The organism is Pseudomonas sp. NGC7 (assembly GCF_047159675.1).
In the GTDB taxonomy this organism is placed as follows: domain Bacteria; phylum Pseudomonadota; class Gammaproteobacteria; order Pseudomonadales; family Pseudomonadaceae; genus Aquipseudomonas; species Aquipseudomonas kermanshahensis.
In genome coordinates, this window is the sequence record NZ_BAAFZY010000001.1 from 6,205,907 (window position 1) to 6,260,868 (window position 54,962).

General features: G+C 55.2%; 59 protein-coding genes (1 of these 59 cut by a window edge). 26 read left to right on the plus strand and 33 right to left on the minus strand.

The window, feature by feature from the left end:
* The first annotated feature begins 310 nt into the window (after positions 1 to 310).
* Positions 311 to 676, plus strand: a complete 366-nt coding sequence (locus ACMCNM_RS27770) for a hypothetical protein (RefSeq protein WP_412765789.1) — start codon at positions 311 to 313, stop codon at positions 674 to 676.
* A gap of 496 nt (positions 677 to 1,172) precedes the next feature.
* On the opposite strand, the gene ACMCNM_RS27775 is transcribed toward ACMCNM_RS27770, so the two are convergent.
* The 5 genes from ACMCNM_RS27775 to ACMCNM_RS27795 form a co-directional block, all read right to left on the minus strand.
* Entirely contained in the window at positions 1,173 to 1,661 is a 489-nt protein-coding gene (locus ACMCNM_RS27775) for a hypothetical protein (protein WP_153338014.1), read from the minus strand.
* A 157-nt stretch (positions 1,662 to 1,818) separates the two neighbouring features.
* Positions 1,819 to 2,454, minus strand: a complete 636-nt coding sequence (locus tag ACMCNM_RS27780) for an HAD family hydrolase (RefSeq protein ID WP_412765790.1) — start codon at positions 2,452 to 2,454, stop codon at positions 1,819 to 1,821.
* Between the two features lie 48 nt (positions 2,455 to 2,502).
* The gene (locus ACMCNM_RS27785) at positions 2,503 to 3,000 is read right to left on the minus strand and encodes a hypothetical protein (protein WP_412765791.1); all 498 of its coding nucleotides are present in this window, start codon (positions 2,998 to 3,000) and stop codon (positions 2,503 to 2,505) included.
* A 165-nt stretch (positions 3,001 to 3,165) separates the two neighbouring features.
* On the minus strand, positions 3,166 to 3,474 hold the full coding sequence (locus tag ACMCNM_RS27790) for a hypothetical protein (RefSeq protein ID WP_412765792.1): 309 nt from the start codon (positions 3,472 to 3,474) through the stop codon (positions 3,166 to 3,168).
* Positions 3,475 to 3,488: 14 nt separating this feature from the next.
* A complete protein-coding gene (locus ACMCNM_RS27795; protein ID WP_412765971.1) occupies positions 3,489 to 4,223 on the minus strand; it encodes a metallophosphoesterase in 735 nt (244 codons plus the stop codon).
* Positions 4,224 to 4,515: 292 nt separating this feature from the next.
* Here ACMCNM_RS27795 and ACMCNM_RS27800 point away from each other — a divergent pair, with 292 nt between their 5' ends.
* Entirely contained in the window at positions 4,516 to 4,890 is a 375-nt protein-coding gene (locus tag ACMCNM_RS27800) for a helix-turn-helix domain-containing protein (protein WP_412765793.1), read from the plus strand.
* Between the two features lie 47 nt (positions 4,891 to 4,937).
* Here the strand turns inward: ACMCNM_RS27800 and qatD are convergent, their stop codons facing one another.
* From qatD to ACMCNM_RS27845, 9 genes are all read right to left on the minus strand, one after another.
* Positions 4,938 to 5,705 carry a Qat anti-phage system TatD family nuclease QatD gene (gene qatD, locus ACMCNM_RS27805; RefSeq protein ID WP_412765794.1) on the minus strand — a complete coding sequence of 256 codons (768 nt, stop codon included), beginning with the start codon at positions 5,703 to 5,705 and terminating at the stop codon, positions 4,938 to 4,940.
* Positions 5,702 to 7,078: a Qat anti-phage system QueC-like protein QatC gene (gene qatC, locus ACMCNM_RS27810; protein WP_412765795.1), complete on the minus strand. Its 1,377-nt coding sequence runs from the start codon at positions 7,076 to 7,078 to the stop codon at positions 5,702 to 5,704. The genes qatD and qatC overlap by 4 nt, the downstream gene beginning before the upstream one ends.
* Positions 7,075 to 7,956 carry a Qat anti-phage system associated protein QatB gene (gene qatB / locus ACMCNM_RS27815; protein ID WP_412765796.1) on the minus strand — a complete coding sequence of 294 codons (882 nt, stop codon included), beginning with the start codon at positions 7,954 to 7,956 and terminating at the stop codon, positions 7,075 to 7,077. Before qatB ends, qatC begins: the two co-directional genes overlap by 4 nt.
* Positions 7,957 to 7,966: 10 nt before the next feature.
* The gene (gene qatA, locus ACMCNM_RS27820) at positions 7,967 to 9,925 is read right to left on the minus strand and encodes a Qat anti-phage system ATPase QatA (protein WP_412765797.1); all 1,959 of its coding nucleotides are present in this window, start codon (positions 9,923 to 9,925) and stop codon (positions 7,967 to 7,969) included.
* 141 nt (positions 9,926 to 10,066) lie between these two features.
* A complete protein-coding gene (locus tag ACMCNM_RS27825) occupies positions 10,067 to 10,477 on the minus strand; it encodes a hypothetical protein (protein ID WP_412765798.1) in 411 nt (136 codons plus the stop codon).
* Positions 10,478 to 10,495: 18 nt separating this feature from the next.
* Positions 10,496 to 11,482 carry a hypothetical protein gene (locus ACMCNM_RS27830; RefSeq protein WP_412765799.1) on the minus strand — a complete coding sequence of 329 codons (987 nt, stop codon included), beginning with the start codon at positions 11,480 to 11,482 and terminating at the stop codon, positions 10,496 to 10,498.
* 16 nt (positions 11,483 to 11,498) lie between these two features.
* Positions 11,499 to 12,194: a hypothetical protein gene (locus tag ACMCNM_RS27835; protein WP_412765800.1), complete on the minus strand. Its 696-nt coding sequence runs from the start codon at positions 12,192 to 12,194 to the stop codon at positions 11,499 to 11,501.
* Positions 12,169 to 13,083, minus strand: coding sequence for a TniB family NTP-binding protein (locus tag ACMCNM_RS27840; protein WP_412765801.1), 915 nt, complete (start codon positions 13,081 to 13,083; stop codon positions 12,169 to 12,171). Before ACMCNM_RS27840 ends, ACMCNM_RS27835 begins: the two co-directional genes overlap by 26 nt.
* Positions 13,080 to 14,873: a transposase gene (locus ACMCNM_RS27845; RefSeq protein ID WP_412765802.1), complete on the minus strand. Its 1,794-nt coding sequence runs from the start codon at positions 14,871 to 14,873 to the stop codon at positions 13,080 to 13,082. Before ACMCNM_RS27845 ends, ACMCNM_RS27840 begins: the two co-directional genes overlap by 4 nt.
* Before the next feature lie 1,878 nt (positions 14,874 to 16,751).
* On the opposite strand from ACMCNM_RS27845, the gene ACMCNM_RS27850 reads away from it, so the two are divergent.
* Complete coding sequence (locus tag ACMCNM_RS27850) at positions 16,752 to 17,438, plus strand: hypothetical protein (RefSeq protein ID WP_276216593.1); 687 nt, start codon at positions 16,752 to 16,754, stop codon at positions 17,436 to 17,438.
* Between the two features lie 344 nt (positions 17,439 to 17,782).
* Here ACMCNM_RS27850 and ACMCNM_RS27855 read toward each other — a convergent pair whose 3' ends face one another.
* Complete coding sequence (locus tag ACMCNM_RS27855) at positions 17,783 to 18,580, minus strand: hypothetical protein (protein ID WP_412765803.1); 798 nt, start codon at positions 18,578 to 18,580, stop codon at positions 17,783 to 17,785.
* 280 nt (positions 18,581 to 18,860) lie between these two features.
* Here ACMCNM_RS27855 and ACMCNM_RS27860 point away from each other — a divergent pair, with 280 nt between their 5' ends.
* The gene (locus ACMCNM_RS27860) at positions 18,861 to 19,106 is read left to right on the plus strand and encodes a hypothetical protein (RefSeq protein ID WP_276216591.1); all 246 of its coding nucleotides are present in this window, start codon (positions 18,861 to 18,863) and stop codon (positions 19,104 to 19,106) included.
* A 30-nt stretch (positions 19,107 to 19,136) separates the two neighbouring features.
* On the opposite strand, the gene ACMCNM_RS27865 is transcribed toward ACMCNM_RS27860, so the two are convergent.
* Positions 19,137 to 19,493 carry a hypothetical protein gene (locus ACMCNM_RS27865; protein WP_276216590.1) on the minus strand — a complete coding sequence of 119 codons (357 nt, stop codon included), beginning with the start codon at positions 19,491 to 19,493 and terminating at the stop codon, positions 19,137 to 19,139.
* A 282-nt stretch (positions 19,494 to 19,775) separates the two neighbouring features.
* On the opposite strand from ACMCNM_RS27865, the gene ACMCNM_RS27870 reads away from it, so the two are divergent.
* Positions 19,776 to 20,192 (plus strand): DUF262 domain-containing protein, encoded by a 417-nt coding sequence (locus tag ACMCNM_RS27870; RefSeq protein ID WP_276216597.1) that lies wholly within the window; start codon positions 19,776 to 19,778, stop codon positions 20,190 to 20,192.
* A 61-nt stretch (positions 20,193 to 20,253) separates the two neighbouring features.
* Here ACMCNM_RS27870 and ACMCNM_RS27875 read toward each other — a convergent pair whose 3' ends face one another.
* Positions 20,254 to 21,321, minus strand: a complete 1,068-nt coding sequence (locus tag ACMCNM_RS27875) for a UvrD-helicase domain-containing protein (protein WP_276216589.1) — start codon at positions 21,319 to 21,321, stop codon at positions 20,254 to 20,256.
* Complete coding sequence (locus tag ACMCNM_RS27880) at positions 21,314 to 22,918, minus strand: ATP-dependent nuclease (protein ID WP_276216588.1); 1,605 nt, start codon at positions 22,916 to 22,918, stop codon at positions 21,314 to 21,316. Before ACMCNM_RS27880 ends, ACMCNM_RS27875 begins: the two co-directional genes overlap by 8 nt.
* Before the next feature lie 134 nt (positions 22,919 to 23,052).
* Between ACMCNM_RS27880 and ACMCNM_RS27885 the strand changes: the two genes are divergently transcribed.
* Positions 23,053 to 23,847: an HNH endonuclease gene (locus ACMCNM_RS27885; protein ID WP_286099860.1), complete on the plus strand. Its 795-nt coding sequence runs from the start codon at positions 23,053 to 23,055 to the stop codon at positions 23,845 to 23,847.
* Positions 23,848 to 24,336: 489 nt separating this feature from the next.
* Here ACMCNM_RS27885 and ACMCNM_RS27890 read toward each other — a convergent pair whose 3' ends face one another.
* The 3 genes from ACMCNM_RS27890 to ACMCNM_RS27900 all read right to left on the minus strand — a co-directional run bounded on the left by ACMCNM_RS27890 (position 24,337) and on the right by ACMCNM_RS27900 (position 31,457).
* Positions 24,337 to 28,626: an NACHT domain-containing protein gene (locus ACMCNM_RS27890; protein WP_412765804.1), complete on the minus strand. Its 4,290-nt coding sequence runs from the start codon at positions 28,624 to 28,626 to the stop codon at positions 24,337 to 24,339.
* A gap of 475 nt (positions 28,627 to 29,101) precedes the next feature.
* Positions 29,102 to 30,373, minus strand: coding sequence for a cyclic-phosphate processing receiver domain-containing protein (locus ACMCNM_RS27895; protein ID WP_276216583.1), 1,272 nt, complete (start codon positions 30,371 to 30,373; stop codon positions 29,102 to 29,104).
* 154 nt (positions 30,374 to 30,527) lie between these two features.
* Entirely contained in the window at positions 30,528 to 31,457 is a 930-nt protein-coding gene (locus tag ACMCNM_RS27900; RefSeq protein WP_412765805.1) for a LysR family transcriptional regulator, read from the minus strand.
* Positions 31,458 to 31,685: 228 nt separating this feature from the next.
* Here ACMCNM_RS27900 and ACMCNM_RS27905 point away from each other — a divergent pair, with 228 nt between their 5' ends.
* The 4 genes from ACMCNM_RS27905 (at position 31,686) to ACMCNM_RS27920 (ending at position 35,353) form a co-directional block, all read left to right on the plus strand.
* Positions 31,686 to 33,122, plus strand: a complete 1,437-nt coding sequence (locus ACMCNM_RS27905; RefSeq protein ID WP_221100626.1) for an NAD-dependent succinate-semialdehyde dehydrogenase — start codon at positions 31,686 to 31,688, stop codon at positions 33,120 to 33,122.
* A gap of 11 nt (positions 33,123 to 33,133) precedes the next feature.
* A complete protein-coding gene (locus ACMCNM_RS27910) occupies positions 33,134 to 33,472 on the plus strand; it encodes a carboxymuconolactone decarboxylase family protein (protein ID WP_221100625.1) in 339 nt (112 codons plus the stop codon).
* A complete protein-coding gene (locus ACMCNM_RS27915) occupies positions 33,469 to 34,488 on the plus strand; it encodes an NAD(P)H-quinone oxidoreductase (RefSeq protein ID WP_412765806.1) in 1,020 nt (339 codons plus the stop codon). The genes ACMCNM_RS27910 and ACMCNM_RS27915 overlap by 4 nt, the downstream gene beginning before the upstream one ends.
* Before the next feature lie 385 nt (positions 34,489 to 34,873).
* Positions 34,874 to 35,353, plus strand: coding sequence for a carboxymuconolactone decarboxylase family protein (locus ACMCNM_RS27920; RefSeq protein WP_412765807.1), 480 nt, complete (start codon positions 34,874 to 34,876; stop codon positions 35,351 to 35,353).
* Here ACMCNM_RS27920 and ACMCNM_RS27925 read toward each other — a convergent pair.
* Positions 35,346 to 36,782 (minus strand): PLP-dependent aminotransferase family protein, encoded by a 1,437-nt coding sequence (locus tag ACMCNM_RS27925; RefSeq protein WP_412765808.1) that lies wholly within the window; start codon positions 36,780 to 36,782, stop codon positions 35,346 to 35,348. The two genes, ACMCNM_RS27920 and ACMCNM_RS27925, sit on opposite strands and share 8 nt — an antisense overlap.
* 90 nt (positions 36,783 to 36,872) lie before the next feature.
* Here ACMCNM_RS27925 and ACMCNM_RS27930 point away from each other — a divergent pair, with 90 nt between their 5' ends.
* The 3 genes from ACMCNM_RS27930 (at position 36,873) to ACMCNM_RS27940 (ending at position 38,620) form a co-directional block, all read left to right on the plus strand.
* Complete coding sequence (locus ACMCNM_RS27930; protein ID WP_099454507.1) at positions 36,873 to 37,355, plus strand: GNAT family N-acetyltransferase; 483 nt, start codon at positions 36,873 to 36,875, stop codon at positions 37,353 to 37,355.
* Positions 37,356 to 37,385: 30 nt separating this feature from the next.
* A complete protein-coding gene (locus tag ACMCNM_RS27935) occupies positions 37,386 to 38,060 on the plus strand; it encodes an FMN-dependent NADH-azoreductase (protein WP_412765809.1) in 675 nt (224 codons plus the stop codon).
* A gap of 110 nt (positions 38,061 to 38,170) precedes the next feature.
* Entirely contained in the window at positions 38,171 to 38,620 is a 450-nt protein-coding gene (locus ACMCNM_RS27940) for a carboxymuconolactone decarboxylase family protein (protein WP_412765810.1), read from the plus strand.
* 234 nt (positions 38,621 to 38,854) lie between these two features.
* Here the strand turns inward: ACMCNM_RS27940 and ACMCNM_RS27945 are convergent, their stop codons facing one another.
* The 3 genes from ACMCNM_RS27945 to ACMCNM_RS27955 form a co-directional block, all read right to left on the minus strand.
* Positions 38,855 to 39,127, minus strand: coding sequence for a PepSY domain-containing protein (locus tag ACMCNM_RS27945; protein ID WP_412765811.1), 273 nt, complete (start codon positions 39,125 to 39,127; stop codon positions 38,855 to 38,857).
* A gap of 121 nt (positions 39,128 to 39,248) precedes the next feature.
* Positions 39,249 to 39,479 (minus strand): hypothetical protein, encoded by a 231-nt coding sequence (locus ACMCNM_RS27950; RefSeq protein WP_412765812.1) that lies wholly within the window; start codon positions 39,477 to 39,479, stop codon positions 39,249 to 39,251.
* A 99-nt stretch (positions 39,480 to 39,578) separates the two neighbouring features.
* Positions 39,579 to 40,265, minus strand: coding sequence for an NUDIX hydrolase (locus ACMCNM_RS27955; protein ID WP_412765813.1), 687 nt, complete (start codon positions 40,263 to 40,265; stop codon positions 39,579 to 39,581).
* Here ACMCNM_RS27955 and ACMCNM_RS27960 point away from each other — a divergent pair.
* Entirely contained in the window at positions 40,203 to 40,493 is a 291-nt protein-coding gene (locus ACMCNM_RS27960) for a hypothetical protein (protein ID WP_412765814.1), read from the plus strand. The genes ACMCNM_RS27955 and ACMCNM_RS27960 overlap by 63 nt on opposite strands.
* 293 nt (positions 40,494 to 40,786) lie before the next feature.
* On the opposite strand, the gene ACMCNM_RS27965 is transcribed toward ACMCNM_RS27960, so the two are convergent.
* Positions 40,787 to 41,077: a hypothetical protein gene (locus tag ACMCNM_RS27965; RefSeq protein ID WP_412765815.1), complete on the minus strand. Its 291-nt coding sequence runs from the start codon at positions 41,075 to 41,077 to the stop codon at positions 40,787 to 40,789.
* Positions 41,078 to 41,826: 749 nt separating this feature from the next.
* Between ACMCNM_RS27965 and ACMCNM_RS27970 the strand changes: the two genes are divergently transcribed.
* Positions 41,827 to 42,207, plus strand: a complete 381-nt coding sequence (locus ACMCNM_RS27970) for an NUDIX domain-containing protein (RefSeq protein ID WP_412765816.1) — start codon at positions 41,827 to 41,829, stop codon at positions 42,205 to 42,207.
* A 64-nt stretch (positions 42,208 to 42,271) separates the two neighbouring features.
* Here ACMCNM_RS27970 and ACMCNM_RS27975 read toward each other — a convergent pair whose 3' ends face one another.
* Positions 42,272 to 42,433, minus strand: coding sequence for a hypothetical protein (locus ACMCNM_RS27975; RefSeq protein WP_180688411.1), 162 nt, complete (start codon positions 42,431 to 42,433; stop codon positions 42,272 to 42,274).
* A 1,391-nt stretch (positions 42,434 to 43,824) separates the two neighbouring features.
* Between ACMCNM_RS27975 and ACMCNM_RS27980 the strand changes: the two genes are divergently transcribed.
* The 8 genes from ACMCNM_RS27980 (at position 43,825) to ACMCNM_RS28015 (ending at position 50,007) form a co-directional block, all read left to right on the plus strand.
* Positions 43,825 to 45,027 (plus strand): zinc-dependent alcohol dehydrogenase, encoded by a 1,203-nt coding sequence (locus ACMCNM_RS27980; RefSeq protein ID WP_412765817.1) that lies wholly within the window; start codon positions 43,825 to 43,827, stop codon positions 45,025 to 45,027.
* 13 nt (positions 45,028 to 45,040) lie between these two features.
* Positions 45,041 to 45,274 (plus strand): PLD nuclease N-terminal domain-containing protein, encoded by a 234-nt coding sequence (locus ACMCNM_RS27985; RefSeq protein ID WP_412765818.1) that lies wholly within the window; start codon positions 45,041 to 45,043, stop codon positions 45,272 to 45,274.
* 33 nt (positions 45,275 to 45,307) lie between these two features.
* The gene (locus ACMCNM_RS27990; RefSeq protein ID WP_412765819.1) at positions 45,308 to 46,636 is read left to right on the plus strand and encodes an SDR family oxidoreductase; all 1,329 of its coding nucleotides are present in this window, start codon (positions 45,308 to 45,310) and stop codon (positions 46,634 to 46,636) included.
* Positions 46,637 to 46,719: 83 nt separating this feature from the next.
* Positions 46,720 to 47,259: a type 1 glutamine amidotransferase domain-containing protein gene (locus ACMCNM_RS27995; RefSeq protein WP_412765820.1), complete on the plus strand. Its 540-nt coding sequence runs from the start codon at positions 46,720 to 46,722 to the stop codon at positions 47,257 to 47,259.
* A 31-nt stretch (positions 47,260 to 47,290) separates the two neighbouring features.
* Positions 47,291 to 48,148 (plus strand): SDR family oxidoreductase, encoded by an 858-nt coding sequence (locus ACMCNM_RS28000; RefSeq protein WP_180688416.1) that lies wholly within the window; start codon positions 47,291 to 47,293, stop codon positions 48,146 to 48,148.
* Positions 48,149 to 48,531: 383 nt separating this feature from the next.
* On the plus strand, positions 48,532 to 49,035 hold the full coding sequence (locus tag ACMCNM_RS28005; RefSeq protein ID WP_064614494.1) for a CinA family protein: 504 nt from the start codon (positions 48,532 to 48,534) through the stop codon (positions 49,033 to 49,035).
* A gap of 65 nt (positions 49,036 to 49,100) precedes the next feature.
* Positions 49,101 to 49,553, plus strand: a complete 453-nt coding sequence (locus ACMCNM_RS28010; protein ID WP_412765821.1) for a hypothetical protein — start codon at positions 49,101 to 49,103, stop codon at positions 49,551 to 49,553.
* 10 nt (positions 49,554 to 49,563) lie between these two features.
* Positions 49,564 to 50,007: a DUF421 domain-containing protein gene (locus ACMCNM_RS28015; RefSeq protein WP_412765822.1), complete on the plus strand. Its 444-nt coding sequence runs from the start codon at positions 49,564 to 49,566 to the stop codon at positions 50,005 to 50,007.
* Between the two features lie 24 nt (positions 50,008 to 50,031).
* Here ACMCNM_RS28015 and ACMCNM_RS28020 read toward each other — a convergent pair whose 3' ends face one another.
* Positions 50,032 to 50,172 (minus strand): hypothetical protein, encoded by a 141-nt coding sequence (locus tag ACMCNM_RS28020; RefSeq protein WP_412765823.1) that lies wholly within the window; start codon positions 50,170 to 50,172, stop codon positions 50,032 to 50,034.
* A gap of 349 nt (positions 50,173 to 50,521) precedes the next feature.
* Here ACMCNM_RS28020 and ACMCNM_RS28025 point away from each other — a divergent pair, with 349 nt between their 5' ends.
* The 3 genes from ACMCNM_RS28025 (at position 50,522) to ACMCNM_RS28035 (ending at position 53,194) form a co-directional block, all read left to right on the plus strand.
* Positions 50,522 to 52,276, plus strand: coding sequence for a glycoside hydrolase family 15 protein (locus ACMCNM_RS28025; protein ID WP_412765972.1), 1,755 nt, complete (start codon positions 50,522 to 50,524; stop codon positions 52,274 to 52,276).
* A 105-nt stretch (positions 52,277 to 52,381) separates the two neighbouring features.
* Positions 52,382 to 52,846, plus strand: coding sequence for a hemerythrin domain-containing protein (locus tag ACMCNM_RS28030; protein WP_412765824.1), 465 nt, complete (start codon positions 52,382 to 52,384; stop codon positions 52,844 to 52,846).
* 69 nt (positions 52,847 to 52,915) lie between these two features.
* A complete protein-coding gene (locus tag ACMCNM_RS28035; RefSeq protein ID WP_412765825.1) occupies positions 52,916 to 53,194 on the plus strand; it encodes a hypothetical protein in 279 nt (92 codons plus the stop codon).
* Positions 53,195 to 53,285: 91 nt separating this feature from the next.
* Here the strand turns inward: ACMCNM_RS28035 and ACMCNM_RS28040 are convergent, their stop codons facing one another.
* The 5 genes from ACMCNM_RS28040 to ACMCNM_RS28060 form a co-directional block, all read right to left on the minus strand.
* Positions 53,286 to 53,726: a response regulator gene (locus ACMCNM_RS28040; RefSeq protein ID WP_412765826.1), complete on the minus strand. Its 441-nt coding sequence runs from the start codon at positions 53,724 to 53,726 to the stop codon at positions 53,286 to 53,288.
* Between the two features lie 83 nt (positions 53,727 to 53,809).
* On the minus strand, positions 53,810 to 54,247 hold the full coding sequence (locus ACMCNM_RS28045) for a DNA methylase (RefSeq protein WP_412765827.1): 438 nt from the start codon (positions 54,245 to 54,247) through the stop codon (positions 53,810 to 53,812).
* Positions 54,244 to 54,468, minus strand: a complete 225-nt coding sequence (locus ACMCNM_RS28050; RefSeq protein ID WP_412765828.1) for a DUF2188 domain-containing protein — start codon at positions 54,466 to 54,468, stop codon at positions 54,244 to 54,246. Before ACMCNM_RS28050 ends, ACMCNM_RS28045 begins: the two co-directional genes overlap by 4 nt.
* Positions 54,469 to 54,484: 16 nt before the next feature.
* Positions 54,485 to 54,643, minus strand: a complete 159-nt coding sequence (locus tag ACMCNM_RS28055; protein WP_197899431.1) for a hypothetical protein — start codon at positions 54,641 to 54,643, stop codon at positions 54,485 to 54,487.
* A 37-nt stretch (positions 54,644 to 54,680) separates the two neighbouring features.
* Positions 54,681 to 54,962, minus strand: the 3' portion of a protein-coding gene (locus ACMCNM_RS28060; RefSeq protein ID WP_412765829.1) for a DUF6555 family protein. It continues 12 nt past the right edge of the window; the window shows 282 of its 294 coding nt (coding positions 13–294); the start codon falls outside the window, past its right edge — the gene reads right to left on this strand; it ends in the stop codon at positions 54,681 to 54,683.

The following is a 54,962-nucleotide window of genomic DNA, read 5'->3' on the forward strand; positions in this document are numbered from 1 at the left end:
TAGCTGCTCCCTGTGGGCCCGCTGTGAAGACGCTCCTGCCAGATCTCGGTGCCTACGCGTTCAGCTACTAGGTCTGGGTCACCAAGCCTGACCCTGCAATCTACCGCGCCGTATGTCGTGATCTTGGAGTTGTGCCTGGCCACCTATTCGGCGGTGCAGCTCAGCTAGCAACGATCAGAGATTCGTCGCGCTGTGATCTAGATGGCCCTCGAGCTGTTGGCATCAAAAGCTTTCATCTTGATAGATCCGGTGCCGGAGCTGTACAAAATCTCGTGCAATTTGCAGAGCTGGTCGCCGAGGAGCTGGGTTGATGAAGCAGCATCTACCTCCAAGCACGACCGGCAACTACTTTGGGACAACCACTTCAATGTTTATGCCGCCTTCCATCGTGGCCAGTGCCGATGAGCTGGCGAGCAAAGCAGCGGAATTGAATGGCCTCATTGCGCCTCAAACCGCCAACTGCCTAGCGAAGCTCGTTGAGGCGGCAGATGCCCCGCTGACGCAGGCATGGGATGCCTCGGAACACAACGGATATGACCAAAAGAACCTTCGTCCTAATCCAGCTATCAATCCCCGCCGTCGCATACTCGCGGTATTTGGCCATTACGATCAGTTGCTCACCAGTGAGCCAGTGGGGCACGGCGCTGCGTGGATAGCACCCTCTCGAACGGCCTGAGCACAAGGGTGAAGAATAACTCTACAAGCCTGGGAGCGCAGTCACTGGCTGAACACCCAGTAACAAACCACGCGCCACTTCAGCCTTTTAACCCTTTGGAGGTCAAAGCAGCGAAGCCGCTCGAGGGGCGAAACACCGAACTCATTGGTGGAGTACACCAAGGTCGCAGGTCTGCGAGCCAGTGTGGAGCTCTCTGCTGCAGAGTAGAGCGCCCCCACCAAGTCGGTGGGGGGCACGCTATCAGTGCTTGAACAGTCCGAGGATCAAGTTGGCCAGGCCAATCACGATTTTCAGGATGTCCAGCAATCGGGTGACCCACTTCCGCTCAGGCGTCTGAGGCTCCTGAGGCTTCTCAGGAGCGGGATTCGAAGGCGACACGGGTACCGGACGCCCCTGTTTGCCCGTGTGCGGGCATTTGGAGCAGGCATAGCGCTTTTTTTCAGGCACAAGCAAATCTCCCAATCGAACAAGGAAAATGAACCATTCGAAGGAAGAGTTAGCGAAGGCGGTGCTTGTAGCCGTTGAGCTCAGGGCCGTCAGCGAACAGCGGAAGCTTGAGGAAGGAGCACCGAGAATACGCAAAAAGGACAAGGAGCTTCGCCACAGTGGCCCGGGCGAACGCCAAGACTTCGAGCCAGTACTTGACCTCCCGTTCAAGAGAGGGCGTGAGCTCGATAAATCGACAGTACGAGGCAATGAAATCCAATGCCTTGCGTGCTTGCTCAGCCTCATCCAACGCTTTGGTTAAGGCATTCATCCAGCCAGAACCAAAAATCGTTTTCCCCGCCCCCCAGCCAGCGTGGATTAGAGTTTCGCTATCTACGGGCAGGCTATTTGCGATGCCATACTCAGCATCGTCTCTGATGTCAGAATCCCGCACGATGCTCTGCAGTTCAGCCGTGAACAAGCTGAGCAGGCTTTCAGCAATCTGCACCTTCATCCTGATCGTCAGGTTTGTGTGCTTCGTTGAAGATTGATCGTCCATATGGATTCTCGTATTTGCCACCCAATCAACATAGCCACGTTGCTGAATACCAGCAACCCCCTAAGTACCGCTGTGAGGGTCGGGCGCCTGAATTGGCGCACCCTAGAGAGGGTCAATTACTCTTCAAAGGCCGAACGCGAAAGGCTGGCTGTGGGCATCAACCTCTGCTGGTGTTGATACCTGTGACAAACTCAAGCAGGTCACAAAAGCGACCCGCCCCACTACGATCCAAATGGTAACCTTCGATGCCAGCTGCTCGGGGGCCATCAGCATCACATCGCCGGGAGTCTCCGATCATCAAGACGTGAGGCGCGTTCGATCCTGGGAGTTGGCTGGGTGCAACCTCGAGCTGGGTGCAGATGTGTTGGTACATGGCCACATCAGGCTTCATCAGCCCAACCTCGGCACTGAGCGCATAGCCATCGAGCCCCGGTAGCAAATTCCGGGCTGCCAAGCAATACGGGCCACCCAAGTTCGAGCACACGCCGATTCTTATTCGGTGGTGTCGCAGCAGAGCGAGCCCCGGCAGCGCATCCTCAAAGAGTGTGATCGATTCAAGTTCGAGCTCTAGGCAGCTCTGGAGCTCCGCGAGCTGAGATGAGGAGAGTTTGATTCCAAATTCAGCCGCGGTGCCCTCGAGCCCGTGGTCATGAGTCATGATCCAGCGAATATCGTCTGGTGACGCGGCACGCCCCTGCTGTGAGCCTAGGCGGAGAAGCCGTCGATAGGGATTCTGCCGGTTCCGAATTTGCAAAAGCGTACCGAAGAGATCAAAAATTACCGCTGCTGTCATTCGTTGCTCCTCATCGGTACGCAGCCTCGCAGCTGCTAGGACTAGCCGCTACTGCACAACCACTCCGTGCGCGGCGAGCTCGTTTACCAACGTGTCGCGACGCAGCATCCGGGGGATTTTAAAGAGACTTCTGTATGCATAGAAGAGGCACACAGGCGTAAACAGTAGCCCGATACCAAACGTGGCCGTCCCGATGATGAGGCCCGCGGGAACTGCCGCTACCGCAAAGACGATTCCTTTGAGAATACTAGATCTGGCGACCAGACGCAGGTGATCAAGGTCATACTCGACCTTGCCATCCGTCTTCTGGAACGCCACTAGAACGATGCTTTTCTTATTCAAATGCTTGTAATACCAAGTCCTAGGCTTGTCCGTAACAATCGCACCATGCCTCTTCAAGTAATCCAACATGCAAACTTCTTTAAAATGAAAGGTTTTCCCTTCACTGTCTTCACATCGAACCTGGCCATAGAGCGTATCAATGTCAGCAGAGTTTTTAACATCGTAGTTCTTGACGGTAAGCTCAATTCTTTTCAGATCAGACATGCATTTTCCTTAGTGCATTTAAAAGGCCACGTGAATACGAGCGCACGCGAAGCCGTCCAGCGGGTTGGTCAGCGGGATACCTTTAAATTCAAGACGCTCGCCGCCTTGCCAAGTACTACAGCTTGAAAGCGGCTGTCAGGCTGGGTGAGCCATCCCTGTGGGTGCTCACCGCGGCTCGCTGAGCTCGCTCGCGATAACGTAGTAGTCTTTGCCGCTTAGGCTGCGCATTAGCTTGAACCCCGCCCTTGTCTCAACCAGCTGGAGTGGAGGGGTAGCAACCGTCATCCCATTCGAGCTCACGTTTGACTGATCGTTGTAAACGAGCGCCGCATAGCTCTGCCCTGCCCTCGCTGCGTTGACAAGGTAAGCGTCGACCCTCACACCCCAGGAAATACCCTGTGCCTGAATGACTTCTGAGGGGAGATCCCGCTCGAGCTCTACCGGCTCGACGGCGTGGTCAAAAGAGTGCTTCATCGCCGAAGTGGCCATTAGATTTGGATCTCGAAAAAAGGGTCAAAACCAGTGTTCTCTCCAGGGTAGCCGAGGGGGTTTGAGATCACCCTGCAGCCAGCCAGCTCAACATCTGTAGCATCGTGCGTGTGACCGAACACCCACACATGGGCCTTCTCAAGCAAATGCGGCCAGTCGTTGGTGTACGCTGCCGTAAGATGCCCATCATGCTGCTCACCAATCACCATGGGAGATGGTGAGTGATGGGTTACCACTACCGTTTTGCCGTCAAACGGTTGAGCAAGCTCTTGGGTGAGCCAGTCCTTGGCGATGTGGTTTCGAGTAACCAGGTCATCCGGTCTCAATCGTCTGTAGTTCGAGTCTGCCCTGATGTACTTGAAGTCGTTCATGCCTTGCCTGGCAGCGTTGCTAGCCGCGATCTGATTCCCTGTTGACGTGAAGTCAGTCCATGCTGTGCTGCCGAGGATTCTTACATCCCCCAGAATCAGCGATTCGTTTTCCAGCACATGCACGTGGCCGGCCGCGGCGTCCTTCATCTTCTGCAAGGTGCGATCAAGGTGCCCGTCGTAATATTCGTGGTTCCCTGTGACGTACACGACTAGGCAGGCAAACGTCTCGTTGGCCCATTGGACGCCCCTGGCCTTTTTGTTGATGTCGCCGGCGAGGATTACCAGGTCAACCCCAGCGTCGAGGGGCGGTGGGTCGAAACGCTGGAACTCGGCATGGAGGTCTGAGTAAATTCTGATTCGCAAACGCTGGCCTTGAGGATTTAGCGGTAAATTGACGGAGGCCGGATCTATAAGCGCGTCAAGCGCTAGCGCGCTCCAGCGTGATGAAGCGTGCCCAGCAAGAAATAGTGAGGCACCATAAGTTGCTTTGCGCGCACTATATTGCATGGAGAACAACTGCGCAATATGGCTTTATCCTCGGCTTTGGGTGCTCCAAATGTCGCTGAGAGAACCGTTGGCCGCAGTATTGAGGCTGTCACGCGCAGCTCGGAACCTGTCCCAAGAAGATTTCCATGGTCGAGTCGAGGCTCGGCAAATGAGTAACATTGAGCACGCCAAGAGCAATCCCACCCTGTCAACGATGGAGGAATTCTCCTCAGTACTCGACATTGATCTTGTAGCCCTACTGGCGGTGGCTTCGTCCTATGCGCGTCACCAAACACCCAAGGAGTTCTTGAAAGGCGTGGCTGCTGAGATCGCGAAGCTCGAAAAGCTGGGTGTGCTCGACAAGCTCCATCATGAATTCGAGGACGGCAAGCTTCACTCAGTCCATCCCCGTATCAGATCTGGAGAGGCCAATCGGCAGGCGGTGCTCAAGTGCAAGGCTGAAGGAAAAAGCCAGAAAGAGACGGCGGAACTGTTGGGGCTCGACAAGTCTAGGGTTAGCAGGCTTTGGAAAGACGACCATTAAGCGTCGGTACACGCTTGGAGTAGGTACGCGTGATCATCTGGGCAGCACTAGCAACTACGCAGGAGGCTACCCAGATTGCTGACAATCTGATTCGCGACCATTTCCTGATCGAGCTCCTTGAGCGAAGCGATTGCCTGAATCACATCGCTCACATCTCGAGGCGCTAATGGCCTTCCACCCGCCATCACAAATGGCCCATCGGTTTCGGTGAGCATACGATCAAGTGGCAGCGATTCTACAAGCGTCCGGTGCTTCGTGGACTTCAACATCTCGATGTTGATCGAGAAGTAGCATCCGAGATCCAAAGCCCGCCTAGCCTCCGCCGCACTGCCAGTGAACCAGTGCAGCACGACCCTACCGCGATCAGGTGGAAGGATGCGCTCGATATGTCCCAGCACCTTTGCAGCAGTGCGGACGCTGTGCACAGTGAGGATCTTGCCCCCCTGCTCAGAACAAGCTGACAGGATCCGGGAAAAGATCCGCTCTTGCACCTCGAAGCTGGAGTAGAACCGAGGCCCGGCATCGAGACCAATCTCTCCGACGTATCGCGTCCCTTCCAGCAAGCGCTCGAACAGCGCGAGCTCCCCTTCACGCTCCGCCACGAGCTGCGGGTGCAAACCCAAGGCGACCCGCACGTGCTTAGAAGTACTAGCCAGTTCCTGATTTCGAGCCCAGGCCTTTGGCGTGGTGGTAACAGCGAGCGTGGCTACCCCTTCCCTATCGCACTCACGAATCAAGGCTTCGTGATTGGGATAGAGATCTAGGTGGCAGTGAAAATCCACCCATTTCGGACGCTCGCGCACTGTTTGGTTCATAGGGGCTGCGCCCTGACTCCAGTCAAATATCGATGGACTTCATTGAGGCCGTCCACATACACCTGCTCATACGCCTGATGGTCGTCCGGATGGTCGATCAAGGGGCCAGGGATGTGGATGTCGAACCTCGGACTGTTCGGCGCCCGCTGCAGTCGGCGGATGGCCATCTGGAATGATCGCACATGTGCCCCGTCAGCCTTGTTCGTGTTCAAGACATTCGCGTGCAAATCGGGAATCACATACGGGGTTATATCATCGCCGCATCCATGGGCAATGGAGGCCCGCCGGATGATACAAGGAACGCAGAAGCCGCAGTGTTTGGGTTGCCGGTTGGTCGGATCCTTTTGGTATCGTGCCTTGCCCGGTGAGGAGCACGACATGGTTTTGTGGACGTTCGCACGGAGAAACTCACCATCAGCGCACTGCTTGGCCATCTGCCCCTTAGTGCGATGTCCATACATGTTGTGCAAACGCATCTGAAGCCCGAGGCCCGCAAAGAGCTCGTTCACACGAGCCATGTAGTAAGGGTGCGTTGTTCGCGTGCTCAGAGCTCCCAACCTCAGCGGATCAAGCGGGACATTCAGAGAGATCAGACCGTTCTCAGGAACATGGATCACCATCTTCTCGCCCGTAGCATCGGCTGCCAACGCCGCCAACGCGAAGAACAGGAATGAACGCCCCCGTAGCGTATCCTCACCCTTGGTGTTGGCTACGAGCCCCTGCGGGAAGCCCACCCTGGCCTGCACCTGATGGATCGCAGTACCTGGGTATCGCTCCTGCAGAGCCTCGAAGCATTGATCCTGATATTTGCTGGTGCTGTTGGAGTCCCAGTAGTGGCTTACCAGCAGTGGGGACTCCCCTGTGGCCAACAGGTCGATCGCACCAATGAAGCTGTCCATGCCGCCCGAGAACAGACACACGCTTGTGGGTGTAGCGCTCCGAAACAGCTCCACGATGGGTGCCAGTTCCTCCACGCCTTCAGGCCGAGCGCGGAAGAAGATCCTCCATCGATCACCCGTTAAGAAATGCAAGGTCGAAGCTAGTAGCGCTGACACCGAATGCCACAATGCCGGATCTGCGACAGGTACATACAGGTCAATCTCACGCGTCCAGGCATTCTGGGATTCAGTCTTCCGGGAAATACGGGTGTCAGCGGCCGTCAGCACTCCGGCAACCAATGCCAGATCGATTGCTGTTTCGCTCGGGCGCATGCCCTTGTTCGAAAGCTGATCGATCGCTTGCCCAATACCAAAGCTCAGCCGCTGGTAGCCGTCCAGAAATGAAATTGCGGTTTCATAGCTCCCTGGGTGCTGAATGTCGATCGGGTCAGTATCGCTGCCGCCGAGCCGGCAGATGATGCTGTGGTGTCTCATTGAGCTGCCTCCCCTGCGACAGCAATGACCTCGAAAGCCGATTCGTAAATTCTGCTGATCACGACCTGGATGTCCTGATCCGTGAGACCTGGCAATCCCTCCAACCTATCGGACAAGCGCCCTCTCGTTGCTCCTGTAATGAAGTCATGAAGCTCGGTCTGCATATGCTCTACCGCCTCAACGTCATCGGGGATAGTCACGCCTCGTTGCCCGAGGTCGGCCATCACCATCCCCTCGATCGACTGCGACACAAAATCTAAAAAGAATTCGTTCATCTGTTCTGGCGTAATTTCATCGAACGTAGTGTCGCCGGACTCGGCGAGCGCGATGATATTTTCAAGCATGGCCTGGCGTGCTACAGCCTCGTCGATCGCTCCGCCGGCAGGACATACAAACTCAACGAGGGCCATGAATACTTCAGAAGATGGGCGGCCTGCCAGGCCATTCAGATTCAGCCGACGCAATACCTCGGCTGCACCGAAGCGCTGCACATCCCTGATGACGCCAAGCAGGCGCCCCGCTGCTGCACGGGACGCTCCCATGCGCCGAGCAGCACGCCCAGCCCCGCCTGTCCCGCTTCGCACGTAGCCGGAGAGAGCTCTACCCAGCGCGCTGCGGCTTCCTGTTCTCGCAAAACGTGTGAACTGTGTTCGAGCTGGCTGCAGCTTGGCCGTGCCATTGTTGTCTACAGGACGCTGCCCTGACTGACCTCCCTGCCCTGGCTGATTAGGATTGTTCGGACTGTTTGGATCGCTGGAAGGATTTGAGGGCTGCCCAGCTTCACCGGATTGACCAGGTGTGGTTGCAGGCGCCACATCATCCACCCAAGACGGAACCAGTCCAGAAACAGATCCCCCGTAACCTTTCGATGTTCCCATACTGCATTCCTTAGCGTTTCGGGCCGAGATCCAACAATTGCTCAGCGGCTACTTTGAGTTTTTTGTTCTCGACCTGTGCGGCCCACTGTTCTTGAACGGCCTGGAGCGCTGATTTTGCGGCTGGCTCAACCAAGCACTCGCTGAAAGAGGACGCCGCCCAGCCACCCAATCGCTCGACAGGTAGTCCCCGTATGAATTCGAGCAGTCGGTTTTGTAGCCGTGGCTGTTCCTTGACGAGGCCAACCATACCGTCGATGCCCTGAGGGCGCTTATCGAAGATGTCTCCCTGGAGGATACGATCCCGGATCGCATCGAAGACCTCTTCTGAATCAGGAGCGGACAGTTCGCGCATGCTGTTGAGCACAGGCGCGCTCTTCAACTTCATACGTGGGCCCATCAGGATCTCTACCAACGCTTCAAGCTGACTGGTAGCTACGAAGCCTGCGAGGGAGCTGCGCTTATCCCTAGTGACAAAGACGTAAGGCCTAAGATCAACACCGGCGAGTGTGGGGTCGATCCGTGCCCAGTTGAGCGCCCAGTCACTTTTAAGCCATTGCTGAAGCTCAGCACCGATAGCCACGGCCACCTTGGGTTTAGCCTTTCGCTCACCCGTCTCCTGCTCATCATCCTCGACTTCCTGAGGCGCAGCCCTCGCCCGCTTCTCAAGCCCGGCGAGAGCCTCTGGTGCGCCGTCCTGCGCCAAGGATGCGAGCCTCGCGATCTGCTCGTAGAAATCGCTGTAGAAGCGCTCAGCCAACATGATCTTCGCCAGAATTGGCCGACTGATCTCGTTGCCAAACCCACGCGCTTCAGCGATCGCCTGGCGGAGCATCATGGAGTTCAGGAATCGCTTGATCTGGCGTGGGTTGCCGCGCGTGCCTTCGCTCAAGATCTTGGTGACATGAGCGCTGATTGTGATCGCCTGGCTGACCTCCTCGGTCAGCGTACCGCCCATGGCCGCCTGCACGACGCTGCGCTCGAGCCCCTTGCTCTTCCACGGCCGCTTCATGTCCTCTCGGGCGATGTCCAGCAACGCTTGGAACTTGGAGTTATCGGCACCCAGGGCATTCTCAAGCTGCAGCAAGGTGATGTAGACACGCGTCTCGGCCAAGCCAAGCGCCGGGATGCGGAACGGTACCTGGATGAGTTTCTCGAGGTAGTTGCGGGCGTAGTTCGACGGGCCCGAGCTTTGCGGGAGGTCTGGGAAATGCTCACGCACCGCGTATTCGATCATGGCTTCATCAGCACCGATGACGAACGCGGTGCGCTCAACGAACAGGAACAGCCGTATCGCTTCCAGCGTTTCGATGGCCGTTTTCGGCAGGCACCGGTCGAGGTCGTCCACGATGACAACTAGCTGGTCGATATCGGCGGCGTCTAGCAGCTCTTTGAATTCCTCTCGGAATTTATGGATGTGCTCAGGGAGCTTCTCGGAGTCGTCACCGCCTTCCTTGAGGAAGTCGCCGATCTTCTCGGCCGCCCCCTTCAGATCATCCTTGCTCACATGATCCGTTGGGTTGGCGACCACGGACGTGACCAGGTCATACACCCCCTTCAACTGATCCATGGTGGGGATGCCGGTCATGGCAGTGAACGCAAAGCCGCCGGCTTTGCGCGCAACCTTCAGCCAATCAACACGCTTGAGCACCTTGGCCGCAGCGGCTTTCACTTTTGCTGAGTTTGGCCTGGCTCGCTTCAGCTCATCGACGATCGTCTCGATGACTACCGTTTTGGCGTCTTCAAACCCTTCAAACGTCCAGCCGTTAAACCAGATGCAGCAGACACGATCGTTGGCTTTGAGCTCATCCTGGGTCATGCGCAGGACGCTGGACTTACCGGCACCCCAGTCCCCGTGCACACCAATGGTGATGGGGGTATCAGGGGTATCCTTGATGAGCTTCACAACCGTTTTGGAGATCGCGCTGTAGTACAGCAAGTCCGTTGCGGTTTCCTGGTCGTTCAAAAACACTGCGCTTTCCCTCGCCTGCAATCTGCTGATGGGTGCAGTTATACAGGCAATGGGCCAGCAAACGCCAACGGCAGCTGCGCTTGAATCTGCACGTGGAGAGTTAGGTCAGGTGCCCTGATAAGCCGAAGTTTGGCGTAGGCTCTACATGAGATATCGATTGTAACGAGCCACAGCATTGTTCATGAGCGAGTCAAAGACAGGTCTGGCGATGTACCGCACTACTGCCTGGCTTCCATACACTGAAACCGGATAGTCGTAGAAAAAGTCCATCAAAGCGTCGACCACATCAGCGGTTCGCTGCGTTTCGGTCAGACCATGAGCATTGATCCATCCAAACTTGGTCAAGCATGAAGGTAACGGCCCAGGCAGCATGAGCCTAACAGTACCTACCTTGCTCCTAAGCCGGTCTGACGCATGAAACCAGGCCAGTATTTTTCTCGACGGGAATGAAACGAACATCCCAACATCCGCTTGCGGCCCGAAAGCTGCGCCATCCTCGGTGACGGCAATTGGGATGCAGAGCCGAATCTGCGTAACGAACTGCAGCAGCATATTTCCTCCAGATGATAACTATCGCCCCCTGCCACCAAATCCTGCAATAAACTCTGTCAGATAAGGGCTGAAAATTTTGGTTGAGAGCTCAGTCAATTGGGTGAGGAGCTGGCTCCCATGCTCTGGAGTAAATACGTTGGACGATCGACCTAGCCCGGCGGCGCTATCGAAAAAGTAATGACGTCGGTCAAATGATTGAAGATACTCCTCCACCGCTAGACGCTCATCCTCTGCCAAAACATCCATTATCAAGCCAGTCAGAAGTATTGCCAACTGTCTACGCACTACCGAACTCACTAATGGCCCTAAATTTAGGTTGTATCGAAAAAGCCGAGCATCTATGCCAATCGATTGCCTAGGGAACAAAGAATGAATAATCCCATAGCGGGGATAAAGGAATATTCGAACTATAGTCTGAATCAGACGCCATTCAGAATTATTCCCGCCACTCGAGGCACTAATCTCAACGCTGGACATAAATGCCTGCACTGACAGCAACGCGCCTACCACCTTGGGAGTCAGAGAGCGATGGGGAAATTCCACCGGACTTGTCTGGGCATGGTAGTAGGAAAAAATTTTCACCGCCATATTAAGTTTGTAGCTTTGCTTTCCGGGCGTGTCGAGTAGCGGAGCTATATGTATAGGGCAAACAGTCTGAATAACTGAACACCACTCAGTAAGCATTGTTGGGAGCTTGAATGACCGAATGTGATCACAGAAGCATTCGTAGCAGAATGCCCCACGATAATAGCGCGGTATCAACCACGAACTTTTGGGCGCGAACATAGAAAGATCTGAACCCCTAACTCCAAGCCGTTCAAGCGCGATATTGCTGAACTCGCTCGGCAAACAAAAGTCAGGATCGAAATCAGCACGCTGCATACAAGATTGGTAGATCTCCAACAGACCATCGATAGATCGACCTGCATCGGTGGGTATTGCCCCTTGGCGGTACAACCAGGATGTAAAAAGCTCGTTTGAGACCGAGAGGATGGCGCCATTCATTTGATATGCCTAATCCTTATTTCCACTTATGCTTCAAAAGCGGATGACAAAGATGCTGCATGGCTGAAGCGAGATTGCCGCCTGTGATTTCATACAGCCGGGTTAGTTCAAGGTTCGATACGTCGTGCAACCCAAGCGATGCGGTGATGAATTGAAAGTGATCAATGAACTGCGACAGACCTGAAAAGCTACGCAAATAAAACTCATAGCGTCTCTGAGACCCCTCAATATCCTTGTGATGAATACTGCGGTCGCGATCCCATCTGGACAATGTCTGAGAAATTATCAAGCTCATACCCGGTAACGCTGAAGCAATCTTGCTCAAATGCCCTATAGCCATTTTCCTCATTGGGATAGTTATAGCAAAGTCATCTACATCTTCAATAAGCACTCCGACGATCGGTTGCATCTCTATAAGAGGGGATATAAATGCTGGAATAGGTGCCCGGTGTGAGATACCCTCAGCCCCCAGCCCCAACTGACAGTAAAACGTCTCAAGCAGGTTGCGGCCAGTTATTGCCGGCCTCGTGATAGGTATACACGCAGCCCCCATAGAGCTTGCGACCTTCTCCATCAAAGTCGAAAGTCCAGAACCTTCACCAGCATTTATTATTATGATGGTGGGTTCAGGCAGCGCCAACCGATCTGTGACCAGATCATGAATACCTTGCTGGCATGGTGTTAACCTATTGTTGAGTAGACAATTCTGCATTACGATCACTCTTTGGAATATGTATGTTGAACCCAAATCGCATAGCAATGTTATGCAAGCGAGGGAATTGCTCCAGCGTAATGCGCTCGACTCCCGAGTCAATTGCATCCATGGCGAGACATTTCATTATCTTGACAACGTTATCCATGATGCCGTAAGAGTCGGTATGGATTAGCGTTCTAAGCTCTTCCTCTGAGAGGTCGGATTTGAGTTTAAGCGGAAGATGTGCCTCGTAGGTTGCAATAAAATTAACGAAGTCCTGCCCCATCTCCCAGTCCTTGATAGCAAACTGCACAAATCTCCGATCAATGATACGATCCAGCATGAGGACGCTACACGCCTCAGTATTCCCAAACGCAATTACGCATAGCTTTAAAGTGCCCGACAAATTACGCATAAGTGAAAGAAGCGTACGTTTCTGAGCGTAAGGTTGTAGAAGCGCATCGTTCAGTTCATCAATGACGATGGCACAAATATTGTTTGCCTTAATGTATTTGAAGATTAGCTCTTCTTTGTCAGCAGTGCTACGGCGACCAACCTCAATGCCAAAGGCCTCCAAAATACGATCATGTAACTTGAAGCGATTGGTATTCTCGGTCAGTTCGACAAATACCATTTTCCTGTCAGAGTTTGCGCTGAGAAATTTCAGCCGATGCCACGCAGCTGATTTCCCATCCCCACCCGCACCGTGTATAAAGATGCAAGACGATTGAATTTGATTGCGGGTGTACAACATGTGGTCAATACACTCAAACATCAAAGCGAATTTTGGTGTGTCGATCCAAAAATCATGCCTGCAGATCTCAATGCGCTCAGTCGCAGAAAGTTGGAGATTATGGCGAAGCTCTGGTAACACGTGTTCGTATGATGAGAGTGTGTCCATGATCATTTTTTGAACCTGTCAATTATCAGTGTGGGCTGCAAAATCTCGGGCGCACCTCGACTACTTTCAATGATACGTGGTGGGCCAATTACTGGTCGGACTGCTGGGTGAGTAGGTAGCAGCTCCATTTTTGCGGTGATATCTTTGGGCGGCCTGGGCTTTTTATTTGTTTGTGTCTCAACCTCAACTGCTAGTTCACGCTGCCTTGCTTGCGCTGCTAAACCATGCTCATCATCAATCAGTCCTGCAGGCGCGCTATGACCGACGTGGCGGGCACTCGACAAGGCTTTATGGCTGCTATAAGACTCCCAATTTTTGGACAGTCGATTCTTGGTATATGTGCACGGGACATGTATAAACCTCCCAGGAACCATAACCCAGATTGAGTCTAGGTCATAAGGCTGATACCTTATCTCCACATCTGTTGCACCAATATACGGGTCAAGCTCGATACTATGAAATCTTCTGCCCGCAAAATTCATCCCATATGATTGAATCGTGTGATTGTAAGATGGCGCCAAAAAATCAATCTCAAAGCGCTTCTTTTGATCCGGCTTAATCACCCTCTCATGATCTAGAAGCCCTTGTGAATCATAATAGAACCACGCCTGGCGCGGAGTGCTCTGCAAGCCTTCATGCACCGTCCCATGATAAAGAATCGCTTCATCTAGCAAGAACTTCCCATATTGAACTATGTCGTACCTAGCATCATTCTCCGGGTTTAAACCCGCTCGTTGAATCACATTGCTACCTGTGGTTCCGGGCAGGAAGTGTACTTCCCCCATGAACGTTCCTATTACGCGCTCGATCAACCCGCCGTACCACTTCTTGTCGACTGGACGATGATCCCAATCCATCCCCCATCTCCTACACGTTGCCATGAATCGAGAGCTCGTGAACTCAGCAGCGTTATCCGTGTATATCGAAAAGGGGATGCCGTAAAATGGATATGCACTGGGATCGATTCCATAGAGCTCTAAGAATTCAGACTTATCCTGGACTGCAAAGGCTAGCGCGCTTGCCACAGTCATTAAGCTCGGGGGGCGAAAGCTCAGATACATCCCAAGTATCACCCTTGTTAGGGCGCACATGATCATTGTCAACCAAGGACGCCCTACCAAAACATTGCGGTCAAACTCATCGACCAAAAGTATGTCAACCAAGGTGTGATCCATCTGCACTTGCTGAAGCACACGCTCCATAATCTTTTTCTTGGGTGTCGGTTTATATTTGTTATCACCTGCCTCCTTGCCATACTTTCTGTAATATTTTTCTTTTTCCGGCTTTGCAGCCACAAACTTCCTGCATTGATACTTGCTAGGCGGCAACTCACCTTCAGGCACCAGCCCTTGTGCTCCTTTCCAAACTTTTGCTGATGATGCGTCTGGCCCTTTGTAATTCTCCTGATATGAGAGTTCGAGCGCGCTGCGCTGGCCCGGCGTTAGCTTATGGCTTCCTGGCTTGGTTCCGCGCTTTTTTCTAGTTAGCTCAAGATAGCTAGTCGACTGTAAAAATGACCGATAGAGATTGTAGAACTGGCTTTTTTTGACCTCCAAAAGCTCCATGGCTTTGGCTTGACCTATCAAGCCTAGTCTCAGTTGCTTAAATATCGCATCGCGCTTCCGCGCAAGCCGTAACTCTGCATCGCTCACATCGAGAGCTTCATAAGGTACAGCGGATTGAGTAACGGTAGCATTAGCTGGCTTCCAAGGCCGTGGGATCTTCAGGGGTGGAACCTTAACTCGAACCGGCTTGGAAGTATGAATTGTTATGGCCGTTTGAATTTCCTTACTCACTTTAGTTATCACCTGTCATGTCGAATTGGTAGTAGCAACAAACAACCCTCCGATATCCATTGACTCTTACTACTGGTGATTAACACGATCACTTTACTTCACTAAAATGGTGAAGCGACCTCTAGCAACCATGACTCTGCACCACCGTCAGAATGATCTTGGTTGAGGTGATCGCTGCCGCTGGTAAGTGGCCGAAGCTCGCCTACATCCAAACGTTCCGCAGCCGTATGTCGGCCAGGTCTCCATGGACATGCACTGTCATCACGCAGGACTTACGTTTTGGTGGTCGACTACTGAAACCTATCAGAAGAATACGTTTCAGTTACTAGTGACAGACGCTAGCTCACAACGCCGATGGCCACAACAACTTTTATCAACGCAACGCCGTCAACAAACTGCCATTCAGAATAATGCTTAAATTGTAATTTGAGCATCGGGATTTATTTAGTAATTTTTTCGATTTATTTTTCCTGCCAGCTCAATCACTTGTGAGCGAGTAATTTAATTAACTATAAATTGAAAATTGCAATACATAAATAAAGCGACGATTAGATTACCCCCAGATCTGGTTATAAAACTGGGGAGAGTATGGAATTTTTTGTCTATTAAATCGCGACTCTTATAGCACCTGAGTACCTGGGGCTATGGCCTGAACCTCGCTCCAGAATTGAATGCAATTCCGCCTGGACGCATTCTTGGCATGCAACCAAACGGCTCCCTAGGTTCGTTGGGTAACGATCTTATCGAACCATTGGAGGCGCCTAGAAGAGCGAACGCGCTGAATTCAACCTCTGGATGAGGATTGCAGACTGCCAGTCTGTTTCCCAACGCTGACTAACCGCCGTTGACATCGGAGTTCGCGGCGGGGCCGCGACAAAGCCCTTAAAGACATTCGCGCTTGGTCTGTGGCTGAGTACTGGATGGTGCTAAAGGTTGTCGTACAACTGCTCGACTTAGCACCTGTTCCGTGCAGTCGTTGAGTGGAAAATGGCCGGGAATGCAGCTTTTTATCGGAAAACAGAAATCTGTTTTCCAATCTAGTGCTAGCAGTGTCGATTTTGGTCAATAAAATCAACGGCCTATCCCGTTCCGATAAATCGGTGCCCGTCACAACTGAAAACCGGATCCCCTGAAATCAGGCCCTTACGCATAGATTCTCCACTGCTGCTTAAGGTTGTCCCGCTAATCGTGCTCTCTGTATAGCCTTAAAAACCGGACTCCAGTCTTCCTGCCATAAGCGCTCTGGGCTAGATCTGAAGCTTCCACCTCCGCCATTTCCTGCCGTCCTGACTTAACTGAATGGGCTGGCGGTGATCAACCACTAAAATTCAGCCAGACCTACAGAAGCACTGCTAGTATTGAATTCTTCAGTCTAGCTTGGACTGGCGAATTCGCATGCCTAACCTACGGTTACCTATCCCAATGCTGTCTCCGCTTGGCTGGGGTTCATCTAGTGACCTCGGCTTGCCTGATAACGTGCATGTATTGGCGGCGCTTGAGTCCTTTGAAGATAATGTCCATGCCATAGAGTCTTATAAGGCAATATCATTGTTCTGCCACTTCAAAGACATATCATCCGCCACACCGCAAGGCCATAGGCCGCAAGTTTACCCAGAGTCTCTTGAGCGAATTCTGAATTGGAGCCTTATAGTTTGCCGAAAGTCAATATTCGGTTGGGCGCCAGAGGATATAAAGAACTGTTTGTCTTTCCTCGAAACGCCAGATGCTTCATGGATTGCCTCAGCAAGTCATAGCCGCTTTGTGCTTGACCGAAGATGTTCACATGCGGAGTGGCAGCTTAATGAAGCTTGGCGGCCATTTAGGCGTGTAGCCAAGAAGGGAGCTTTTATAGAGGGAGCTCATTGGAGTAGATTAGATATGGAGCGCAATTTGATTTTGGAGCTCTTTGAATTCCTTGCTTCAACTACCTCATGCGTACTCCCTAATTTATCGATAGAGTCCATAGAGCAATTGCGCGTCGCGATCCCAAGGAAACGCCCCGCTAGAGCCGATCGGAGGGCGCACAGTGCTGGGTTGCCGCGGTTGCATCCACACGAACTCGATTGGGTTTTTGGAATAACAGCAGAATTGCGAAGCTCTGATTGGTATTACAATATTATTTTGTTCGCGATGGCAGTCATGCGCTACACCGACATCCCTCTTATAGCTCTCTGTCGTGGCTATGAGCGTGCTGGAAAATTATCTCAATTTAAGATTGGGGCTGACAATATTTGGCGCTTTACTGATCATCCAGGCCTCGCTTCGGAAAAAATTTATAAGTTAGATGGGAGGATGGAGGTTTACCTAAGGATGCATGCTGACTACCTGTGCTTACCTTTTGAGGAAGAATTGCCAGATGCTGATATATTTACTCGCCCGGGATCCGACCATGGCTTTGGATATTATTATCTGCTTAGTCTGATGACAGGGTTTCGTGACGAAATATGTCAATTGATCGAAAATTGTGACTATCCTGATGCTTTTGCCCGCAAAGATATTTTCATGGGGCTGTCATTTACACTGATACGCAGATCTAGGAGGCGTGGTCGGCCACGTCGGATCTAAGCACCGCTGATTGCAGCAAGGAGCTTCATAGCTACCTCATTGCTTCTGCCCTGCCCCTGTAAAGTCTAGATTTTTCATTGGAAGCAGGTCATCGACTCGGATAGCGCTCAATCGTGGCATGAAGGTTTCGCAAGCGTCGACGAAGTTTTAGAGAGCCGTGAGGCTCTGAAGCACCTGGTTGATCCAGCCCATAGAAAGGATGACGATCTGAGATAGCGTGCCCCGTTGGGGACGGCTATCGTAAACAGTGCCACCGGCTGCGCCGGCGTCGCGGCCCGCCGGGCTTGCATCTTTACGCCATTCAAGGCCATGAGAGTCAAACTCGAGCCTGATGCCACCCTCGCCTACGGCCTTGATTGTGACCGGCATCGTGACTTTCTGAAGGATCCGCTCAGTCGATCCCCCTGCCATGGGCGGGTGCGGTAGGTGACATCGACCCCTGCAATCATAGCCATCCGGATCAACCCATTTGACCTAACGGAACCATCAATCTGCAGCTTGCTGATGTGGTATGGCAGGTAATCACGACTCTCGTCGGTGCCCACATGTAGAGTCGAGCGAAGGGCGTCGGCTAAAGCGTTGACCTCTAGAAGGCCTAGATCGTCGGCCAACGAAATAGCGCTTCCGAGGACAGTTCTGGAGGGAGTGTGGACGACGACAGCTACCCAAGGGCGAACAGCTGAACCGTCATCACTACGAACAAACTGATCCACTCGCGTGACGTCAAGAACCGCGGTGATGTCCTCGACTGGTTTCACACCCCTCAAGACCAATCCAGAGCGGCCCGCTTTCTCATGGGTCAACAGCACATTGGTTTTCTGAAGCTCAACCACGCTTGGGAGAATCTGAGCTGGCAGGCATTCCTCTAGCGCCGCTATGCACTTGGGCAACACCTCGCCTGGGAGCTCGAACAGCTCAGCAGCACGGCATTGGCCAAGCTCTTGGTCAAGAACGATGAACTCTGCATCGGACAGATGCTGCTCAAGCTCTTGATCATCCTCTTCGAGTTTGAGTGCCCTGTAGGTGTGGTAGCCAAGGAGCGCAGCCATGACTTCCTGGAGTTTCGCGTGCCCTACTTCAATGCCTGCAGCGAGCAGTTCAACTTTAGCGTGTCGAGCAGCATTGGTGAGTATGTTGGCCATCTCATGATCCTCTGGCGCTGTCTTTGCTGCTGGTCGCTTTATCTGTCGCAAGACAGCTGAGTCACAAGATGCTGGAAGGAAGTGATGGGTGAAGAACCTCTTTGAGTCGACCAGAGCTGAGGTGAGGCAACCTTGATTGACCGTAGTACACAGGTTGGTCTAAGTACGCAGTCGCCGACGGGCGGAGTGAGGTTTAGCATTTTACTCAACAGTTGGCTTCAGGGTTTTTCATCATCTAAGATCAGCTACCACTCAACTCAGCCACGAGGCAACCTGCGTTATGAATTTCATGTTTCGTATCTGGGACTTCCTCTTTCCGGATCATAGGCCGGAAGGCGAGATAAGGCGTGAGCGCGAGTTCATCGATGCACTCAATCAGCTCAAAACCTTGAAGGCCACTGACCGCGGCGGGATGTCGATTGATCCCGAGGAAATCCGTGAGCAGGTTTTACGCAGCCGTGAAGCGGTGAAAGATCTGGTGGATCCGGCTCACAGAAAACGCTCTAAAACGGGGCCTGAGGGTTGATTTGGCTCTGACTGTCATCTGCCCTGCCCTTCATTTCCAAGCACATTTTCTAGCGTGCCCCTGCGGGGACGGCTGTTGTGAACCAAGCCGCCACTGCGCAGCTGTCTTGGCCCTACGGGCTGCCATCCTCACGCCTTCGGCCAGAGGCCTGCGCGCTCCGCTTTCAAGTGCTGCAATCACCAACCTATCACTGACTTCACTTTGATATATGGTTAGTAATTTTTTAGGGTCGAAAAAATAAATTTGGATTCTATAGCCCCATTCTGGATGTTCTTTATATGGTACGTAAAGTGGGTTCACGTACCGTATAAAGAACATTTTTATCAATGTGCCTATTTTGGGATGTTTCAAGCTTGCCGCCTTTGAGTTTTTCTTTGCTGCAACCATGCTATCTTACTTGGCCTTAATAAAAGCGCGTCAGTGTCTAGAGGCACGCCACGCGCGATCCTAAATTAATTTAAGGTTTTTCAAGATCAAATGTCCTCTCATTGCGTAGCATTTCAGATTTTCAGCAGCGCCGACGATTCTAACTACATTCGTATGCCTCAAAAGCAGCTCGAAACCACGCTCTACATGCACCAGGTGCACACGCTCGCCTCCAACCTTGAGAAATTCACTGCTGGCCCTGCCAAAGCACGCGCTCAATACCCATGGGCCACACGATTCGCTATGGGCCATCCCCTCGCCCCCTGGCAGCGGCCGGCTGTATGGACGGACGAGCAGAAGGTCAGGTTCATTACGTCGATTTGGTTGGGGGCAGACCTTGGTTCGTACCTGGTCAATGACTGGTATGCGTATGCCGATCGCACTGGAGCGTTTGCGATCAATAGCGAGGTGTTGTTGGACGGCCAGCAGCGTCTGACAGCCCTGGAGGACTACCTACTTGGCGAGTTTGGAGTCCCAGATGAGTCGGGCCAGGTGAGGTATTGGTCGGAGCTCGGAAATGTCGAGCGCCGGCGTTTTCTGAACATGCCTTTCGCTCAGGCTCGGGTGCACTCGAGCGATGAAGCTGCTCTGCGACAGGCCTACGATCTTAGAGCGTTTGGCGGCACGCCACATACTGAGGATCAGCGGGCTACAAGGTAGCCCGTCTATTAAGGGTGGCGCCGATATGGGCATCACCCTTTCCATTTGTCTCTTGAAATAGTCAGGGCTCCCAGACCGGCAGAGTCGACTTGCCCGGCTTATCGATCACGATCGCCAGGCTCTGTTTTGCACGCGTTGCTGCTACGTAGAACGCGGCCGCAGACATAGCTTCAAGGCACGTCTCCTTCTGGATGAAAGCTGCGATGGGCCCTGTAGGCACGACTAGCACACGCTCGAACGTAGCGCCTTTAGAGACCTTGAAATTCATGAAGTCGAGGGTGAACTCCTTCCCCGATGCCACTGTGGCACGAAGGCATTGCGGCCGGTACCGCTCTACATATTGGTCAACGTGCTTCGAGTGCACCAGGAACACACCGTCATGGTCAGAGACCTCGTGGTTCTCCGAGGTTGTGCCAGGAAAACCCCAAGACTCATCAAAAATGGTGTCAGAGAACGTTGCGATCTCCGTCCGGCATCGATAGGTGACCGTCGCGTAATTGATACTCAACAGCCCTCCTTGCTCACGTTCCTGAAACCATTCGAGAGCGCCGGCATAGCCATACTGCTTATTCTTCTGCCCCCTCGGGTTCGTCGACAGCACTGCCTGGCGGACATCACCGACCATGCGTACGTCTATTCGAGAGTGCAGCAGATCATGGATGATCTCCCAGTCGTAACCACTCAGATCCTGAACCTCGTCGATCAGAATTTCGTCGTAAAGGTGCTCTAGGCGACGAATCAGCGCAGGTGTTTCTACCATTAGCTCGCGCGCCAGGCGGCCGAGCTCGCAGCCGTAGACCTGGTTGCTTCCATCCATAAACCTTTGCTTGCCCTGGGCGAACCTGTAGGGGCGTCCTTCGAAATTAAAGCCCCCTACCCGTTCTCCTGGGAATTTCACCGGCAGGAACGGCTTCGCAAAGTGGCGAAGCAAAAACGTGTACCAACCCAGCACCTCGATGTTGTGTAGATCACCAGCCTGTGCTCGAAGACGTTGGGAAAGCTCCTGCTGATTTGTCTGGGTAAACGTGGCGACAAGGACGCGGCGATCACTGGGCAGTCCTTTGCAGTGATCTACGAGGCCCTGGGTTTTTCTCCCGCCGGCGACCGCGAGTGTCAGATGGTTAGGCATCGTGAATGAACCCCGCTGCGGCCTTCATGTAAGGAGGTGGGCTGAGGGCTTCGTCAGACACGGCAATCCGAATCGCCCCTTCCGTTTTCTCGCGTGTCATCCACGTCAGCAAGTCGGCTGAGTCTTTGATGCCCAACGTCTTCCGTAACTGAGGCTCACCGTTGGCGGTGATGAGTTGCGGCTCTAGCGTTTTGCCATGGGCAACGTCGCCGATGAACAGATCTCTGCGCTTCGCTTCCAGCCACTTCTCAACTGGTTCACGCAGCTCTTTTGGATCAATGCCATCGTTGTCTCGCATGACGGCGACCGGCTTGTTGATGGCAGCACAAAGTTCTAGGCACCGAGCCAGTGCCAACCCGCGCATGCTGATGACATCAACGCCATGGGCCATCGGGCGAGCCCCGTAGAGATCCTGATATACACGTTCGAAGATGATCTCATCGGATGGCCCCTCAACCAGGACGACCTTTTTCGCTAGCACTAGGCGGAGGGTGTCGTAGCCCGGGAGCTTTTGAAAATAACTCACCGTTGTCGGATCGAGCTCGGTAATCTTGGCCGCGCTGTTGCGGTGGAGTAGTAGCAACGCGTTGAGGCCGAGTCGATTCAAGACGTAGGTGTTGTGAGTTGAAATGAAAAGCTGCTGCTCCTCCGTGGCCAGGTCTTCGACACGGTTGAGAAGTGTCGTTAGGCTGGTGTGTGAGAGGTGGTTTTCAGGCTCCTCGATCATCACGATTTTCACGCTTGAAGAGTGCCGCTTCATCGCGAGGGAGATCTTGATTGCGGCTTGCTGCCCCTGGCCAGCCATCGCGAACGGAAGACCATCGACGTGAGGAGTGACCACGCTATCCCAGGATGTCCGGGACGTTTGATCCATTGCCAACGCCATAGGCTCAGACTGCAGTGCAGCGCCGAGACCCCCGAGCCGCTTGTTCACCGGCGCCAGCGCTCCTTCAGTCATGGATGCTTTCACGCCTCGATAGTCCAGCGAGATTTGCGCCTTCTCGGCTGACTCCAGATGATCGCTCAGGATTTGTCGAAGGTGGTAGTCAACCCCAGCAGCGGACTTAACCGTCCGAGAATCGATCGTGGCCACCGATAGCGCCCGCGGGCGCCGAGTGAGCTCGTTGTCAGCAAACGATCGCCATTCATAGGTGTAATACTCAACGGGCAGCAGGGGTGAAGGATCCTTGAGCCACTGATCCAGCTCGTCCTGGTATTCCTCGTTCGGGAAAATGGAGAGGAATACCCCCGGGCACGCGTTGGTCGGCACGTCCGCATTCACCGCACCGAGTAGTACCTGAAGATCAGCTATGTCCTGCAGGTAAAGCTCGATCAGAATCTCTGGGAGCTTGGGTGTCTTGCCTGCATTCCGGAGTGCCAGAAACTCAGCCACCATTTGAGTGTTGAACCAGTGTGGGTTCAATTCTTCGAGGATCCCTCGCCCACTTATCCGGCCGTTCAGCGCCAGCGAAATGGCCTCCATCAATGTCGACTTCCCAGCGTCATTGTCACCGACCAGGATGTTTACGCCCGGATTGGGCTTGAGCTCGAAATCTTTGTAGATGCGGTACCCACGGATACGAATTTTTGTGATCACAGTCGACGTTCCTTGGCGAAGTGCTTTTGCATGGCGCTTTGATGGCCGTGTGGCGTGATGCTATAAGCGAACCTCGAACGTTGTCGACACCGTCACTCCCACTCCCCCCGGCAATACACGCACAGGATCTGCGCATGACCACTCCTCATTACTCAAGCCGCAAAGCGTTTATCGAATCCTTGGGAGCGACGTGTAAGAACTGGACTTGGAGCTGGTCGTTTGTGAATCACCAGGAGCGCAAGATCATTTTTGGCGCATGGGATATCCACATAAGTGGCGGTCGTTCACTCATCCTCAGTGAGGATTGGGAAATCGAGAATGGGCGTCGTAACCATGGTTACCCGCAGAGCGTGGAGCATCTCAGGCTGGTTGGCGAGGAAGGATACGAACTCTATACGTTCAAGATTACACACTCAGATGAGCGCCAGGATGAGGACGGTGCGGGCCCTGCAAAGATCAAAGACTTTGAGCGCTCCATCATTCGTAAGTGGCTACTGAAGCAGGATGGCGAGTGGTTTGCGTGCGACGAGCCACCGATTCCAGCACTCCCTGAAGAGGTCAGTCAGCCCGAGTTGTACCTTGAGGGCGCCGTCCGAGAGGTCAAGGTTAATGCCTATGAGCGTAGCGCTCAGGCTAGGGCCGCATGCATTGATCACCACAATGCGGTTTGCGCTGCGTGCGAATTCGACTTCGGACTGGTTTATGGCGAGGTTGCCGAGGGGCTCATCCATGTCCACCACATCGTTCCTCTGAGTACGATCGGCGCCGAGTACAAGCTTGATCCGATAAAGGATCTGATCCCGCTGTGCCCGAACTGCCATGCGGTGGTGCATCGTGGATCCGAGGTTATGAGCATTGAGACGCTTAAAGAGCACCTGGCTGAAGCAAAGCGGCGCTCTGCCCTAGCGGCCCGACCTCATGGTTTGTAACGCGATTTTCGGAATGTAACGTTGCCGATGTTACATTCCAGAAACTACGTTACAAATCCGGGCCTGTGGGCTCGTCATCAGGTGGCTGCTGCAGCAATAGGTGCAAAAGCTCAGTCGGAACTGGCCGCATCCCGATGTGCCTGAAGAAGAGTCATCTCCCTCCCCCATTCCTCGACGAATTTCTCCAAATCATCTAAGTATGGGCCCGCGGCAACTCGGGTAGACCCGATGCTCGCTTGGGCGAATCGCTCCCGCCAAGGCATCGGGATCGTATGCTCGTCAACGACCAAGCGGCCTGAGGATCGAGGAGATTTAGTGACCAGTTCGAGGAGATGTTTGCAGGACAAGGACACGTGGCAAAGGTCGCGCTCGACCAGATCCAGCTCCTGGAGGACAACTACCGCTTTAGGGTCGCCAGGGCGGAGATCGGAGAGAGCCCAAAGTAGCCGTCTGAATCGACGCTCGACTTCAATAAGATCGGCCAAGGTTTTACCCCTCCTCACTCAGGCCGGCTTGCACCTGGTTGGCCTTGATGGCTTTGGCTGCTGCCTGTCCTCCTCGCTTGGTAAGGTCAATTCCGATGACCTTGATGTCAGCAACACCGGGATATTTAGGAGCCAGGGACTTCCATTCATCCTGCAGCGCAATGACGAGATCGTCAAAAGCTAGTCGGCCCTTCGAAGTCGCCCAGTGTTTTTGGCTTCCTTGATTGACCACGAGAAAGATCCCACAGCTAGACCGTGAGTCACGCAGGTAGTCACCACCCAGTTGATTCTCAAGGCGTTCGAACAACCGCGAACCAGGCCATTTATCCGCGAGCTTGAGTTCAATGGGCACGGGCCCATCAAATCGGCTGCTATGCAGTCTGAAATCCGGACGCTTGTCGTCTGCGAGCTGCTCCTCTTGTGATATGACGTAGCGCCCTGCTGCCCGCTCTCTACACCAGTTTCCGATGTGTTTTCGAAGCGAATTCTCTTGATTAGCTGGCAGCAGGAGCTCAGCGATGCTTGAGTCACCATTCTCCAAGTCGTGCTTCAAATCTTGAAGGCGGTCAATCGCAAGGTTCCACAGCTCGCGGTGGCTAGCCGGTATCTTTTCAAGCCGGTTCTGGAAGTCGACAACATCCGCTGGCTCCCAAGGCTTGGATTTTGAATCAGCTGTAGCTCTTTGCTCGGTGTAGAACGCGCTCCATGCCCGAAGGCGTTGTGCTGGATGCTCCCGGGCAATCTTCTCGAGTGCGAGGAAAGCTTCGCGGCCAGGAGTGTCCCGGATGATGTTCAGGAGTCCATTTCTTGCGTCCTGAGCGTCATCACGCAGACCAGGTGAATAGACGCCCTTTCCTAGGCGATCGATATCGTCCTCAACCCGTATGTACTTGCTTGCCAGTAGATACAAATGCGCAGCATGGTGAGGGGTTTTGTACTGTTGGCGGCATCGGCTTCCGTGACGGTTGCCTGCGATAACCGTCAAGCAGAGCATCACGAGTCTTGTCTTGTCCTCATCGAATTCCAGTGCTGCGAGATGTTGTTCTAGAGCCGGGATTGCAACCATTGGCTGCGTCCCGATCCAAGCAGCGAACCATGTGGCTGCGATCTCGGGCGCGCTACTGGGGAGAGTCATCACACTGGCCAACCTCGAAATCACGTCATCAGCGATGAGCGAATCATTCAAGATGCTCAGCGTCAGCTGAAGTCCGGCGACGCTTTCGAGTGGTTTCTCCAGCCGCAAGATGAGTGACGGGGCGATATGGTCGAACATCCAGGTGCCACCCCTTCGCACCTTTTCTAGTATGCAATGGTGGTGCGACTCACCTGGGGCTGCACTGAGTTCGCTTTCGATTTCTTGGAGGACGAGTGCCGCAACAACCTTAGAATGGTGAGAGAACAGGTCAGATAGCCAGGAGGGAAAGCCGTAGAGGTCGAGTAAGCCAAAGCGCGCCGCAGTCTCAGCCTCGGCGGCGGGCATCTGCGAAAAAAGATTTGGCTGTTCACTGACCTCTATCGCAAGCCCGGTTAGCCCGAATGCCACGGTCTCTGATGGTACAAAGGCGTGCCCTCCTTCACTTGGCAATTTCTGAGGGGCAGTCCTCCAAAACCTGATAGCGCCTTCACGGAAGGCCTTGGCGACAGATTCTCCAAACTCTGGAATAAGGGAAGCCCAGTCACCCTGTGACTTCCTGCCTGTGCCTGTAGCCAGTGAGCGCTTCTTGCGCTCAAGGGTATATTGGGCTTTGGTGATAGCGCCTGGCGTGGTGGAGCCAAGCAAGCATGCAAGATTGCCGGCCAAACGCTCCTTCCAAGCGTCCCACTCTGCTTGCTCCTTGGCAGCTTGACGTTCCTGCTTCTCCTTCAGCTCCGCTTGACGACGCTCAAACTTGGTCATCTCGCTGGGCTGAGGTTCGCTGAGCTGCTTCAGCTTTGAATGAAGCTCCAGGCGACCCTTGGATGAGGTTTCAAGCTGCTTGAGCCACGTAGCTGGACGGCCAGCTTGCTGGTAGATGTGAAACGCCAGACTCAACGCCATGAGTTGGTCATCGAGTTCTGTCTTCTGGGTAATGTCAGCGCATGCACACTCGAAATTCTGGGTATTGTATGTCCAAAGATGCTGGAAACCGCCGAGATCCCAGGTGTCGGCGATAGCTTTGTCCGCGCTATTGCGCGTTTCGACGACATCATGCCAGAACAGCTGATGATCCATCTCCGGCCACGTTGGCACGACTTCCCTCACCTCAGTGATCGCACACCTGTCTGCAAGGTCGTTGTAGCTGTCTAGGCGAGAAAGCTTTCGCAGCACAGAAAGCACGCGCGGTGCCATAGCCCTCGCATCGTTGGTTTTCAGCAGGCGCAGCGCGGCCTGAGCTGCAGGTTCTGCCAGCCAGGAGAAACGTTTAGAGATTTCGCAGTACCCGCGGTCAATTGCGGGAGCCTTGTCAAAAAGCTCATCGACGCCTTCAAGAAATAGGTGGAGGAGCTCTTTTGGGCATGCGTCTATGATCTCGGAGATCGCGAAAGCGAGCTCATCGCTGCTGCTGTAGGTTGGCTTACGTGCAGAGCGTGCCAGAGAGTCCAAAAGCCACTGTGTCCAGACCTCGTCCATCGGCAGGTCTTCTATCAGCTCTGCTAAACAATCACGTACGAACTTGGTGGTTCGCGCCAGCATTTCAATTCTCAGGCTGGCGATCTCGTCAGCGGAACCTGCCTCTTTGACAGCGCGGATCGCAGCCACCTTGACGCGGGCGTCCTTGGTGTTAAGGGCGAACTCCCTGGCTTCAGGAGCTAGGGCATCCATCTTGCCCTGGGCAACCATCTCAAGCAGGAATGCAACGATGTGACTGTGCTCGCAGTATTCGGCAAGAAGCTCTTTTATAACTTCCGCGAGATCGGTGTGCGCGAACAACTGCACGGCCGTGTGCTCAGTGACTGTCCAATCATGTGCAGGTCGGGCCAGCGCCTTACACACTTGCTGAAGAATTACGCGCCTAGAGTCGCTCGGGAGATGTCTAGGATCACCGTCCTCGAAGAAAATCTCTGGAGCGACCCGGATAGCTCGATCTCGAGTGCGCTCATCAAGCAAGGCGAGCCACGGCAACACAGGTCGCATCGTTGGTTCTATGACCTCACGGCCATACTGGGTCTTGAAAAATAGGCCTTCGATTTTGACGCGAGAGGCTTCGTTCAGGAGTTGATTGTGTAGCCACTCAGCAGTGAGGTACTCCCGGACGGAGCGATGGTGAAAGCGCGTAGTGCCATAGATTCCTTTATCGAAGATCGGCCGGCTGAGCAGCGCTTCGCATTCAGTCTCAGTCCAATCGCCGAGAATCCCATCTAACGGCATCCCTCGGGTGTTTCGGTTTCCATCTGGAATTCGAATAGCGGATGTTTGGGCCAACGTAGTAGCCAAAGCGACCAGTCTGGCACCGTTGCGGAGCTTATTTGGGGCAATCGGCTTGGCATGTGATCTATTTGAATCATGCTCCTGAAGCCGCCGCTCAATGCTGCTGCGCATCAGCTCGTAGCGAGACCCAATTTTTCCGTGAGATTTCCAGAAGAGGACGAGCTCGAGGAAATCCAATGGACGGGTTGTGAGTGAGCTCGCTTCAGTTCGCTCAATAGCAGCTTTGAAGCTATCCACGTCCTCAACGCCCTTAGCTCTTAAGAACGTGTCAATTTGCTCTCCCTGGATGTCGTCCAGGGTGACAAGCATGAAGGGACTTGCGGCGTCTGTGCTTTCTGCTGGCTCATCGGAGCTTGTCGCGAACGGAAACTCTCTTTGGCACAGTGCAAGATCAGTTTTGGGACGCCAGGCAGATAGCCTGCTGGTGATAACGATGTGAGCGTTGTCTCCAGCCTTCCTTGCGAACAAGCTAATCTTTCGTATGGCCAGTTCGAAGTCGAGCGGGCTGCGCAGCTTCGCTTCATCAACTGAATCCAGAAGGATCCACCCCTCTGCTCCTGAGGTGCTCCAGCTTATAAATTCTTCATGCGTGCCTTCTTCGAATGCGCCCTCGAAGAAGTCTTTGACATGCTCTATTCGCAGGAAGAATGCTGGCTTTCCTGCGCTCCGGAGCTGACGAGCGACATTCCTGATCTCCTCGGTCTTACCTGAACCTGCCTCGGATAGCAGAATCACACGATGATGATTTAACAGGTCAGGCCAAAGGAGATTTCCTGCTCTGCTATGCCTGGCATTTAGGTCTGCGTCGTCGCTGACGTCTGAATCCAGAACGATTTTCGAGAAGGTACGATTGAGTTGAATGAAGGCGTCCGATTGCCCGTTCATAGGTGGATCTCAAGCAGGTCAGGTGCAGTCCCGAACTGGGCTGCAGAGGCTCTGCCATCCTACCTGAATTGGCGCCAGCATCGGTGCTAAGCCAGCTTGGTCGACTCAACTACACCTGCGATAGGGGTTACGCGCTTTCCTTGGTAACGCAGCGTACGCTAATGGCGTGTCGGAGACCGTCCACCGAGCGCTTCAAGCTGGTAGTCTGTAACTGACTGAAATGCGTATTCGGCCTTCAGACGGAGGCGCTCCACCTCAGCTTCAGGCCTCCCATCCGCTTTGGCTTGATCGTAGCGTTTCATGGCCGCTATGGCCTGCTGATACAAAGGATCATCGGGCAGGACTGGTTGCCGTTTTTTTCGCTGCATATGCTCATCTCACATTGCTTCCGCCCTGCTAATAGGTGCTGCGGTCTTGTCTCAGCACGGGCTCAGAAGGCTGAAGGATCGGCCGGCGGAACCGGCCGATCTAGCTGTCAGATCAAGGCAGCACACACCTGATCTACGACTTGCCAATTGCCTCGACTAAGGTAACCGGGATGGTAGGTGCGGTAGGTCTTGATGGGCAAAGACCTATGGATTACCTGCGCGAACGCACGCTGACTATGGCCTCCCACGGGAGCCCATTCCAAGTTAGAAAATTCGAGCTCGAGGTATCGGTCATAGTCTGGGCCAGTGAAGAACACAACCGCATCCGGGCGAAGGATTTCGATCTCTCGCGTCAGCAACTGATATGAAGCACGCCAGATGTCATCCGCCTCCTGTTCGGTACCGTTTTTGACGATGCTCGTCCCATTCACAGCGGTTTTGAATAGGTTGGTGTAGAGAACCTTCGTCCCGAAGCCCTCTGCTTTATCACCAACCGCCGTCCTGATTTGACGATACGCACGCCAAAACGGGCTGTTGACGTTACCTGGCTGATGTCGAGAAAACTCGAACGCACGGTAGCCGTGAATCATCGCCTCTACGCTATTGGGGATGCTCAGGTAATCATCAATGCCCTTGATTGGTGGGAATGGCCACTCGTAGTAGTCGCCTGGCTGGAAGTCCCAGCCTAGCGTTTCCTGACCAACAACCAGCACGCGATTGGTAGCCTCACTCCACCCATCTGGAACGTCCATCAGAATCAAAGGCTCTACTCCCGAGCGGGGAAAGCCTTGAAGCTCGTGTAAGGTTGATTTATGCGCACTGTATAGCGCCTGCAAACGAGATCGAGTGGAGCTGAGTCGCCATTTAGTGCCCTCCTCATCCGGTAAGATCGCGCCCTCAGATGCAAGACGTGCCACGGTGTCTGCTGCTCTTTGGTATCCGAATCCGGCTATTCGCTGGATCATCGAAATGCCAAACGAATCGTGCGCTTCCAGGCGAGACAGCAACTCCAGATCTTCCATCAACAGATTCCTTCCATGTGGGGTCAATTCTTTGATCTTGATTATGTCGTTCTGACTGGGAACGGCGCGAGCCATCAGCCTGGTGATCGACTCCACACCGTCCCTCATCCGTTTGGCGGCAACAGAGTTTGCAGAGTGAACTAGGATCAGGGGCGGAGTGAGATTTCCTAGCGCCACTTCTTGCTCGATCCACGTGATTACGTCGTAGCCTGTACCACGCTCGTCATCGCCCAGATCATGATCAAGGCTAAGTACCTCGACCTGCTGACTCTGCAGCAGCTGAATGACTTCGTCTGGCCAGTAAGCTCTCGTCCAGCCGGCCGGCTCAGGACGTTGATCATCTAAATAGACCTTCATTGCAACCCACCTTTTTCACCTCAGGAATGGGTGGAAGCCCTTAAGGGGGTCGATTTGTGACAGGCAATCAGATTTTTTTTTCGTCCAGCCATGCGCAATTCTCGAAATCACAGCCTGCTTCAGTGGCAACTCAGCTCTGTGCCGCCCACTACCGTCAATTTTTGATGAGCTCCTCGGCAATCACCGCCAGCTGGCCACCGACCCTGTCCTTCAGAACCTCAATGAACCGGGTGATTTTAGCGTCGATGAACTGCCGCGATGAGTACACCGCGTAAACGTTCCGCTCCTCAGTGAAGTAATCGGGAAGCACACGGATCAGTTTTCCCGCCCGCAGGTCGTCGATGGCTGCGAATCCCGCGAGCAAGCCGATACCCGCACCGCCTCTGACAGCGACAGACATAGCCTCCATGTCATTCACACTGAAGCCTGGCCCGCTGGGGATGAACGTTGCATCGCCCATTCGACTCTTGAGCTGCCACTCATCTCGGGCGTAATCGACGGTACCTAGCAACAGGCATCGATGATCAACCAGATCCGCAGGTGTCTCGGGTGCTCCATGGTTCGCTAGGTAATCTGGCGATGCCACCAACACGCAGTGGCTGACTCCAATTTTCTGGCTCACATAGCTTGAGTCTGGCAGCACCCTGGCGATCTGAATCGATACGTCCAACTGGTCTTCCAGCAGATTCGGCATACGCTGCGAGAGCATCAAGTCGACCGTTACGTCACCAAACGCCTTGCGGTACTCCAGTGCGGCCTCAGTAACAAGGTGTCGAGCAAGGCCAGGCACACAATGGACGCGGAGAGTGCCTCGTGGTTGGAGCAATGCATTGCTCGCTTCTGCTTCAGCGTTTTCCAGGTCGGCCAGGATAACGGTGCAGCGCTCATAGAATCGTCTGCCCGCATCGGTGAGCGACAAGCGCCGGGTCGAGCGGTGCAGCAATCGTGTATCGAGCATCTGTTCGAGCGCTGACACAGCCCGCGACACATTCCCCACCGTGGAGTCGAGGTGATTGGCCACTGCCGTAAAGCTACCCATCTCAACGACCTTCACGAACACCGACATATTAGAAAACTTGTCCATGCCCTCTTCCCCTGTGCCGGCTAATTCACGTGTCACTGTGTGCAAATCGGTGTCCTTTTGAAAGCGATTTTACCTTTTCGCACAACAATCATTCCCTTCAGCTTGGCTAAATCCATCCCGGCGACCTCCATAGACTCAATTCCACGGGCCGGCGCCAGCCACCGTCTACCAAGTCCTGCGTAGCTTCGCAGCGCAGGTCAACCAGAGAACCCTATGAAGGTCACAGCCATGAACACACCCTATGACTCGCTCTATCTTTTTATTGGCGGCAAATGGATCGACGCAGACGGCCGCAAAACGGCGACCGTCAGAAACCCCGCAACTGAAGAAATCATCGGTCAGGTGCCGCTGGCCACTGGTGACGAGCTCAATCTGGCCCTTGAGGTGGCACAGCGAGGGTTTGAGCAATGGCGCAACACGGTTCCAGCTGAGCGTGCCCGGGTTCTCAAACGCGCTGCCGACTTGATCCTGGAACGTGCGGCACACATTGCTGCCCAGATGACGCTGGAAGAAGGCAAGCCCATTGGCGAGGCCATGGATGAGGTCACCCGGGCTGCAGAGTATTTCGAATGGTTCGCTGAAAGTGCGCGTCGCATCGATGGCCGTGTGGTACCAGCCAACCGCCCCGGTGTGCTGCAACTGGTCAAGCGCCAGCCTATAGGCCCCGTTGCTGCTTTCACCCCCTGGAACTTCCCGGCCATCACGCCGGCGCGCAAATTGTCTGCCGCGCTTGCCGCCGGTTGCAGCGTCATTCTCAAACCTGGTGAGGAAAGCCCCTCCACTGCCCTCGCCCTTGCTCGTGCCTTGGATGATGCTGGGTTGCCAAAAGGTGTGCTGCAAGTCGTGTTTGGTGTGCCTGATGAGGTCTCGAGTCAGTTGATCGCTTCCCCGATTATTCGCAAAGTGACCTTCACGGGCTCTGTGCCCATTGGCCGTCTGTTGTCGAGTCGCGCAGCCGAAGGCGTGAAGCCGATCACGCTCGAGCTGGGCGGGCATGGCCCAGTGCTGGTGTTCGACGATGCCGACGTGGAGCGAGCCGCGGTGGAAGGCGTCGCCAACCGCTTCCGCGGTACTGGCCAGGTCTGCATTTCTTCAACCCGTTTCCTGGTTCAACGGGGTGTCTACGAGCAATTCGTCGACCACTTCGTGGCTGCTACTAAAGCACTGAGGGTTGGAAACGGCATGCACCCCCATACGCAGGTCGGGCCACTCGCCAATCTGCGACAACTGAACAAGATGGAGGAACTGGTGGCTGATGCCGTGGCCAAGGGGGCTCAGGTATTGGCCGGCGGTGAGGCGTTACCTGGCCCGGGCTTCTTCTTCGCGCCAACGGTGTTGGCCGAGGTGCCGATGGATGCCCGCATCATGCATGAAGAGCCGTTCGGCCCCATCGCTATCGTGATGCCATTCGATGGCCTGGCTGATGGATTGGCCGAAGCTAACCGCTTGCCCTATGGCCTGTCGGCCTATGCCTTCACCACCAATGCACGGACGGCCATCGATGTTGCCGATGGTTTGGAGGCCGGCATGATCGGAATCAATCAATACCGCATCGTCGCTACAGAGCTTCCCTTCGGCGGCACCAAGGAGAGCGGTCACGGCTCGGAAGGCGGCATCGAAGGTATCGAGCACTATCTCACCAACAAATTCATCAGCCAAGTTTGAGGAGCCGTCCCATGACAGGTCTCAACTTTACAAGCCCTCGTGAGGCGGCTAGAGCTTTTACGCCGAAACTCTCGGCGTTCATTGACTCAACGCTTTACCCGGAGGTTTGGGGCGACACCTCGCTGTCACCACGTGACCGCAGTCTCATTACCATCGCGGCACTGGTTGCTGGCGGTCATTCCGATGAGTTGCCGGCGCATCTGCGGCGGGGTGTTGCCAACGGCATAACGCGTGAAGAGCTTGCCGGAGCCATTACCCACCTCTCCTTCTATGCAGGACTTCCTGCAGCGATCACGGCATCTGCCATCGCCCATTCCACGCTCGTTGACTCGGAGCCTTTGAACCCATGAAAGCGATCACATTTGAAACCTTTGGCGGCCCTGAAGTGCTCCAAGTGAGTGAGGTACCCGTGCCGGAAGTCCGCCCCGCCGACCTGCTGGTTCGCGTGCATGCTGCCGGCGTGAATCGAGCTGATTTAACCCATCGTACCGGTGGATATGGACGTCCCAATTTCGGTGACTCGCTGATCATCGGCCTGGAAATTTCGGGTGAGGTGATCGAGATAGGCAGTGAGGTATCAGGCTATCAAGTCGGCGATCGCGTGATGGGGGTTGTGGGGGGCGGCGCCTATGCCGAAATCGCGCGTATCGATTACCGCATGGCAATGCCGATCCCTGCTGCACTCGACTACGTGCATGCTGCAGCGATCCCGGAAGTCTTTGTAACCGCTCACGAAGCGATGATCCACTTAGCGAAACTGAAACACGGCGAGTCGGTACTCATCCATGCTGCAGCTGGTGGCGTTGGCTCAGCAGCCGTGCAGCTTGCTTATGCCACAGGCGCCAAGGTCTTTGCCACCGCCGAGGGCGGCAAGATGTCCCGCGTCGAGAACTTGGGAGCCGACTTCGCCATCGACTACAAAACGCAGGACTTCGCCCAGGTCGTCGCAAAGCACACCGATGGGCAAGGCGTGGATGTCATCATCGATTTTGTAGGTGAGGCCTACTTCAGCAGGAATATCAACTCGCTCGCCAAGGGTGGCCGCCTGGTACAGGTCGGTATTCTGGGTGGGGGTGGTGAAGTGAACCTCAAGTTGGAAGACGTTCTATACCGCCACCTGCAGATCATCGGCACAGTGATGAAGTCGCGCACACAGTCTGAAAAACATGCGATGGTCAGACGCTTCCGCGAACACTGGCTTGATCGTTTTGAGGGAGGAGGCAGTCTCGAGCCCGTGGTTGATAGCACCTTCCCATTGGCGAAAGCCGCGGATGCTCACCGTAAAATGGAAGCCTCACTCAATGTCGGCAAGATCATTCTGACGATGCCACCGGCACCTGATTCAATTTCATTCACTCAATTTTGACGGAGCATGGGAGATTCTGAAGCCATCCCTACGTATATTGACCTTGCCCGCCTAGCTGCGGGCTTTTCCCCATCGGTTCGGGGCCTTTCAACGGTTGAGCCATCTGCGTCCCGGCCAAGACGGTCGTGTAATACACCAGCCGTATTCTCGCTTTGGACGACAGTTCCCACTCGACAGGTGAGTGACAGTTGCCCATCGATTAAGACCGCTCGGGGAGGCGTAAACGGCCTTTAACGCCCCTTCGACCACACCGCTCGGTGGGGTCATGGCGCGCATCGAGACAGACATGGCCTAGTTCGAAACTACCATCTTGGCCCTATGGGGCTAGTCCAAGCGTAGCTACAGTGGGCCCCAACGAAGACCAATCCACTGTGAGTAGCTACCCATGAACAACCGCCTCGATTACTTCAAGCTGTCTCCCCAAGCGTCCAACAAACTGGTGGAGCTCACCCTGCAACTGAGCAAGAAACCGCCACTGGCCGATCTTGCCCACCTGATCATGTTGCGCGCTTCGCAGCTCAACGGCTGTGCGTTCTGCGTGGATATGCATGTGAAAGAGGCCAAGATCCATGGCGAGCGCGAGCTGCGTCTTCACCACGTGGCCGTCTGGCGTGAGTCACAGCTGTTTTCGCCAGCAGAGCGGGCGGCGCTGGAGTGGACTGAAGCCCTGACCCAACTGCCGCCTCATGGTATCTCCAACAGCCTGTATGCGAGTGCGCGTGAGCAGTTTTCCGAGCAGGAGCTGTCGGATTTGTCGTTCCTGATCGTCGCGATCAATGGCTGGAATCGCCTCAATGTGGCTTTCCAGGCGATCCCGGGCTCGTCCGATGAACTGTTCGGCCTGAACAAGGCCAACCTCAACTGAGTAACTTGCTGATCAACGCGCCAAGCTGCTCGCCTGGAGCAGTCGTGGCGCAGTTGGTAAAACTCAGGAGCAGACCTGACTGACGCTGCGATGAGGCAGCCCAGCGCGACAACGCTTGTACCGACATGCCCCTTGCCAGCACCTGCTCGGCCAGGGCGGTGTCGCTTACGTCCTCCGGCAATCGCAGTACCAGGTGCATGCCGCCTGGCGAGCGTTCCATCTGCATACCCTTCGGTAAACTCCGCTCCAGTGCTTCGATGGTCAATGCCCGTCGCTCGTTGTAGAGGCGGCGCATGCGTTGGATATGCCGAGCGAAGTGTCCCTCAGCAACGAACTGCGCCACCAAAGCCTGGGTAATTGACGGTGACCCGGCAGCAAACAAGGCACGGCCGACGCGCTCGAACGCTGCCACCTGCGCCTGCGGCACCACCAGATAAGCCAGGCGAATACCGGGAAACAGCACCTTGCTGAAGGTGCCGGCATACAGCACGCGCCCATGGCGATCCAAGCTGGCCAGCGCTGGAAGTGGACGGCTGACGTAGCGGTACTCGCCGTCGTAATCGTCCTCGACAATCCAGCCACCGGTGCGGGCAGCCCAATCGAGTAGCAGTTGCCGGCGTGGCAGCGACAGTGCCATCGACAGCGGGCTCTGATGCCCAGGTGTCACCATGGCGACCTGAGCAGCCCGAGAACCCGCGATGGCGTGTTCTACATTCATACCATCGGCATCAACCGGCACCGCTTCCAGCTCCAGGCCGAACTGGCGAAGCACCTGGCGCGTAGTGGGATAGCCCGGGTCTTCCACCCAGGCGCACTCGCCTGGCTGCAACAGGGTATGTGCGAATAAGGACAGGCTATTGCGCCAACCGCTGGTGATAAACACCTGATGGGCACCGCAATCGATACCTCGGGACACCTGCAGATACGAAGCAATGGCGCTACGCAACGCTGCCAGGCCGTGGGGTGCCGGATAGTCCAGATCTCCCAGTCGCATCCCACGGAGATACCGAGCACCTAGACGCGCCCATATCTTGCGCGGAAATGCATCCAGCGCCGGTACCCCCATCTGGAACGGCAACAGCTGCGGTGGACGCCAGAGCGAATCAGGCGCGTCTTCGATCACTTGGCTGCTGACTGGTAATGCGGTGGCCGCTGACACAGGCTTCTGCAGTTCAGGATTGATTACGGTGCCTTTCTGCCCGAGCGCCAGGAGGTACCCCTCGCTGGCCAGCAGCGAATAGGCCAGTTCGACGGTGCCACGGGCCACCCCCAGCTCCTTAGCCATGGCGCGCGCCGACGGCAAGCGGTCACCGGGGGACAACGTGCCAGCGGCAACGGCGGCCAGCACGCGGTCGTACAGTTGACGATACAGGGGCAAGGCGGACTGCTCTTCCAAGGGAGCAAAAGGCGGCTTGGGGGAGGTCATCATGGCCTAGTTCATATCCCATTTCTTGGCTCAATCAAGTGGGTCAATGGTAGTCCAATATAGCGCCATCACCTACTCATGAGGGCGACTCCCATGACATTCCCTTTGCACAACTTCATACCCAGCGTGCTCGACCTGGCCGACACGGCCCTGCGTCCCCTGGACAGCACCCATGACCTGTGCAGCGCATTCCCGGTAATGCAGCAATTGCGCCCTCATCTGACGAGCGAAGCCGACTTCGTCAGCCGCATCGAGCGTATGCGCGTTGAAGGCTATCGCCTGATTGGCGCTTATGACTCAGGCGTTCTTGTGGCACTGGCTGGTTACCGCTTACAGGAAAACCTGGTCTACGGCGCATTCCTGTATGTCGATGACCTTGTAACCGCCGAGGCTCAGCGGGGTGGCCAGTGGGGGTCGCGCTTATTGCAAGCCTTGGAACGACTGGCGCGCGCCAGCGGTTGTGCACGCCTGGTGCTCGACACGGGTTTGGCCAACGCCCGCGCGCAACGTTTCTACTTCCGCGAAGGCCTGTTGACGGGTGCACTGCGCTTTCAAAAACAGTTCGATACCCCGTAACCCGCACGCACATCCAAGGAGGCAAACCCCATGACATCGTCCCAACAGCCACTTGCTCCTTTGCGCATTCTTCGCCTGGTAGCCAGCCCCAATGCAGAGGCTTCGGAAAGTCTGAAACTGTCCCAGCAGATCCTGTTTGCCTTAGCCAGTCAGGCCGGCAGAAGGGGTATCCAGTTGACCGATTTAGACCTCAACACCTTGGCCCCAGTCGATGCGCCTTACGCCCAGGCGCTAGCCAATCAGCGCGTAGTCATAGCAAGCGGTCAGGAGGGTACGTTGAGCCGTTCCGACGAGTTGATCGACCAGCTGCAGGCATGCGACGTACTGCTGATTGCCACGCCGATGCACAACTACAGCGTGCCCGCCCCACTCAAGATGTGGATCGACCAGGTGGTACGCGTGGGCAAAACGTTTCTGGGCACCGCCAAAGGCAAAGTCGGATCGCTGACGGATCGTCCGGTTTACGTCGCAATAGCTTGCGGGGGCTACATCAGCGGCCAGCATGCCCGTCAACCCGACTTTCTGCGACCCTACCTGTCCGCCGTCCTCGCCACCATCGGTCTCAATCACGTGTACTACTTCACCGTGGAAGGTACCGCCAAGGGTGTGGAGTCACTGAATACTGGGAGGGAAACAGGGTACGGTGAGGTGCAGACGTTCTTTGGTAGGGATAGCCATGGTGTGGATCAAGTCTGCACGCTTTAAGACCATCTTCGAATTCAAGCGTATAGGTTTGCACATCAGCTGGGCGGTGTGCCGTCAAGCGGCAATCCGCATGTCACGCTTTTCATTGCTCAAAGAAAGGAAAAGAAATCATGAGTCGACTCAATTGGTTTGAAGCTTCGCCTAGTGCAGCCAAGGCCCTTGGCGGGCTGCATCATTTCGTGACCACCGCGACAAATTTGCCAGCCCCGTTGATTCACCTGGTGTTTCTCAGGGTGTCTCAAATCAACGGCTGCGCCCATTGCATCGATCTGCACTCACGCGATCTGATCAAAGCAGGTATGTCAGTGGACAAGGTGCTGTTAGTACCGGTATGGCATGAAGCGCACTATTTGTTCTCGGATCAGGAGCGCTCAGCATTGGCCTGGGCAGAAGAAGTCACGCGTGTAAGCGAGACACATGTATCCGACGGAGCTTATGCAGCAGCATCAACGATGTTTGCAGAAAAGGATCTTGTCGACCTGACAGCGGCTATTGCCGCAATGAACGCTTTCAACCGTATGGGCGTCAGCTTCCGACTAAAGCCTGCGGCTAGAGCTTGATGGCATAGACATTTAATATGTTAAAGCATACTTTAGTGATCACCTAGATCGTCTCCTACAGTCGGGCTCTGTCTGTTAGCTGTCTTTCGAGGGTAGCAATTTTGGGTCAACACCTAGCGGTCGCGAACTAATACTATCGATACAGTGTATGAAACGCCGGAATGTACATGGCGATGTTGACAATAGAGGCCCGTGCATAGGAGCGGGCCGCTCAGAGAGCAACTCCCGCCTCGTTCAGTTCTCCAGTTCGTCTTTGATGATCTTACCGTCGTGAGTATCAACCTGGAATTCGTACTGCTTGCCGTCAGCCTTGATGCGCTCGCCTTCCCAGTGACCATCGTCGGCCTCGATCTTGGTGATCTGCGTGTAGCCAGCACCTTTCAGCGTCGCCTCAGCCTGATCTTTGTTCACCTTCCAGTCAGCACCGGGCGTATCAGCCCATGCGGAAGAAGCGCCCATAGCACCAACCAATGCAAGGCCGGTGAAAAGTCGAGTCATCGCTTTCATCATTAACATCCTTTTTGTTGTGAATGTGAACATGCGACCTGGCCCTAACGATCCGGGTTCAGGCGAAGAGTTCGTGTAGAAATTTCATCCGCACCCAGCCCAAGGAGGTGGGCAATCAGCATTACGCGGTGGAAACCTCTATCTGAGACAATCCAAGCAAATCGGCTTGAGCCAGGATGTCGTCAGGCGATGAATCAGCTGCAGGCAGTACAAGGCTGTTTTCACTATCCCCGAAGTGCAGCACGATCAGGTGCATTGCAGCCTCATGACGTCTGAGCTCGTCCTGCTCCAACTCCAGTCGGTACCTCTTCGGCTCTTCAGCCAAGCGATATTGAATGTTGTACGTGGCCATGCTCACCTCAAGGTTTACGGGACTACGAAACCTGACCACCAGGACAACAATCTGTTCCTATGAGGATTGGGCCGCTGGGTTAATACCTGGTCATGTCTGCTACTCGACGATTTGCTGATCGAATGGGGCAAGCGACGAGAGATCCCTCGATAGCAGCGCAGCTGCTGTGGGCTTAAGCATGGTCGGGCTCAGCTGAGCCCACTCTACCCACCTGCAGGCCTCGATCCGCTTTCCTAAGACAACCCGGCAGCCATCAGGTACCTCAGTGGAAAAGAGGTGGTGGAGGATTTTCCCCACTTGGACGGTGCCAGTACCGTGCAGACCGGAGCAATGCAGCGATAGCTCACTCCAAAGTTCGCGCGCAGCTGCAACGATTGGCGCCTCACCTGCAGCGAGTGCCCCACTCGGAAACTTCCACTTGGCGCCCTTTCTGCGCACAAGCAGAACCTTGTCGTTGTGGGTACAGATAATAGTGGCTTTGGCTCTGACTGGGCGATGCTTGGATACGCTCATGACAAATCGCACCTCGATAACGCGCGACATCCTGAACGCTGATGTGACCTTCCATACGATGGATGACCTGACGGATTGAAGTTCAGTTCCGACCAGCATTTTGACGGCTCGAATTACTACCTGCTTTGGAATGTCTCGAAACGTTTGAATGCTCCGGAGTAGAAAGGACGAGCTAGGCTTGCCGTATGGAGATGTGCCGAGGGGCCAAGGATGCGACATCGAGGAGCAGTATTTTGGGCTTGGGCAGATCCTGCCTTGCAACACCATTCGCATCTGGAGTCGCTAGCTGACGGAGCTTGGCTAGACATCCAGGTTCGGTTATCTCGCACTGGCGACACTCAACTGTTTATCGGGATCTACGAGCAATCCGGCCTAGCACGTGTTGAGGAAGCCTATGCAAAGCGGCCAGGTGAGGCAGTAACTCGAGCAATGGCGTGGGGCGCTCGCAGAGGTCGGGCACTCGCTAAAACAGGCTCTGAAAGCAAAGCAGGCACTGTTTAGGTCGACGGAGGGAATCCCATGATTGATCCGATCATGCAGCTAGACGCAGAGTTAGAGTGGCTGGGTCAGATCGCAGACGAGCTCGAACGCCAGGTAGCTATCTGCCCTCTTACTCGGCCAACGCTGATCGCGTGGCTAACGGAGTGGGCAGCAGGGCCTGACGGAAAGGCAGGATTGAAGCGGGAGATCCCTCACCTTCCCCAGGCCTTGAAGTCGGCCTACGCAGAGTGGATTCATCACGGTGGGGGTCGCTGATAATACTGCCAGCGACCACCAATCCGTTGCCTAGGCTTCTACGCTACATGCTTCTCGGCAGGACGCTGCTCGGTCGCCAAGCATCTGGCTCTACCTACCCCCCATGCCAACGCGCGTGTCATCGACTCTCCCGGGCGAGAGTCGTAAGCCTCTTCGTGAAGAGCCATCCCTGAGCCGGCATAGACGCCAATGAACAACTGCGTATGGCCCGTCCGCGACAGCCGCACCTGGATGTCCAGGCTTGTGCCGTCGTCGAGAGTTTCATCGTGAGTTCTATGGTGGAGCGATGGATCAGCCCATTTCCAAAACACATCACCGCGAATCCGCATGCCGCCCTCCTACGACTTTAGTCTTATATGTGGGGTGCCTCTACCATAGCGCAGCGAAGCGGGGACAGCACCACCGCCGAGCGGATTATGGATCCGAAATATGACGGGATGTGAATGGTGGTGGAGAAGCAGAACCGAGCGGCTAATTGGCTTCGAGGTACCCCACCCTTTTAAAAGCCTTCTCAAGGTTGCTCCTGAGTGCCGACTTACACCACCTACCAACAGTAATCAGCGCTCCATGTGATCTGAGCCTGGCAGCATCCAGCTCCACCTGCCGTCCGCGCTTTCTCATCACAATTCTCGACTCCGCCGCCAGATGCAGGCTCCCATCATCAGCGTTGGGTAGCTGAGTTTCCCGAGCTGAACCAGCTTGACTGTGCACCGTGATTTGCCGGGAGCGCAGTGCTTCATAGGCAGTGCGCAACAGGCGCCGAGCCAGGCCTCGGTCTTTTGATGAGCCTGCATCACTTCCTATGACCAGACACGCTGCCGCAAATACCTCGGCAATCAACTGCTCGGCCTGATCTTGATTCTGATGTCGCATGGATTCTTCTTCCGTTTCCGAGGAATGCCTTGGGCTTCGACGGGACACCTGACAAAGCCCCCAAAATTGCAGACCTCCGCTACCTTCACTTGAAAACCCTCACTGTGGGCCCTCTCTTCCTGAGCAATCGGCTCATGCACCTATATCGCGCCGTCTGAACTTTTGAGGCTTCCATTTGCCATCCGTTCAGAGGGAGGGCAAATTCATGAGCCAAGCGAAAGAAATGCATTCCACCGTTATCTGCCTGCGGGAAGGAACGATCCTATTCGTGCGCAAGGAGGCTCTCGAATGGTCTCTGCCAGGCGGCAAGATTGAACCGGGGGAACAACCAGTAGAGGCAGCCCGCCGAGAGTTGCGGGAAGAAACAACGCTGCCCCTAGGAGGTGAGCAGTTCCTGGGGCACTTCGTCTTTGAAAGCGAGGAGCACTACCTTTACCGCATGACGGTCATCGTCTCCATGCGCCCACCGCCATCGGATGAAATCGTTGAGTGTCGCTGGTTCACACTGGAGGAGCTGCAGCAGGTGGCGGTCAAACCTACCAATTTGAAACTGCTCAAACGCGTAGGGCCGCTCTTTCAGGAGTAACTCGATTACACCAGCCAAGCCCCAGATCAAGACGGGCTTGGCGTAACGTTGTCAATCAAGAACATCACTCTCTTGGGGTTCCCATCCCTTCATCAGGATTTTCCTGCTTCTTGCTATCCTCATCGTCCTCTAGATCGTCATCCATGAGCGGGTCATTCTCCACGGGGTCAGGCGATGCAGGATCGTCTGGATTCAGCTCACCTTGTCTTCTCGGATCAGTGCTCATTTCTGCATACCTCTGAAGAAATGCGTGGTACCACACCTCTTGGATGAACCACTGAAATCCTCGTTCGACTGGAGTTGCTGCCGCCGGTCGCGCTATCGCCCGGATGCGGCACCTGGGAATCCATGAGAGGCGGCAACATCCCGTGCTCGAGAAACGCCCCACAGAAGCGCCGTAGTCATGGATTGTCCGGGACGCGCCTGGTAAGCCTCTTCATGGATGGGCAACCCGTTTTGCCCATAGAGGCCAATAAACAACTGGGTAGCACCAACTCGGGAAAGGCGCACCTGGACATCAATTGTGAGCCCGGAATCCAGCACCTCAGTGTGAGTTCGGCAGTGCAACTGGGCGTCTACCCAATTCAGGTATGTCTGGCCTCTGGTTCTCATCGCTGTCTCCGTAGGTGAGATTTAAGTAAGGCAGACCGGCCATCCGTTTCAACGCCGCTGATCGGACTCTGGGAACTCGCTGTCCTAACAGCCAGTATCGATTTCGACCTCCTCTGCAATGCGATTTTGAGCGACCCTGAGCATGATCAGCGCTGTCATTAGTAATGCCATTTTGATAGCCACTGCCGATTATCGCCTTCCAGTTTTCTTACACATCGAATGGTGTAATCTCCCGCCGCTTTCGTACCCATCCCCCCTCCCTACCGAGTTTCAGGAGTAGCTAAACGTGGAATGCTGCAACATTGCCGCTGCCGCAATACTGGCTTGGCGTAACCGTTTTTTGAGGGCAGGTTCACTCGGGGAGGATGAATACGAGAGTGCTTGCCGTAGCGCTGAAGATCTGGAATTCTCCGGGATGATCAGTCGTAGACAATGGGTTCATCTGGTGAGGCAAGCCAACGCTGCGCTTCTCAACATTGATGAGACCCGAGCGGCCTGAGAAGCCATCCGCCGCAGCAGAATAATGAACGGGAGCGTGGTTCAGGAGCCAATACCTTGACCAGTCACAGCATGACTAAATAGGTAGAAACCCATGGCTGAACCAAAGGAAACCACCGATCTCCCCCTTGATCCCTATGTTGATCCAATACCGCACAACCCTGGTGAGCCCGTCCCGGAACCTGAAACTGAGGCTCCTGATTGGCCCGAGGGTCAGGTACCCCCAGAGGAGCAATCTGATGGTTGATTGTCATCCTCTACGTACCGCTCGCTGAGAGTTTGGGTTTACCTCACCCTCCAGAGGATAGTTAGCCTCTCATTTTCTCCCCGCTGAGCAGCGGGGAGAAGCGCCGACACTCCAGAAGGCCACCGTGACTCGTCCCGTCTGTCATCTTGCCCCAAGTCAGAGATCCTTACCGTCTGACTCGTTGGTCTGAACTTTGATACCCGACATGGCTTCACCTGCATACCCGCCCAAAAACCTTACGGCTGCAGGAGCTGACGTGTATGAGAGCGCTGACCTACCACGGAGCAAACGACGTCAGGGTCGATAACGTCCCTGATCCCATCATCGAGCAAGCAGACGACATCATCCTCAGGGTCACCGCGACAGCGATCTGCGGTTCCGACCTACATCTGTATCGAGGCAAAATTCCGGAAACCGAAGCAGGAGATATCCTCGGCCACGAGTTCATGGGAATCGTCGAGGACACCGGAAGTGCAGTCACTAATCTACAGATTGGCGACCGAGTGGTGATTCCCTTTGTTATCGCCTGCGGCAGTTGCTTCTTCTGTCAGCACGATCTGTTTGCCGCCTGCGAAACCACCAACACTGGGCGCGGCTCAATCATCAATAAGAAGGGCATTCCTCCAGGCGCGGCGCTGTTTGGATACAGCCATTTATATGGCGGTATCCCTGGCGGTCAAGCTGACTACGTCAGGGTACCCAAAGCTAATGTCGGCCCCTTCAAAGTCCCTACTGACCTATCCGATGACAAGGTACTGTTCCTGTCCGATATTCTGCCCACCGCGTGGCAAGCGGTCATTAATGCCGAAATTGGCCAGGGTTCATCGGTGGCCATCTACGGAGCCGGGCCAGTTGGTTTGCTGAGTGCCGCCTGTGCACGAATGCTCGGTGCCCAGACTATCTTCATGGTCGATGACAATGATTACCGCCTGGCATATGCCCGCGACGCTTACGGCGCTGTACCCATCAACTTCGAGCAGGATGACGATCCTGCAGACAGCATCATTCGTCAGACGCCAGGTATGCGCGGCGTTGACGCGGTGATCGACGCGGTCGGCTTCGAGGCCAAAGGCAGCACTGCCGAAACGGTGATGACGGCGCTTAAGATTGAAGGCAGCAGTGGCAAAGCGCTGCGCCAGAGCATTGCTGCAGTGCGTCGTGGCGGGGTTGTTAGCGTCCCAGGTGTATATGCCGGCTTTATCCATGCCTTCATGTTCGGCGATGCCTTCGACAAGGGACTTACCTTCAAGATGGGCCAGACCCATGTCCAGAAGTACCTACCCGAACTGCTGGAGCACATCGAAGCAGGACGCCTGCAACCGGAACTGATCGTCACCCACCGCCTGGCACTCGAAGAAGCGGCCATGGGCTACAAGATGTTCGATCAAAAGCAAGATAACTGTCGCAAGGTCATCCTGGTGCCAGGCGCTGCGGCGGGCACCCTAGGCCCTGACTACGTGTAGAGAAGCCAAGGTCATGAACGGTCTCGCCAGTTACGTCTGGATTGCCGTGGCGGCAATTCTCTTACTCATCGACCTGTGGGCCATCGTGAGCGTATTCAGGAGCGACAAGACGGATGCGGTCAAGGCCGCCTGGGCTCTGCTGATCGTGGCGCTACCGCTTGTTGGATTGGGTATCTGGGGCGTTGCTGGCCCGCGAGGCATCAAGCGAGGCTCTGGGCCAACTTCTGACGAGCACAGCAAAGGCTGACATTTCTGAGCACCACCTATAGGGGGTTGCAACATGATTGATCAAGCGACAGGCATGAAATTAGGCGAACGCTACAGCGTAGAGAACGTCGAGCGCGCCCATCAATTTCCCGGTTTCTTTCTGGATGGAAAATACTACCTTGGCCCTGAACTGCTGACGGCTGTCGGCTGGCTCGAGGGGACAAAGTTCATCTATGACAGCCTGGATGCGGAAGGCGAGCCAGTCTTCCCGGATCGGGTGGCAGGCACCATCGAGGGGCTGAAATTGGTGCTGATCGACGGCCCCCCCCTCGAGCTCTCGAGGATAGAAGCCAGTTCCATCCTCGCGTCGGCGACTAACGAGCCGGAGCAAGATCCACCGCCAGCCGAGCGGTCACGCCCAGCACCGACAAAAGGCCCCCTGCGGGGCAAAGTGGTGGTCATCACCGGCGCTTCAAGCGGCATAGGCAGGGCCGCCGCGCATGCGTTTGCCTGCAAAGGTGCTCGCCTGGTGCTGGCCGCACGCGATGAAGAAGCGCTGTTCGATGTTTTGGACGAGTGCACCGATTGCGGGACGGACGCCGTGGCAATTACCACCGACGTGACCCGCAGCGACCAGGTGCAAGCACTGGCCAAGCAGGCAGCTGAATTTGGCCATGGAAGGATCGATATCTGGGTCAACAACGCCGGCGTTGGCGCGGTCGGCAATTTCGAGGACACGCCATTGGAGGCACATGAACAGGTCATTCAAACCGACCTGGTCGGTTACCTGCGCGGCGCCCATGTGGCCCTGCCCTACTTCAAGGCGCAGCGCAGCGGCACTCTGATAAACACCCTGTCACTGGGCAGCTGGGTTGCCCAGCCCTACGCAGCGGCGTACTCGGCAAGCAAGTTCGGCCTGCGTGGCCTGACCGACGCGCTGCGGGGAGAGTTGACGGAATTCCCCGACATCCATGTCTGCGACATCTACCCAGCGGTCATGGACACGCCGGGTTTCAGGGATGGCGGCAACTACACCGGCCACGCCCTCACCCCGCCTGGGCCGATCTACGACCCGGAGTTGGTGGCAAAGGCCATGGTGGCATGCGCCATTTCCCCTCGTGCGCACACCACAGTAGGCGCCGCCGCCCGCGTCGCCCATCTGGCCAGCTTCCTGGTTCCAGGACTACCGCTGCTTTCCGGATGGCTGACACGCTGGGGCTTAAACCGCAGTCCCAGTGCAGCGATTTCATCGGGCAATCTGTTCGAGCCACCCAGTAGCCGACGCAGCGTGGATGGCGGCTGGCGAAACCGCAAAGACAACAAGCCGTTGTTAGTGAGTGCGGCAGTCCTCGGCATCATTGCCGGGTTAGTCATTACCCGCACGCCAAGGCGGCGTCGCTGATTTGAACCACTCAGCATCGCGCAGGAACTTTGCCTGCTGGTGCCGGCCCCTATATGAGTTCTATCGGTACGAGGAGATGAACGATGAGTGCACAACTGAACGGCAAGCGCGTGGCCTTTCTGGTCACCGATGGCTTCGAGCAGGTAGAGCTGACGGGCCCGCGTGAGGCCTTGGAAAACAGCGGTGCGGTGGTCGATATCCTAGGTGAAAAGGAAGGTGTGGTTCGTGGCTGGAACCATGACAAGCCCGCCGACGAATTCGCCGTTGATGCGACGTTCGACGGTGCCGACCTCAACCTCTACGACGCATTGGTGCTGCCTGGGGGCGTGCAGAATTCCGACACCATCCGCCTGATCCCCGGTGCGCAAAAGCTGGTGAAAAGCCATGACGCGGCTGGCAAGCCGCTGGCCGTCATCTGTCACGGTGCCTGGCTGCTGGTGTCCAGTGGTTTGGCCAAGGGCAAACGGATGACCAGCTACAAGACACTGCAGGACGACATTCGTAATGCGGGTGGCAATTGGGTGGATGAGCAGGTGGTGGTGGACGGCAACCTGATCACCAGCCGCCAGCCCGACGATATTCCGGCCTTTAATGAGCAGTTGATCAAGGCATTGGCCGGCTGATTTCGCGTTCGAAACTGCAGGAGCTTTCACCATGAGCGAGTACCCTACCCCTCCATTCCCGTCGCAACCGCAAAGCGTTCCAGGCTCACAACGCAAGATGGAGCCTTATCCAGACTGTGGTGAGCAGACCTACACCGGCAACAATCGGCTGGAAGGCAAAATCGCCTTGATCACCGGCGGCGATAGCGGCATCGGGCGCGCAGTTGCTATTGCCTATGCTCGGGAGGGCGCTGACGTTGCCATTTCCTACTTGGATGAACACGAAGATGCGCAAGAAACCGCGCGCTGGGTTGAGGCTGCTGGCCGCCAATGCCTGTTGCTGCCAGGCGACTTGGCGCAGAAACAGCACTGCTACGACATCGTCGACAAGACCGTGGAGCAGTTTGGTCGTATCGATATTCTGGTCAACAATGCCGCGTTCCAGATGGCTCATGAGGGCCTGGACGAGATTGACGATGATGAATGGGTAAAGACCTTCGATACCAACATCACCGCCATTTTCCGGATTTGCCAGCGCGCGTTACCCTCAATGCCCAAAGGCGGTTCGATCATCAACACCAGCTCCGTCAACTCTGACGACCCATCACCCAGCCTGTTGGCGTATGCCGCCACCAAGGGAGCCATTGCCAATTTCACTGCGGGCCTGGCTCAATCACTTGGCAAGAAAGGCATTCGGGTCAATAGCGTGGCGCCCGGCCCGATCTGGACACCGTTAATTCCTGCCACCATGCCCGATGAAGCCGTCAGGAACTTCGGTTCGAGCTACCCGATGGGGCGGCCAGGGCAACCTGTGGAAGTAGCGCCGATCTACGTCTTGTTGGGCTCCGATGAAGCGAGTTACATCTCGGGCTCACGATATGGAGTAACCGGCGGCAAACCCATCCTCTGAAGGCATTGCTGAGGCCAGATATTACTGGCCTCGGTGCTTCTTCGTCTCCCCTTCATGCCGCGCTGTTTTCTGCGCGGTCGAGTCATGATCAGTGCCTGACGAACCATCCGGTCGGTGAGCATCGTTGTCGCGTTCTTCTTCACCCTGAGTTTTTGACGGGGCCTGCGGTCTAGGCCCGGCGTCGGTGTGCTTTTTCATAGCCTGCCCTACCCTTATATCTATCATTCATATAGCGGTTCGGAGCACGGCTCCGCGCTCCCTACAGTGATGTCAGCACGAGCAATAAAGTTCAGGTCAAGAAACCAAGCGAACCTGCGCTAAACCGGTGAACCATTTGCCTGACTGGTACGTCCACCGCAAAAGAACAACGAGTCGACACCAAGATGGCAAGTGACCCCGTACTGGCCGTGCTCGGCTATCTCAAAGACCACCACTTGGTACTCACCACTGCCGAGTCCTGTACAGCAGGCTGCATGGTCGCTTTGCTGGCGGCCTTCCCTGGTACGGGCGAGGTACTGGAAAGCGGCTATGTCGTGTATTCGCCCTCCGCCAAGAAGCGGCTGCTAGGTGTGAGTCCGGAAACCATCGAACGGTACGGGCTGACCAGCGAGCCAGTTGCCTGGGAAATGGCGTTAGGGGCATTGAAAGACAGCGATGCCAACGTCGTTATTGCAACGACCGGTGTAGCCGGGCCTGGCCCAACATCCGGGGTTTTACCCGGCACGCTGTGCTTCGCGTGGGCGTTCGCCGGCGAGCCGATTGCCGTGTTTACCCGTACCCAGCGATTTTTTGGAGAGCGAGCGCAGGTCATGCACGACGGCGCCGTCTATGGGCTCACCCGCCTGATCCATTATCACGAGCGCTGGCTACGTGGGGAGCGCGCCTGAGGGGTATAACTGTGGCTGAGGATGAACTGGTGTCGAGACAGCACCCTGTCCAGGAAGACATGGCCATGCAACAGCGCGTTTGGCGCTTCGAACGTGTGGGTTGGTACGTGCTGTTGGTCATTGTCTTACTTGGGTTGGCCGGCGTCTTCGGCAACGGCCCGCTCAGCAATGCCCAGGTCACAAGCGCAGATGGCCGTTTGCATGTCGAGTATCAACGCCTCAGCCGTAGCGGCACGACTGACTCCCTGCGCATCACGGTTCGCGGTAGCGCCCGAGAACCCATCATGGTGCTACTCGATGGTTCACTACTGCGCGAAGCCAGTATCGAAACCCTGCAACCCCAACCACAAGCCTCATTATCACAGGGCAAGGCCATTCTGCTGAAACTGGGTACCAGCGAGGATGGTATTGCCACACTCTACCTCACCGTGCGCAGCGAGTATGTGGGCACCCTTGAAGGTATTGTGCGTGCAGGCCCATCCAGTGCTGTCCACTTCACCACTTTCCTATTCCCTTGAGGAACGAGTGATGGATTCGATCCTGCGCGCAGCCGGCATGTACGTCGCATTGATGCTGTTGTTTCGCGTCGCCGGCAGACGCTCACTGGCCGACCTGACCACCTTTGACTTCGTACTGTTACTCATCATCGGCGAAGCGACCCAACAGGCTTTGCTGGGCGATGACTTTTCCTTCACCAATGCCATGTTGGTCATTGCGACGCTGATAGTGCTGGATGTCGGACTGTCGCTCGCAAAACTCAATTCCAAGCCCTTGGCGCGGCTGCTGGACGGCCACGCAACGCTGGTCGTCGAGAATGGCCGTTTTCTCCACCATCGCATGCGTCGAGCCCGGCTAACGGAAGACGACATCCTCGAATCGGCGCGAGACAGCCAAGGGCTCGAAAAAGTAGAGCAGATCAAATTTGCCATCGTCGAGCGCAATGGAAAGATCTCGATCATTCCCGACGAGTGAAGACGCTCTTATGCCTGAGCTGATTCAAGTGACGAGGATGGCATGATGAGGTTCGATAACGGGGATGGACACACAACCGCGCCGGGTAATGAGCCACTCTCGCATCCGGCGGGTATCGAAGATTTGCCCCTCTTCCATCATCACCAGAACGAGCGTTTGGGACATGCGATAGCTCCCGCACTGCGAGCAATGGCGCTCCTCCCAACCGGTAGCACATTCAACGGACTCAGCATGCCCGGCGCAAATCAGACAAGTCATGAAGCCTCCTTTTGCTCTTGTTAGTAGGAGGGTTGAAGTCAGGCGACTGGAGCCTGTGACGCTATTGAGATTTCGATGAGCATTTGAAATTCCCTTTATGTGAATCCGTGAAAAGCGCGCGAGCTGGAAACTGAGACGAACTCTGCATTCGACCGCTATGTCCGAACAGGACAAACTACCTCGGAGGCATCGCGTGGAAATTACATCGGTCGATGGATGGCAGCACGGTGAGCCTCAGCGAGATGAAGGCGGTTGGTTGTTGCTGGAGGAATACGGAGCGCTCGGCGATGGGCGCTCTGTAGCCTTGATTGGCCTGGATGGATCCATCGACTGGTGGTGTGTACCCCACATGGATTCCCCGCCTCTGTTCGACCGATTACTCGCGCCCCATTCAGGTGGGTTCTTTTCCATTACGCCTTGCGAAAACTACCGCGCAAAACGCCGTTACCTTCCAGACAGTAATGTACTGGAGACACTGTTCGTCACGCGCAATGGCCGTGCCCGACTGACCGAGTCCCTCAACAGCGGGCCAGCGGGCCGTTTGCCATGGGCCGAACTCGGCAGACGCATAGAGGGTATCGAAGGGCAAGTCGATTTCAACATCGCCATCGACTTCGGCACCCAAGCCGACACCGTCAGTCCCTACCTTGCACCTAACGACAACGGCTGCGTTTTCCATGCCGGGCACATTCTCGGTATGTTCATCCACGACGCCCAGGTGCGTATTGAACGCAAGGACGATATGGGCGTCAGGGGATTCGTCAGCGTTGGCCAAGGACAAAGAACCGTACTGGCTATCGTCGCGGGACGGGATGAGCCGTTGGTGCTTCCCCCGCTCGAACTCATCGACGAACGTATCGATGGCTCCCACCGTGAGTGGCAGCAATGGTCGAAAGGCCTGATCTACGACGGCCCGCTCAAATCGCTGGTTGTCCGCAATGCGCTGGCATTGAAGCTTCTGCTGTCCTCACCGAGCGGCGCGATCATGGCGGCAGGCACCTCGTCACTGCCTGAGCGAATAGGCGGGAACAAGAACTTCGATTACCGCTTCGCCTGGATCCGGGATGCCGGATATACCATCGAAGCCTTCCTCGCTATCGGCGCGCAGCCTGAGGCCAAGGCAGCCTTTACCTGGCTGTTGAATCGGCTAGGTGAACATGGCCCACGTGTATTTTATACACTCGACGGTGCCATCGGCGATTGCACCCGCCCGGTAGACCTGCCGGGTTACAAAAACTCGCCACCGGTGGTGGGCAACGACGCCCGCGACCAGCTCCAGCATGGAATATTCGGCGACATATTCGAGACCGCCCGTTGCTTTATCGACAGCGGAAATATCCTTGACGCGACAAGCGCGACGATCCTCTCAGGGCTGGCCGATCAATGCGCTGACAGCTGGAGACAGGCCGACGCCGGTATATGGGAGCTGCATGAAAAACGGCATTACACCTTGTCCAAGATCAGCTGCTGGCAGGCGCTGAGTCGGGCCATAGAGTTGGCAGATGGCGGCCACCTGCCGACCACCTGCCGTGAGCGGTGGCACCGTGAGCGTCAGCGTATCCAAACGTGGGTAGATGAGCATTGTTGGAACGAGAAACGCCAAACCTATGTGTTCTATGCGGGCAGCGACCGCCTGGACGCGTCCATCGCACTCGCAGTGCGTTTCGGCTACCCCTCAGGGCCACGCTTGCATAGCACACTCGAAGTCATACAGGCGGAACTGGGGACAGGGCCCTTTCACTACCGATTCAGTCAGGCCAGTGAAGAGGAAGGTTGCTTCCTCGCCTGTACTTTCTGGCTCATCGAAGCTTGGGCACTGATAGGTCAATGCGACCGCGCAGAAGACGCCTTCCACCGTGCGGTAAACGGCCTTGATCACGGCGTCGGCATTTATTCCGAAATGGTTGATCCATCCACCGGCCAGTTTCTTGGCAATCTGCCGCAGGGCTTGACCCATCTCGCGGCATTGCGCGCCGCACTGGCGATAGGGGGGCAAGGGCCAGAGCGCTAAAACAGATCGGCCTTACGCCAGTCATCATGATCGTTGAACCCTGCTGTTTTGGGCCACTCAACTCCTAGGAAGTCAATATTTATCCGCCCGTGACGAGGTGCCGCCATGAATGCTATTGATCTGCTGATTCAAGACCATAAGGTAGTCAAGAAACTGCTGGAAGAACTGTCATCGACCACTGAGCGAGCCGTAAAAAAACGCGCTGATTTGCTGCACCGCATCGGACAAGAGCTGCAAATCCACACCGCGTTGGAGGAGGACATTCTCTATCCAGCGATCAAGGAAGCCGGTGGTAAAGAGGAGGCCAAGATGTACTACGAGGCCAAAGAAGAACACCGGACAGTGGACTCACTGGTACTCCCTGACCTACTCCTTACCGAAACAGGAACGCTCGAATTCGCCGGTCGGGTGAAGGTGATGAAGGAACTGCTTGAGCATCACATCGAGGAAGAGGAAGGCGAGCTCTTCCCCACCGCGAAGAAGCTTCTCGGTAAAGCTCAATTGGAGGAGCTAGGACAAGCCATGGAGACCCAGAAAAAGGTACTAAAAGGCGAGCAGCGTGCCGCTTGAATCAAACGCGCGTTGCCGGATCAGCGAGCTGGCAATGGCGTCATGAATTGACGATTGGAACAGAGCCTGATGGAAAACTGGATCGAATTGCTGGAATGGCCTGCCATGGCGGTCACGGTATTGGCGGCCTGGTGCATAGGTTCGCACCGTCCTGGACGACGCATGGTGGGTTTCTGCTGCTTCATCGCCAGTAATCTACTGTGGTCGGTTTGGGGCTGGCAGGCTGAAGCTTGGGCATTGATTGTGCTGCAAGTAGTCCTTTTCCTCATGAATCTGCGGGGGTGGAGGAAAAACAAATACTCCTCGAAGAAAGCTCAGAGGGCGACGGCCACCCCCCAGGCGAATTGACCCGATCAGCCACGAAGAAACCCATTTCTGACAGTGCCGGCGGCAGAATCATTGACTAGAAAAAACGTAAGGTGATCCTGCCTTCGATGACCTAGAAACGCCCCGGTAACGAAGCTCTCGATGATTGAGTCGAATGCTGTCCTTGCTTGGGGAGCGCCTGCTCTATCGCCACGGTCAGCTCGTCGAGAGACCAAGGTTTGAAAAGGTAAGTTACTGGGGGGGTGACTTGCGAAGCATCCAGTTGATAGCCCGAGGTGAGGATGGCTGGTAACCCAGGCCACTTCTCATGCGCCATCGAGATGAATTCCATTCCCTTAATACTGCCGGGGACTCCATGGTCTACGACCATCAATGAGCACTCACCTTTCAGGCCCATTAGATGCATCAAAGCATCTTCCGCATTGCCAAAAGCCTCGCAGGCTGCTCCCAGCTCCACAAGGATGTCCACCAAGAGCGTTCGCAAGGTTTCATCGTCCTCTACCACAACGACTGTCATCCCTGACAGTGACAAACCCTCTACATCGAGTTTCATCTTCCTCTCCTGTCCATAGCGGAAGAACTGAGTGTTCCACTCGTGGCTGCATACGTCGATGGCGGCATATGGCCATGCACCACTCAAACCTCATCGCCTACCCAAACATGGCCCTGGATCTCTCGCAAAAAGATCTCCAGGGTCTTTGGGCCTATACCTTCAAAGGACAAAATCCAGAGCTTGAAATCTTCATTGCTGAGGTCGCCAGCTTGCAGCGCCTTAAGTTGAGCCGCCCACTCTTCTTCCAATCTGCTGGCCAGTGCATGGAGACGCCGGGCGGTGGACTCATCGTAACGAGCATAACCCCCCTGGCCGAGCAGACGGACAAGGGTCGAATGCGAGCAGCGAGCAAGTTTGCCCGGTGTGTCGGCTCCGTGCTGATAGACCAGGACTCGATAGGTCTGAACAGCAACGCTCGAGCGTATACGTTTTCCCATCAGGAAACTGGCGAGCAACCACCTGAACAAACCGTCGGCGCTCGTGACATCAATGCCGAGATCACGAGCTGTGACAATGGTCACCCCTTGGTTCGACGCGGGTCAGCCGAACGAGGGTAAGTTCGCTCCTCTTCAATCGTGCCATCTGCTTTGTGAATCTTCACAGAGACCGTTTTGCCTTCAAAGAAATCCGGCAGCATGCTGACCAGTTCCTGCTTCGTCGCTGCGCGCTTGGATGCCCGGTCAGCACCGGCTTTCTTCAACTCCCAGCCATCCGACGTCGGGCTTAGGTGATAGTTCTCCATAGTCTTCTCCTCCTGGCTAAATTGACTGGCCATCGTCCTGGATATCTTCTTCAGCTTCCGCTGCGTCCGTGGCGTCAGCGTCATTCAAGGGTGGCGAAGTCGGCTTTTCCGGGTCATTGATGAAGGGGACATCGCTTGGCCCCTTCTCTTCGGTGCCCTCGGTCTTCGGTTGCATGGCTAAACCTCCAAGCAAATGGATCGGGTGTCCATCACTAAGCGCCTTCAGAAGGCCTCGAGAATTGCCCGACATCAATAGGTTGAGGAACGAACTCAGGGCCTTGGCCAGCCACCCGCCATTTCACTTGGGCAATGCCGTATCGCTCGGCTACGGGACGGCTAACCAGCTTGATTTTCTGCTGACTGAATCGGGGGATGATGCCGACACCGGCATCGCAACTGGCCCAATGCCAGGCGACGGCGTTGCCCATTTTTTCCAAACGAATGATGAATGTTCGGTGCTCACCGTGCAGTTCGTAGTCGACCACGTATAGTTG

Excerpts from the sequence above, each read along its gene's own strand:
- ACMCNM_RS27770 (WP_412765789.1), top strand. The coding sequence starts at position 311 with ATGAAGCAGCATCTACCTCCAAGCACGACCGGCAACTACTTTGGGACA.
- ACMCNM_RS27775 (WP_153338014.1), bottom strand. The coding sequence starts at position 1,661 with ATGGACGATCAATCTTCAACGAAGCACACAAACCTGACGATCAGGATG.
- ACMCNM_RS27780 (WP_412765790.1), bottom strand. The coding sequence starts at position 2,454 with ATGACAGCAGCGGTAATTTTTGATCTCTTCGGTACGCTTTTGCAAATT.
- ACMCNM_RS27785 (WP_412765791.1), bottom strand. The coding sequence starts at position 3,000 with ATGTCTGATCTGAAAAGAATTGAGCTTACCGTCAAGAACTACGATGTT.
- ACMCNM_RS27790 (WP_412765792.1), bottom strand. The coding sequence starts at position 3,474 with ATGAAGCACTCTTTTGACCACGCCGTCGAGCCGGTAGAGCTCGAGCGG.
- ACMCNM_RS27800 (WP_412765793.1), top strand. The coding sequence starts at position 4,516 with ATGAGTAACATTGAGCACGCCAAGAGCAATCCCACCCTGTCAACGATG.
- qatD (WP_412765794.1), bottom strand. The coding sequence starts at position 5,705 with ATGAACCAAACAGTGCGCGAGCGTCCGAAATGGGTGGATTTTCACTGC.
- qatC (WP_412765795.1), bottom strand. The coding sequence starts at position 7,078 with ATGAGACACCACAGCATCATCTGCCGGCTCGGCGGCAGCGATACTGAC.
- qatB (WP_412765796.1), bottom strand. The coding sequence starts at position 7,956 with ATGGGAACATCGAAAGGTTACGGGGGATCTGTTTCTGGACTGGTTCCG.
- ACMCNM_RS27825 (WP_412765798.1), bottom strand. The coding sequence starts at position 10,477 with ATGCTGCTGCAGTTCGTTACGCAGATTCGGCTCTGCATCCCAATTGCC.
- ACMCNM_RS27830 (WP_412765799.1), bottom strand. The coding sequence starts at position 11,482 with ATGAATGGCGCCATCCTCTCGGTCTCAAACGAGCTTTTTACATCCTGG.
- ACMCNM_RS27835 (WP_412765800.1), bottom strand. The coding sequence starts at position 12,194 with ATGCAGAATTGTCTACTCAACAATAGGTTAACACCATGCCAGCAAGGT.
- ACMCNM_RS27840 (WP_412765801.1), bottom strand. The coding sequence starts at position 13,083 with ATGATCATGGACACACTCTCATCATACGAACACGTGTTACCAGAGCTT.
- ACMCNM_RS27850 (WP_276216593.1), top strand. The coding sequence starts at position 16,752 with ATGGAGCGCAATTTGATTTTGGAGCTCTTTGAATTCCTTGCTTCAACT.
- ACMCNM_RS27855 (WP_412765803.1), bottom strand. The coding sequence starts at position 18,580 with ATGGCCAACATACTCACCAATGCTGCTCGACACGCTAAAGTTGAACTG.
- ACMCNM_RS27860 (WP_276216591.1), top strand. The coding sequence starts at position 18,861 with ATGAATTTCATGTTTCGTATCTGGGACTTCCTCTTTCCGGATCATAGG.
- ACMCNM_RS27865 (WP_276216590.1), bottom strand. The coding sequence starts at position 19,493 with ATGGTTGCAGCAAAGAAAAACTCAAAGGCGGCAAGCTTGAAACATCCC.
- ACMCNM_RS27870 (WP_276216597.1), top strand. The coding sequence starts at position 19,776 with ATGGGCCATCCCCTCGCCCCCTGGCAGCGGCCGGCTGTATGGACGGAC.
- ACMCNM_RS27875 (WP_276216589.1), bottom strand. The coding sequence starts at position 21,321 with ATGCCTAACCATCTGACACTCGCGGTCGCCGGCGGGAGAAAAACCCAG.
- ACMCNM_RS27885 (WP_286099860.1), top strand. The coding sequence starts at position 23,053 with ATGACCACTCCTCATTACTCAAGCCGCAAAGCGTTTATCGAATCCTTG.
- ACMCNM_RS27890 (WP_412765804.1), bottom strand. The coding sequence starts at position 28,626 with ATGAACGGGCAATCGGACGCCTTCATTCAACTCAATCGTACCTTCTCG.
- ACMCNM_RS27895 (WP_276216583.1), bottom strand. The coding sequence starts at position 30,373 with ATGAAGGTCTATTTAGATGATCAACGTCCTGAGCCGGCCGGCTGGACG.
- ACMCNM_RS27900 (WP_412765805.1), bottom strand. The coding sequence starts at position 31,457 with ATGGACAAGTTTTCTAATATGTCGGTGTTCGTGAAGGTCGTTGAGATG.
- ACMCNM_RS27905 (WP_221100626.1), top strand. The coding sequence starts at position 31,686 with ATGAACACACCCTATGACTCGCTCTATCTTTTTATTGGCGGCAAATGG.
- ACMCNM_RS27910 (WP_221100625.1), top strand. The coding sequence starts at position 33,134 with ATGACAGGTCTCAACTTTACAAGCCCTCGTGAGGCGGCTAGAGCTTTT.
- ACMCNM_RS27915 (WP_412765806.1), top strand. The coding sequence starts at position 33,469 with ATGAAAGCGATCACATTTGAAACCTTTGGCGGCCCTGAAGTGCTCCAA.
- ACMCNM_RS27920 (WP_412765807.1), top strand. The coding sequence starts at position 34,874 with ATGAACAACCGCCTCGATTACTTCAAGCTGTCTCCCCAAGCGTCCAAC.
- ACMCNM_RS27925 (WP_412765808.1), bottom strand. The coding sequence starts at position 36,782 with ATGATGACCTCCCCCAAGCCGCCTTTTGCTCCCTTGGAAGAGCAGTCC.
- ACMCNM_RS27930 (WP_099454507.1), top strand. The coding sequence starts at position 36,873 with ATGACATTCCCTTTGCACAACTTCATACCCAGCGTGCTCGACCTGGCC.
- ACMCNM_RS27935 (WP_412765809.1), top strand. The coding sequence starts at position 37,386 with ATGACATCGTCCCAACAGCCACTTGCTCCTTTGCGCATTCTTCGCCTG.
- ACMCNM_RS27940 (WP_412765810.1), top strand. The coding sequence starts at position 38,171 with ATGAGTCGACTCAATTGGTTTGAAGCTTCGCCTAGTGCAGCCAAGGCC.
- ACMCNM_RS27945 (WP_412765811.1), bottom strand. The coding sequence starts at position 39,127 with ATGAAAGCGATGACTCGACTTTTCACCGGCCTTGCATTGGTTGGTGCT.
- ACMCNM_RS27950 (WP_412765812.1), bottom strand. The coding sequence starts at position 39,479 with ATGGCCACGTACAACATTCAATATCGCTTGGCTGAAGAGCCGAAGAGG.
- ACMCNM_RS27960 (WP_412765814.1), top strand. The coding sequence starts at position 40,203 with ATGCGACATCGAGGAGCAGTATTTTGGGCTTGGGCAGATCCTGCCTTG.
- ACMCNM_RS27955 (WP_412765813.1), bottom strand. The coding sequence starts at position 40,265 with ATGCGAATGGTGTTGCAAGGCAGGATCTGCCCAAGCCCAAAATACTGC.
- ACMCNM_RS27965 (WP_412765815.1), bottom strand. The coding sequence starts at position 41,077 with ATGCGGATTCGCGGTGATGTGTTTTGGAAATGGGCTGATCCATCGCTC.
- ACMCNM_RS27970 (WP_412765816.1), top strand. The coding sequence starts at position 41,827 with ATGAGCCAAGCGAAAGAAATGCATTCCACCGTTATCTGCCTGCGGGAA.
- ACMCNM_RS27975 (WP_180688411.1), bottom strand. The coding sequence starts at position 42,433 with ATGAGCACTGATCCGAGAAGACAAGGTGAGCTGAATCCAGACGATCCT.
- ACMCNM_RS27980 (WP_412765817.1), top strand. The coding sequence starts at position 43,825 with ATGAGAGCGCTGACCTACCACGGAGCAAACGACGTCAGGGTCGATAAC.
- ACMCNM_RS27985 (WP_412765818.1), top strand. The coding sequence starts at position 45,041 with ATGAACGGTCTCGCCAGTTACGTCTGGATTGCCGTGGCGGCAATTCTC.
- ACMCNM_RS27990 (WP_412765819.1), top strand. The coding sequence starts at position 45,308 with ATGATTGATCAAGCGACAGGCATGAAATTAGGCGAACGCTACAGCGTA.
- ACMCNM_RS27995 (WP_412765820.1), top strand. The coding sequence starts at position 46,720 with ATGAGTGCACAACTGAACGGCAAGCGCGTGGCCTTTCTGGTCACCGAT.
- ACMCNM_RS28000 (WP_180688416.1), top strand. The coding sequence starts at position 47,291 with ATGAGCGAGTACCCTACCCCTCCATTCCCGTCGCAACCGCAAAGCGTT.
- ACMCNM_RS28005 (WP_064614494.1), top strand. The coding sequence starts at position 48,532 with ATGGCAAGTGACCCCGTACTGGCCGTGCTCGGCTATCTCAAAGACCAC.
- ACMCNM_RS28010 (WP_412765821.1), top strand. The coding sequence starts at position 49,101 with ATGCAACAGCGCGTTTGGCGCTTCGAACGTGTGGGTTGGTACGTGCTG.
- ACMCNM_RS28015 (WP_412765822.1), top strand. The coding sequence starts at position 49,564 with ATGGATTCGATCCTGCGCGCAGCCGGCATGTACGTCGCATTGATGCTG.
- ACMCNM_RS28020 (WP_412765823.1), bottom strand. The coding sequence starts at position 50,172 with ATGTCCCAAACGCTCGTTCTGGTGATGATGGAAGAGGGGCAAATCTTC.
- ACMCNM_RS28030 (WP_412765824.1), top strand. The coding sequence starts at position 52,382 with ATGAATGCTATTGATCTGCTGATTCAAGACCATAAGGTAGTCAAGAAA.
- ACMCNM_RS28035 (WP_412765825.1), top strand. The coding sequence starts at position 52,916 with ATGGAAAACTGGATCGAATTGCTGGAATGGCCTGCCATGGCGGTCACG.
- ACMCNM_RS28040 (WP_412765826.1), bottom strand. The coding sequence starts at position 53,726 with ATGAAACTCGATGTAGAGGGTTTGTCACTGTCAGGGATGACAGTCGTT.
- ACMCNM_RS28050 (WP_412765828.1), bottom strand. The coding sequence starts at position 54,468 with ATGGAGAACTATCACCTAAGCCCGACGTCGGATGGCTGGGAGTTGAAG.
- ACMCNM_RS28055 (WP_197899431.1), bottom strand. The coding sequence starts at position 54,643 with ATGCAACCGAAGACCGAGGGCACCGAAGAGAAGGGGCCAAGCGATGTC.